Source organism: Jejuia pallidilutea (assembly GCF_002973595.1).
GTDB classification, from domain to species: Bacteria; Bacteroidota; Bacteroidia; order Flavobacteriales; family Flavobacteriaceae; genus Jejuia; species Jejuia pallidilutea.
The window spans coordinates 1-57,671 of record NZ_PVEO01000012.1 but is presented as its reverse complement, the minus strand read 5'-3'; the positions used below and the strand labels follow the sequence as shown (position 1 = coordinate 57,671).

The window sequence follows — 57,671 nt, the reverse complement described above, 5'->3', positions numbered from 1 at the left end:
TTTTAACAGAAGTGCTAAAAACGAAATTAACCAAGATATTGCTAAAATGCTCTTAGCCTATGTATTAGGTGCAAAAGGCGGCAATGATGTTGAGGTAGCTTCGTTAACTCAAGAAGTTATTAACTCTGGAAACTATTCAATAATGCCAATGAGTGATGTTACAACAACTGGTTTCAGTGATGTAAACGACCCAAGTTGGATGTGGGGTATAGACATTACCGCAAACAATGGCTTAGACTTAGTATCTTGGTGGGGACAAGTAGATGCTTTTTCTTACAGCTATGCTTGGGCTGGAGATTACAAAGCTATCGATAAGTCTTTATTCGATGCTATTCCATCTGACGATGCAAGAAAAGCACAATTCTTAGATAACCCTGCAAGTGGTAGAAACTTACAGCCTTTGTTTAAGTTCTTTGCATCAAACCAAATTGGAGGTTCATCGCAAACAGTTACTGCAGACTATGTATACATGCGTGTAGAAGAAGCTTACTTATTAAATGCTGAGGCAAACGCAAGAATTGGTAACGACGCTGCCGCTAGAACTAGCTTAAAAGCGTTACTAGCAAACAGATTACCTAGTACTGCATATGTAGATGGCTTAAGCGGTACCCAATTACAAAATGAAATTTATCTACAAACACGTATTGAACTGTGGGGTGAAGGTAAAAGTTACTTAGCTATGAAACGTAACAAGGCAACAACAGTTAGAGGAGATAATCATTTATCATTCGTTGGAGTTCCGATTCCATATAACGATGAAAGAATGCAATTTGAAATACCTCAACTTGAGATACAAAACAATCCATTTATCTCTACGCAAAACGACTAATATGTTGTTGGTATTAATAACAACCAAATAAAATTAATATTTATGAAAAAAATAGTTTATAATATTTTAATATTAACCTTAGTTGCATGCTTTCAAAGCTGTGATGAATCCATTGTTGAGGAAGTTGAATATGTAACTTTTGGAGCTTCTCAATATTCTACTGGAGTAGATGTTGGAGGTAGTACTAGTTTTGACATTCCGGTTTACACTACGAATTTGAGTTCTTCTGATAGAACTTATAATATAACTGTAGACGAAAGCTCTAATGCTGCCGCGGGTTCTTATACTGTACCAAGTTCAGTAACTATTCCTGCTGGTGCTAATGAAGCTATGCTAACAATTGCTTTAACCGATACTAATTTAGGTATTGGTGTAAATAACTTAGTAATTAATTTTGCTAATAGCGAAGGGTACTTTACAGGAGAATCTACTACTTTAGGTTATATTCAAAATTGTGAGGAAGTAACAGCTACTCTTGATATTGTATTTGACGGCTATGGAAGTGAAACTGGATGGGAAATTACAGATGCCTTAGATGGTGTGGTTGCTTCAGGTGGCAACTATGCTGACGGACAAGTAAGCGCTTCTGAGACAATTACACTTTGTGGAGGTAGAGACTATACATTTACTATTACCGACGCTTATGGAGATGGGCTAAGTTTTCCTAATAATGGTACATATACTTTAACCATTGGAGGTAGTGTTAAAGCTAGTGGTGGTGGAGATTTTGGTTCAAGTGAATCTACCGAATTCAACACTAATTAAAAAGCATAATAACTTTTTTAAATAAATTAAAAATAGATTGCCTAAATTGGCAATCTATTTTTTTATGATGCAAAACCAAACCCAAATATTCGGTATAAGAGCTATTATTGAAGCTATAAACTCTGGAGAGACCATTGATAAAGTCTTTTTACAAAAAGGACTTCACGGTGAACTGTTTTCAGAATTAGAGACTCTGCTAAGAAAAAACTCAATAAACTCTTCTTATGTTCCTGTTGAAAAGCTAAATAGATTAACTAAGAAAAATCATCAAGGTGCTGTAGCACAAATTTCTCCTATTGCCTTTTATGATTTGGAAGATTTAGTGATGAATGTTATTGAATCGGGCAAAACGCCTCTTTTTTTACTTTTAGATCAACTTAGCGATGTCCGCAATTTTGGAGCTATTATTAGAACCGCAGAATGTACTGGTGTAGACGGTATAATTATTCAGAAGAAAGGTGGCGCACCTGTAAATGGTGATACCATTAAAACAAGTGCTGGAGCCGTTTTTAAAGTTCCTATTTGTAAGGTTGACCATATTAAAGATGCCGTGTTTTATATGCAGGCTTCAGGAATAAAAGTTATTGCTGCAACTGAAAAAACAGAAAATACACTTTATAATATTTCCTTCAAAGAGCCATGTGCTATTATTATGGGATCTGAAGGCAAAGGCATCAACCCTTCTACTTTAAAAGTAGTTGATGAAAAGGCTAAACTGCCTTTATTGGGTGATATAGAATCCTTAAATGTTTCTGTAGCTTGTGGCGCATTTTTGTATGAAGTTGTACGACAACGCTCTTAAACCCCTATTCTTCACGTTTTTTGTAGGTGTAATTTATTTTAAAATCTTCTTGATGGGGTTCTGGTTCTATGTGCTCAATAAAATTTCCGTCCTCATCAAAGTGCTTTAAAAAAGGATCGTCCTCCTCGTTATAATCGTCTTGTTCCCAACTATATTTTTTTGGTTTTGCGATTTGCTTTCTAAAAAACAGGGCAAAAAGTAAACCTGTTATTAAGCCTGATAAATGGCCTTCCCATGAAATGCCTTCTTCTATTGGTAAGGTATACCAAATCATACTTCCATAAAGAAATACAACAAGTAAAGAGAGAGCAATAAGCCTGTAATGTTTTGCAAAAACGCCTTTAAAAAAGGTAAAGCTTACCAAAACATAAATTAATCCGCTGGCACCTATATGATAAGAAGGTCTACCGATACACCAGGTTAAAAATCCTGAAAATAAAACACCCCAAATTAATACCTTCCAAGCTATTGGCCTGTAGAAGTAAAACAGTGCCATGGAGAGCACAAAAAGTGGTATTGTATTATGATATAAATGCTGAATATCGCCATGTATGAACGGACTTAAAACAACGCCTTTTAGTCCCGATAATGTTTGTGGATATATTCCAAATTTTGAGAATTTAAATCCAAAACGTACTTCAAACCAGAATACAATCCAAAGTATTAAAATAAATAATACCGGATACACTATAACTCCTGTAGAATATTGAAAATGTTGCCTTTGTTTCACATAGTGAATATAGCAAATAATTAACCACATTGATAGTAATGCTAAAATGGCAGATAGCTGCGTGAGGGATTGAGGTATTTGTTGAAGCTCTCCCGCTTTTTGCGGGAAGCGACTGCCGAAAGCCCGACCCCGATTTTTATCGGGGGCACGCCCAAAACTTAAATAAATTCGCTTAATTTTACAGTTATGAATGTGAATACGCCTTTAGCGGAACGATTACGCCCTAAAAATTTGACAGATTATGTGAGCCAAACACACTTGGTTGGCAAAAACGGTGCTTTAACACAACAACTAAAGCATGGACTGATTGCGTCTATGATTTTTTGGGGGCCACCAGGAACTGGCAAAACAACCCTGGCAAATATAATTGCCACAGATTCCAAAAGACCCTTTTACACTTTAAGTGCTATAAATTCTGGTGTAAAAGACATAAGGGACGTTATTGAAAAAGCAAAACAAAGTGGGGGTTTGTTTACTACTAAGAATCCTATTTTATTTATTGATGAAATACATAGGTTTAGTAAATCGCAACAAGATTCTTTACTTCAGGCTGTAGAAAAAGGTTGGATTACTTTAATTGGTGCTACTACTGAAAATCCGAGTTTTGAGGTGATTCCTGCATTATTGTCTCGATGTCAGGTATATATTTTAAATGCTTTTTCTAAACAAGATTTAGAGACACTCTTACATCGCGCCATTGAAAATGATGAGATTATCTCCCAAAAACATATTAAACTTGAGGAAACGGACGCCTTATTAAGGCTTTCTGGTGGAGATGCTAGAAAATTGCTTAATATTTTTGAATTAATTGTAAATTCTAGTGATGCTGATAAAATTATTATTACCAATAGCTATGTGTTAGATAAGGTACAGAACAATACGGTTAGATATGATAAAACTGGAGAGCAACATTATGATATTATTTCTGCCTTTATAAAATCTATACGTGGTAGCGACCCAAATGCAGCCGTATATTGGCTGGCACGTATGATTGAAGGTGGTGAGGATGTTAAGTTTATTGCACGCAGGCTTTTAATTTCTGCTAGTGAAGATATTGGAAATGCTAATCCTACGGCTTTGGTAATTGCAAATAATACATTTCAGGCAGTATCTACTATAGGTTTTCCAGAATCTAGAATCATTTTAAGCCAATGTGCTACCTATTTAGCGTGTTCTCCTAAAAGTAATGCTGCCTATAAAGCTATAGGCGCCGCACAGCAATTGGTTAAGGAAACAGGCGATTTATCGGTTCCTCTAGAAATTAGAAATGCACCAACAAAACTAATGAAAGAATTGGGGTATGGGGAGAATTACAAATATGCGCATAACTACGATAACAACTTTGCAAACCAAGAGTTTTTACCAGAAGATGTAAAAAACACAAAACTGTATGAACCGGGTAATAATGCTAGGGAAAATGCCCAACGGGATTTTTTAAAAAAACGTTGGAAAGATAAATATGGCTATTAGGCAGTGTTTCATATTAAAATTTTAGATTTAGTTCTTTTTTACTCAACTCATCATTTACATATTCTTCTAGTATCCAAACATTATCTTGTTTGTAGATAATGGCGCTCTCCCCTTCCACTAAAAACACATTTTTAAGTCCGGTTTTTTTAATTCTGAATACTACTTTTGGAGTGCTATCTACCAATTGATAACCATTAGTAATTTCCTGAGCATACAAAATACCGTTAACCACTTTTATTGCAGTACTTTTTGTAGAAACAACCTTTTGTTCTGCTTCGGTTACTATAGCTTTTGCCATTTTGGTTTCTTCGTTAGCTGCTGTAATTGCTTTTTGTTCTTTAAGCGTTTGTAGCTCTTCTTTAAGTTTTTTTACTTCTTCCAAAACCTTTGCATCTGTTTTATTATCTGACAAACTTTTGGTTACTGCCAGTTTTGAAGGTTTTGGCGTGTAATTATAATTTAAAGCTTCAAAAGAAGTAAAGGCATCTCTTAACGACCTGTTGTATGCCACGTCAAATTCTTTTTCTCTACTTTCTCCTTCCTTAGAGGTAAATACTACTCTATCGTTACAATCTTTTAATACAACTTTTAACTTTGTTTTAAACATACCAGAATCTTTCATAACGTGTGTACGTAAAGCTAAGCACCTATCTTTTATTAAATCCTCTGGATATTCGCTGCCTTCCATTAAAGCGGTAAACCCATATTTATTAAACAAGAACTGAGTTAGCTCGTTTAAGCGATATTGGTTTTCTTCATTTAGAAAATCGAATTTATTTGGTACAATTACGTATTTGTAATTATTAAGATTGGTTTGCGCAAATACGCTTGAAATTATAAAAAAAGCGATAATAGAGATAAATACTTTAGTTTTCATTTTTAAAAATATAATTAAGTCCTAATTGTAAAGATACATTTTGTGCATCATATATGTTTTGATAAGACAAAAAATTATCGGCCATAAGGTATATATTTAAGCCCAAAATATTTGCAGATACGCCTAATCCAATATTACTAAAAGAGTACGGATCTATGGTGTAGGTTGCCTTGGCGCTTAAACCTTTAAGAATACGTCTGTAATAATACGCCGTTAAAGCAGCCTGTAGGCCTTTTGGTCTTTTTACCGCGTATAGTTGTGCACCTACCCTGTTTAAAAAACCACCATCTTCTGCCAAACAGTCGCAATCTTTTAACTTTTTTTTACCGAACGCATAATTTAAAGAGGCATTTAATTTTACAGGTCTCCAAACGGTATATTGTGTTTGCGTTGTGTCTATTTCAAAAAGGTCTTCAAAATCTTCTTCTAGTTCACTCCAATAATCATTAGCAGACTGCCCTTCGTTCGATTCTGGAAAAAGTGGATCTATCCCTTCAAAAGTAAAATCGTCTTTTAGCTCATAGTTTTCAATATCTTTAGAGTGATGTATAAAACCAATATCCAACAAACTACCGTCTACATACCATTGTTTATTTATTTGATAGGTAAAACCTATATCGAAACCTAAACCTAAGTTTTGGCCAAATAATACACGCTTTTGTAGTGTTTTAATATCTTCACTAAAATCATCATTATCATCGTTTATGAGACTTGATATACCAGAAGTTCTTACTGCTAAATCTAAATTAAAAATATGTTCATATATATTATTGTCACCGTTAACGGTAGTAAATGTACCTTTATTTTTAGTTGAATTTACATTAAAAATACTTGAATATATTTTTCCGCGTACACCATAGGTAAATTTACCATTCACTTTTTCATTATAACCTACATGCAGTACAGAGAGTATGTCGGCGTTTAAATTTAGATGGTCTAATTTAAAAGGCTTTCCGATATTAGATTGATTACCTTCTAAGGCCAAAACAGCATAATCTTTGGGAAAATAACCAACAAAATCAAACTCTTGGTAAAGCCCAAAACTTAAATACTTATTTTTATTATAAGAAGGCCCGAATGCAAAACCACCAGAAAACAGTTCTAATTGTTGTGTAGCTGTTAAAAAATCATTTGGTTGCAATTGTTGTACTGCATCTCGTAATTTTACATTAAAATCTCTACCATCCTCAGCAAAAATATCATAAATAGAAATTTCTGAAGACCCTCCATTTAAATGAATCTGTGACAGAAAGGGAATGCCAAAATAGCCTTTATTTTCAACCTTTCCCCCAGGATTTAATAGCAAAGCTTGTGGTATTTCAGAAAACCCATAAAGCAATTGTTTGTTTTGTGAGAAACAAAAGCTTAGTGTTAGTATTAAAATAAAGGGAAGTTTCTTCAAAATCGTTAATTAATGTTTAAAGAAAAGATACCTTTGGATTGCACACTTATTTCTCCTGGAGTGTCTGCATTAATAGCTTCACCAGGAAGCATTACGAGCGTAAAAACAAGTATTCTTGAACGTTTTATACGCTGAAGCGTTTCGCCCTCGAAAACTTCGGTATGGGTAGTTTTTATAATGTTATTATTTGCCGAGGCACTTGTATTTACTGTAAAACGTTCTAACAATTGGTTAGCATTATCTAAAAAGCTTATGTGAAGTTGGTAGCCACGGTTAATGGAGTTTTCAATATTAAAAACAAACTCTGCTTTTACAAGGTTATCTTGTACAAAACTATTGTTAAAAAAATCTATCTCTATAAAATCCTCAGCTACACTCTCTTCGGAGCCACCAAGAAAAAAATCTTTAGCTGATGCTTCATAAAAAATTAAACTAGATTCTACAACAGGTTCTAAAACTAAAGTATTGGCCTGATTAAAATCTACGGGCTTAGTACAACTAAAATAATTTAGCAAGAGCACCCCTAAAAAAGTAGTTATAACAATTTTATTTTTTATCATCAAATTGAAAACGTTTGGTTTAGCAATGGTATTGTTTTACAAGTACATTTTTAGTTCAATTAATTTAGAAACTCCTTTTATACCACCGTTAAAACTTGCGTTATTAGGGTTGAAGAAAATAGCATCCATCCCTATATTTAGGGCACCTTCTACATCGGCCTCCATACTATCGCCTATCATTATACTTTGCTCTGGTTTAGCTTTGGCCAAATTCAATGCAAAATTAAATATTTTAGGATTTGGTTTCTTTACGCCTGCTATCTCAGAGTTAGTAATGGTTTCAAAAAAATGAATGATATTAGATGTATCCATTTTTCTATACTGAACCTCATTAAAACCATTGGTAATTATATGTAATTTGTAATGAGACTGAAGATATTTTAATATACTTGTGGCATCTTCCATTAAGAAATTAAAAGCAGATAAGTGTTTAATGTAATCTTCTGAGAGCTGATGAATTACACGCTCTTCAACTGATAGTTTTAAGGCTTTAAACGTATCATTTAACCTAGAAAAGCGCAATGCTTCTTTTTTTATTCGTTCTTCTCTGTATAGTTTCCAATACAGGAAATTAATAGGAGTATAATGCTTTAAAAATTCATTTAATTCTACGGGTATCCCGTTTAGTTTAAATATTCTATCAAAAGTTAGTGCAGAATTTTTTTCGAAATCCCATAGCGTATGGTCTAAATCAAAAAAAACATCTGTAATCCCGTTAAGCTTCTTCATTTGTTGAGGCTAAAATATTGTTAAACAATTCTTTAAACCCATTCCATCTGGCAGTATTACTAAATGTATAATTATGAAATATTGGTACAAATTCTCCATTTACACGCTTTATTTCTTCTATAATAGTATTAAGTACTTTCTTTTTATCTAACATGGATGTTGTTTTTAATAATACGGAATCCATTAAATGAAACGGACAAACTTTTAGTGGTGTTTGCACTTCATAATCTAAATCATAAAACAAAAAAGGGGTGCAGGAACCAGCTCTAAATCCTATATAATCAATGTAACCCATGGTATAATCTTCATTTATTTCTAACTGTACTAAATTGCGATACGATTCTGGTAAGCTTAATTTTGAAAACGAAAATCTTGACGCTTTTAAGGATGTATTTATAACATCTTCCATTTGGCGCTTTTCTTTTTTTAAGAGCACCACATCTTTTACCGAGAAATATGATGCTTTTAAACCTACCTCGCAATAATCTGCCACATGCTTTATAAGCGATACATATTTTCGTTTGTTAATATTTATACCTTTGTCGAAGGTAGAATACGAACCTACAAAAAAGAATACCAAAAACTTAAATTTACTTTGCTTCTGTTTGTTAATAATATACTTAAAAGTATCGAAAGGGTCGTGTTTAAAACCAAAAAGTACAGCATACCTATTGTATAAACTCTTAAACCTAAATCTAAAAAAATCCTTAAGCGTCCCTCCTAGAGAACGCATTACCCCTTTTAATTTATAATTATAGGGGCTTGGTACATCTATTATTGGTTTTATACGGTATTCGCGCTTTGGAAATTTAAAATCTGGAAACTGTTTTTGTATTGCTACTTTAAATTTATATGCCCAAATATCTACAACAGGTTGTTGTAAAAAGCCGTGGTTGTAAGCTAAACTTTCGGTGGCTAAAAACCTACCATATTCGTCTTTTCGTTGAGGTAAATACTCCTCATAACGTGATAACATATAAAAGGAAGCTGCAAAAATATCAAATGGTATGGCGCTTTTATCACCATTAAAAAAAAAGCATTTAGTATTTTCCCATTTTTGTACGTTTATTTCAATATCCGACAGTCCCTGCTCAAACAATATATCGTTACTTTTTATAAAAAACTCATTTCCTAAATGCTGCTTAGTGTACGACATTTTTAAGCTATCGTGCGCTATAAACTCTTCAATTTTAGTTGTAAACTCTACCTTAATACCCAAAACACGCGTACATATGTGCTTAAATACATATTTTAATCTTGGTGATATTTTGTGGGTATATACTAGTAACATTTTTTCTGTTTTCAAAAAAATAATCTTCTGTTATAATAATGCTTCATCAGCAAAACTAAAATAGGCTTTTTCTGTAATTATTAAATGATCTAAAACTTTAATATCTAAACTTAATGCGGCACTTTTTAATTTTTGGGTTATTTGTTTATCAGCCTCACTTGGTTTTAAAGTTCCCGATGGGTGATTATGTGCTAAAATTAATGCTGTAGCCCCAGTTTCTAAAGCAGTTTTTAACACCAAACGCACATCAACCAAAGTTCCTGTAATACCACCTTTACTTAATTGATTTTTTTGAATGACTTTATTGGAATTATTCAAATAAACAATCCAAAATTCTTCATGCTCCAACTCTCCAATAACTGGTTGCATTAATTCGAATACCGATGCACTAGAGGTTATTCTTTTCTTTTCTAAGGCCTCTTCTCCTCTACGACGCCTTCCTAATTCTAGAGCAGCTGCAATGGTTATTGCCTTAGCTTCCCCAATACCTTTAAACGCCATAAGTTGTTTAATGCTAAGTTTTCCTAGTTCGCTTAAATTATTATCTACACTTGCTAAAATACGTTTGCATAAAGCCACGGCACTTTCTTCCCTATTGCCCGAACCTATTAAAATAGCAACCAATTCTGCGTCGCTTAACGCAGATTTGCCTTTGTACAATAACTTTTCACGAGGTTGGTCGTCTTGATTCCAATTTTTTATTGAAAATGAAGTCTTTTTTTCTGTCACGCACTAAAGATAAATATTGTAATTTAGAGAAACAATAAAAACCTAGTATATGAAGCCTTTAAAAAAAGAGGATATAAATCAAGATGTTTTTGATTTGTATGACGATTACGCCCATAATAAAATTGATCGACGCAAATTTGTTGAAAAATTATCCCTTTATGCCATTGGTGGCATTACAGTATCTTCACTCCTCAGTTTTATCACACCAAATTATAAAGACAACCTTGTTGTAGCAGTAAACGATAAGCGGTTAGACTCAAAATACATTACCTATAATTCGCCCAAAGGCGGAGGTACTATAAAAGGATTATTATCTAAACCTAAAGATGCCAAAGGCAAATTGCCAGGTGTAATAGTTGTGCACGAAAACCGAGGCTTAAACCCGTATATAGAGGATGTAGGCAGACGCACTGCCCTTGAAGGGTTTATATCATTAGCTCCCGATGCGTTAACACCACTTGGCGGCTATCCTGGAAATGATGACGAAGGGCGCGCTCTACAACGTAAACGAGATAAACAAGACATGCTTGAAGATTTTATTGCTGCATTTGAGTATTTAAAAAACCATAAAAATTGTAATGGCCACATTGGTGTTGTTGGGTTTTGTTTTGGCGGATGGATTTCTAATATGATGGCTGTAAAAATTCCAACCTTAAAAGCTGCTGTACCGTTTTACGGCGGACAACCATCTGCTGAAGAAACAGCCAAAATTAAAGCACCTTTGCTATTACAGTTTGCAGAACTTGATAAACGTGTTAATGCAGGTTGGCCAGCTTATGAAGCAAGTTTAAAAGCAAACAATGTAGCATATACAGCCTATTTCTATGAAGGCGTTAACCATGGTTTTCACAATAACACAACACCTAGATATGATGAAAAAGCCGCTACCTTATCCTGGAAACGTACTATTGATTTTTTTAATGATAAATTAAAGTAACACACTACCGGAAAGCTCTCAATAATAAGAATAATTTACATTGCTTTTGCACAAAAAATAAGGCTTTAAAAATAGATTTATACAGATGAATATGTATGGCTATATTTAAATTCCATAAAACTATGCTGCTTTTAGTAAACTTAATTCCTCATACCTAATGCTAGTACAATCTACCAATATTTCTAAACCAAAAACTATTTTATGGCACAATACCCAAGTAAGCACTGGTATATTTAAAACGCCTGTAGCAAAAGCTATTTTCTTGGGTAAAAATGGTATTATAAATGATTATGTTGCTGATAAAAAAGTACATGGCGGCACTTATAAGGCGTGTTATATGTTTTCAGCAGATCATTACCCGTACTGGAAAAAAATGTACCCTCATTTAAAATGGAGTTGGGGTATGTTTGGAGAAAACCTTACCATAAAAGATATGAACGACACCCAAATTATGGTAGGAGATATTTACAAAATTGGCGAAGCTTTGGTACAAGTTACACAACCAAGAGAACCGTGTTTTAAATTTGGTGTGAAATTTGAATCCCAAAAGATTATAAAACAGTTTGTAGACTATGGATATCCAGGAACCTACGTTAAGGTTTTAGAAAAAGGTTTGGTGAGTAACAACGATAATGTAAAACTTGTGGAACGCCCAAAAAAAAGTTTAAGTGTGGCGCAATTATACAATTTGATATTTGCAAAAATCAAAAATCAAGACTTATTGAAAATAGCAGTAGATTTAGAGGTTTTACCTCAGCAAAAACGGGATAAACTAAAAGGGTTTATCATTTAGTTTAAATTTTTTTAACTACTTTCTTTTAAGTCTAAAGATTTATCACTCTTAAATGATGGCATATCTCAAAATTTGATCAAAAAATCTACAATAAAACTCCAAAATAAATGTCTGATAATCTTCAACATAAAAATTTGAATCCCCTTAGTTTGGTAGTAAAGGTGCTTAGGCTAACGCCCCAATTTCCTAGAATGTTAAAAAACATAAAACTGGCAAAGGACATTGCTCCAGATAGTTACCAGTCCATCGGTAAGATTATAGAACACAATGCCCAACACTACGGAACTACCACTGCTTTAAAATTTGAAGATGAAAGTTATACCTATTCAGAATTTAATCAAACCGTAAACAAGTACGCAAATTATTTACTTCAAAAGGGTATTAAAAATGGAGAAACGGTTATTGCTTACATTGAAAACAGACCAGAACTCTTGTTTTTAATTACTGCATGTGCTAAAATTGGCGCTGTTATTTCGCTTATAAACCCTAATCAGAAAGGAAAGGTTTTAATCCATTCTATGGAACTTGCCAAATCCAATCACTTTTTTATAGGTGAAGAATTGGTGTCTTTTTTTGAAGAGGTTAAACACTCGCTTTCTGGAAGTTTGTCGCACAAATATTATTGGGTTAGCGATCAACAAAAAACAGATTGCCCACAAAACTATACCGCACTTAAAACCGATTTGGAGCATATAACTACAGAAAACCCAATAACGACCCAAAACATAAAATCGCACCAAGTTTATGCCTACGTTTTTACATCGGGCACCACAGGACTCCCCAAAGCATCGCGACAAACACACCGAAAGTGGCTGTCTACATATTATTGGTTCGGTAAGGTAAATATGAATCTTGGCAGTAAGGACGTAATGTACGTACCGCTACCTTTTTACCATACCAATGCACTAATTGTTGGCTGGCCTACAGCTCTTGCCGCACCTTGCACTATGGTAATGCGAAGAAAATTTTCTGTTACCCATTTCTGGGAAGATGTTAAAAAATACCATGTTACGGCATTTATTTATATTGGGGAATTGTGCCGCTATTTGCTAAATGCCCCAGAAACATCTTTAGACAAAAACCACAGTATTAAAAAAATTATGGGCAATGGCCTGCGGCCAGATATTTGGCACCAATTTAAAGAACGTTTTAACATTAAAAACATTTTTGAATTTTATGGTGCTGCCGATGGTAATGTTGGATTTACCAACACGTTTAATTTTGATTGTACCATTGGATGGTCTCCCCAAAATTTTAAAATTATAAAGTACGACGTAGAAAACGATATGCCAATTAAGGATGCTAATGGGTTTTTAATTCCTGTAAAAAAAGGCGAAACGGGTTTATTAATTTCTGAAATAAGCGACAAATCGGTATTTGACGGGTACGTAAACAATAAAAAGAACGAAGACAAAATACTACGCCATGTGTTTAAAACTGGCGACATTTGGTTTAACAGTGGCGATTTACTTCAGGATATTGGCTATAAGCATGCACGGTTTATAGATAGAATTGGCGATACCTTTAGATGGAAAGGTGAAAATGTAGCTACCGCTGAAATTGAAAGTATTGTTGGTAATTTAAAATGTGTTGAAATTTGCGCCGCTTATGGTGTGCAAATCCCAAATAACGATGGTAGAGCAGGTATGGTAACCTTAGTAAGGCGAACAGATGCTCATTTTGATATAGATACCATTGCTGCTCATCTCTTTAAAACACTCCCAAAATATGCGGTCCCCATTTTTATAAGAATTAAGGATGCAATAGATTTTACACATACACATAAAATAAAAAAGTTTGAATTAAAAAAAGAAGGCTTTAATTGCGATGATACCGTATACGTGTTACTTCCAAAAAACAGTACATATGTACAAATAGACAAAAACCTGCTGAAGGAAATAAATACAGGTACTTTTGTTTTTTAGATGGAAAACTGTAGTAATATGCGTGTCAATAAATGCTTTAAGTTGGGGTTAACCCTAATCTTATTTAAACAATCCTAAAATCTTATCGTTATTTCTAACTACTTTTGTGAGGATAACACCCCATAATGTTTGTGGTAACTTAAATTTATGATTTCAAAAAAAATCGCCAAACATAGATTAATTTTAGAGAGAAGGTTATATCAAAATAGTACTTTAAAAAGCATTTCAGCAATAGATAACCAAACCCTAAAACACATAGTTTCAGCTTTTAAAGCTGTAAAAAATAAATCTTACACAAAAGAAGATCTAAATGCTTTTTCAAGATGCGAAAACTATAGAAACAATCTTTTAAAAGACTCTAGAGTGGTTACTTATGAAATTTTCTCATTAAACCAAACTGCGCTTGTAAGCGATATATGCAAAAAAGCAGCTTCTAAAGCTAAATGGTGTGAATTTTTGTATATGATTGCAAAACACATTAATAACCCAAAAGTTTTAGAAATAGGTACAAATCTTGGGGTTTCCGGGGCTTATATTTTAGAAGCTATAAACGCTAAAGATGGATATTTTGTAACTATAGAAGGCTTGCCTAAACTTTGCGAAATAGCCTCCCAAAAATTTGGAACTATAAGCCATGATTCTAATTTTGAGGTTGTAGAGGGCTTATACGATGATACGTTTCCAAAGGTTATGAATAAGAATACTGCCTTTAATCTATTATTTATAGATGGTAACCATAAAAAAACACCAACACTTGAGTATTTTAATACATTAAAATCTAAAATTAGTTCTCCAGCATTATTTGTTTTTGATGATATTTACTGGAGCAATGAGATGAAAGAAGCGTGGCAGATTATTATTAATGACAACGACGTTAATTTCTCTATAGATTTATACGAACAAGGTTTGGTAGTAATAGATAAAAACGAAACTTTAGATAAAAAGCATTTTGAGCTACACCTTAGTTATTAAAAAATATTAAGTTATCAAGCCCTTTACGTCATCAAAATCTAAACCACCATAGTTACCAGAGCTCATTAATAGTAATGTTTTTCCATTAAAGTTTTGCGAAAAGAGAAAGTTTTTAAAATCGTCTGAATTGGTGTAAATAATTAAATCGTCGCGTTGAAAAGCTTCAGCAATTTGCTCGTGGGTAACTTCTTCTAGTTTCTTAATTTCAACAGCATGGGGCGAATAAAATACCACAGCAACATCGGCTGCATCTAAAGCGCCTTTGTACTCCTTTAAAAATTTGGCATTTAAACTACTATAAGTGTGCAACTCTAAACAAGCTATTAAGGTTCTATCTTGGTATTGCTCCTTTACGGCATTAGTGGTGGCTTCTACTTTACTTGGTGAATGGGCAAAGTCTTTATAGGCAACACTTATTTTACTTTCTGCAATTTTCTCTAGGCGTTTACTAGCCCCTTTAAAAGTAGCAATGGCCTCATAAAAATCATCTTCGTCAATGCCCATGTGCTGACAAATCCATTTTGCCCCTGCTAAGTTATTTAGGTTGTGTTTTCCAAAAACTTCAATTGGCAGATCGCCTTCGGGAGTTTCTAAAAAAGTTTGTCCGTTTTCAACAGTATATACTGGTGTTTGATAAGGTATTTTTCTAATGGTATTTTCGGATGCTTCAACAACACGTTTCACTTCTAAATCTTCTTCATTGTAGTTAATGCTTCCACCGTTTACTATAGAATCTACAAAAATGCTAAACTGCTCTACATAATTCTCATAGGTTGGAAACACGTTAATATGGTCCCAAGCAATACCGCTTAACAATGCAATATTAGGTTTATAGAGGTGAAATTTTGGACGGCGATCTATAGGCGAACTTAAATACTCATCGCCTTCTAATACTATAAAATCGTTGTCTTTGGTAAGTTTTACCATAACATCAAACCCCTCTAATTGAGCGCCAACCATATAATCTACATCCTTGTCGTGATAATGCATTACATGCAAAATCATAGATGTTATGGTTGTTTTTCCATGGCTACCACCAATTACCACTCTGGTTTTGTGTTTAGATTGTTCGTACAAAAACTCTGGATAGCTGTAAATTTTAAGTCCTAGTTCCTGAGCCTTCAGTAGCTCTGGATTGTCGGCTTTAGCATGCATGCCCAAAACAATAGCATCTAGATTTTTTGAGATTTTTTCTGGATACCACCCAAAAGCTTCGGGCAACAATCCTTGAGCTGCTAATCTTGATTTTGAAGGTTCGAAAATGGTATCGTCGCTTCCTGTAACTATGTATCCTTTGTTATGCAGTGCGAGTGCTAAATTGTGCATTGCGGCACCACCTATAGCTATAAAATGTACATTCATGTAGCAAATATCTACTTCTATATTTAAAGTTCAAAGTATAAAGTTTAAAAGTTAGTAAATCCTATTTTTATTTGAAGGAATTACTAGAACTAAAAACATAATATTCACCACTTAAAAAATTCTTGAAGACTCTAATAGCAAAAATGCATTAATAATTTCTGGGCTAATACTTAAAACGCTTTTTTTGAAAAAAATTATGGTTAAAACCTGTAACCAATACGTAAGTGTAAATTCATAGCAGCTTCTCCCTCGTTAGACAAATACCCAACACTTTTTGCGAAAATGTATCTAAAACCTAAACCAATTCCTGTTTCATAGGTAAAATGACTCCCAATATTTCTTTTTATTCCCCATGTTGGAATTATTGAAATTTGATCAGCCACTTCTACATTATCATAATTAGAAATAACGAACCAATTGGGGTGGTAACTTGTTTGCAATGTCAAAAAGTTTCCGCTATTCCCAGAAATATTTTTTGATTTAGCTATACGTTTGTCTAAATTATAATACCATCTTGGTTCTAATGTAATTACTGGCGTTATTAAATATCCATTTTTTGGATAAAAGCTTCCTCCCCAGAATCCTGCATCCATTCCAATTTCAGTCCGTAATGCTATTTTATTAGATAACTTTATCTCTCTATGCGCCCATATACCTAGCACACCTGCTTGGGCGCCATAAGTGGACTTTTCTACACTCTCATTTTGCGACTTACCAATTAAGGATAACCCACAAAAGCATAAGAACAATAAATACTTTTTCATTTGGATATTAATTTGGATGCTACGTATACATGGCATTAAAAGTTAAACACATTATAATTTTAAAGTTTTTCTATTAAAGCTAACTAAATTAAACTTTATAAATCTTGATGTTTCGTGTAGTTTCTCCATTTTTCAATACACTTTACCATATCGTCAGGTATTGGAGTTTCAAAACGCATAAACTCGTTAGTTTTAGGGTGGGTAAAGCCTAAAGTTTTAGCATGTAAGGCTTGCCTTGGCAATACTTTAAAACAATTCTCTACAAACTGCTTATATTTTGTAAAAGTGGTGCCTTTTAAAATAGCATCACCTCCATAGCGAGCATCGTTAAACAAAGTATGCCCAATGTGTTTCATATGTACACGTATTTGGTGTGTACGCCCTGTTTCTAACTTACACGATACCAAGGTTACGTATCCTAAACGTTCTATAACCTTATAGTGCGTTACGGCTGGTTTGCCCTTATTGGCTTCATCATCGAGGTATACGGTGTTTTGAAGTCGGTTTTTGGGATGACGCCCAATATTCCCCTCAATAGTGCCCTCATCGTCTTCTACATTTCCCCAAACAATAGCAACATATTCGCGTTCGCTGGTTTTTTCGGCAAATTGTAACGAAAGGTGAGACATGGCCTGCTCTGTTTTTGCTACAACCAACAAACCACTAGTATCCTTATCTATACGATGAACCAAACCTGGGCGTTCGCTAGAATTATTTGGCAGATTATCAAAGCGATGAATAAGACCATTAATTAACGTTCCTGAATAATTACCATGTCCTGGATGTACTACCAAACCTGCCGGTTTATTTACTACCAACAGCTCTTTATCCTCATAAACAATATCTAAAGGCATATCTTCACCTACTAAAAGCGCTTCGTAGGTTGGGTGTGCAAACATTACCCTTATATGGTCGTTGGGCCTTACTTTATAGTTAGATTTTACAGGAGTATTATTTACCAAAATACCTTCGCTCTTTGCTGCATTTTGAATTTTACTGCGCGTAATACTTTCAATATAGTTCATTAAATATTTATCGATACGTAAAGGTGCTTGCCCCTTATCTACGGTAAACGTATAATGTTCGTGCAGGTTATCTTCTTCGGGTAATTGTGGCGCGTTGTCTTGCATAATTTGGCATTAGTTTAGGCTAATGCTATGGGCGGTTTCCGTTACCTAAAACCAAATCTATTTTAGATGTTTTTGGCAGTTTTTCTCCAGGGTTTATGGTTTTTCCTTTATATTTTAATTGTAGCACAATATCTTTCCCAAGATTGTCTACGTAGGTAATATTTCCTACCTTAAAACCTAGAGCCTCTAAATTTGGTTCGGCTTGCCTAAAAGTACGTTCCCTTAAATCTGGAACCTCAACTTTTCTATAGCCCGATGGGTTTAACGTTAAATATATTTTACGGTCTTCTTTTACTTTTGTTCCTGCTGCTGGTTCTTGTTCTATTACGGAAAACTTAGGGTAATCTGGATTAAAATTTGCCGAATCCTGTATTTGCATTACCAAATTATTTTCATTTAACTCCATTTCTGCAACACTTATAGATTTGCCTTTTAATTCCGGAACCGTTTCAAACTCACCATGATTGGTAGTAGATTTTAACCATGTTAACATTAAAAAACACAAAACCAGAATGGCTACTATGGCCAATACCAGTTGTTTTAAAAATGTTTTACTTATTAAAAACTTAAAGACACTCATTTGCAGATTTTTCGATTAGGCAAATATATAAAAACAGAACTGTTTTTTGTTTTGCGATTTATATGATATTTTAGCTTAACTATATTAAATACGATTTATTGCCGTATTTAGATGAACATCAAATAGTTTTATGATAGAAAAAAAGAACATAGCCATAATTATGGGAGGCTATTCAAGCGAATACAAAATTTCGTTAACCAGCGGCAATGTGGTTTATGAAACTTTAGACCGAAAAAAATATAACCCATACCGTATTCACATTTTTAAAGACAAATGGGTTTATGTTGATGATGACGATTTAGAGTTACCAATTGATAAAAACGATTTCTCTATAAACATTGATGGTTATAAAATTACTTTCGATTGTGTGTTTAATGCCATTCATGGTTCTCCTGGAGAAGATGGGTACATGCAAGGGTATTTTGAGTTACTTAAAATACCACACACAAGTTGCGGCATGTACCAAGCTGCAGTGACCTTTAATAAACGTGATTGCTTAAGTATTTTAAAACCTTATGGTATTAAAACCGCAACATCTTATTATTTGAATTTAGGCGATATTGTAGACGAAAACGCTATTGTAACCAAAGTAGGCTTGCCTTGTTTTGTTAAAGCCAATAAAGCCGGTAGTAGTTTTGGCGTTACTAAAGTACACAAAAAAGAAGATTTACAAGCGGCGATAGCTGTAGCCTTTAAAGAAGATGATGAAATTATAATAGAATCGTTTTTAAATGGCACCGAAGTTTCAGTTGGTGTTATTACTTATAAAGGCAACACTACTGTATTACCTATAACCGAAATAGTTTCTGAAAACGATTTTTTTGATTATGAGGCTAAATATTTAGGAAAATCTCAAGAAATTACTCCAGCAAGATTAACCCCAGAACAAGAAGAAAACGTAAATATTTTAGCAAAAAAGGTATATGAAGTTTTAAGAATGACAGGGTTTTCTAGAAGTGAGTTTATTTTTAAAGATGGTGACCCTTATTTGTTAGAAATAAACACAGTACCAGGACTAACCAAAGAAAGTATTTTGCCCCAACAAGCAGCAGTAGCTGGTATTTCACTCGCCGATTTATTTGATAATGCCATACAGGAAAGCCTAAAAGCCTCCCTTAGCTCCCATAAAGTAGAGTAACCCAAATCCTAAACAAAGATTCGTATATTTACACACAACAGCTTCTCCCTTTTGGGAGATTAAGAGAGACTTTTTATGAAACGCGCAATTTTCCCAGGGTCTTTTGATCCATTAACTTTAGGCCATTACGACATTATTAAACGAGGTGTTACACTTTTTGATGAAATTATCGTTGCTATAGGCGTAAACTCATCCAAAAAGTACATGTTTTCTCTTGAAGAACGCAAACAGTTTATTGTAGATGCCTTTAAAGACGAACCAAAGGTAAAAGTAGTAACCTACGAGGGTTTAACCGTGGATTTTTGTTTAAGGAACAATGTTGAGTTTATTTTAAGAGGCCTAAGAAATCCTGCCGATTTTGAATTTGAAAAAGCCATTGCACATACCAATAGAGATTTAGCTCCTATAGAAACCATATTTCTACTTACCTCTGCCCAAACCTCATACATTGCATCTTCAATTGTACGGGATGTAATTAAGAACAATGGAGATTACACGAAATTGGTTCCTGAGAGTGTGAGGGTTAAGTAACTCTTGGTTTTGTAAAAAAAATTCCACCGACTTCGTTTAGCGTCGAATATAAGTCATTAAAAACGACACATATTCGTAACAATTTTACAAGAATCTCCCAAAAAAACAAATCACTTTCTGTTAAAAATAACGTTGGCAGACATTTACGTTAGAGGTTTAACGGCATGTTTGATCCCGATGATAATCTGGAAAGTAGTGAAAGCCCAAACACATAATTGTAAACACTTAAAGTTTATATTCCGAAAGCGATTTTGGAAATGCCTCGGGGTTTTCGGCTAAATGATAACGAGGGTCGTCTATATCTTCAATTATTACTTCTCTAAATTTAGGATTGGCCTTATATAAAAGCACTTTACAATCTTCGCTTAAATGCTTTAGTTTAATGGTTTTTCCAGCAGCTTCGTATTTTTCAACTAAATTAAAAATAGCTTCTAAAGCAGAATGGTCGCTTACACGAGATTCTACAAAATCTATTTCTACATTATCTGGATCGTTTTTTACATCAAATTTATCGTTAAACGCCTTTATAGAGCCAAAGAATAGAGGCCCCCAAATTTCATAAATTTTAGTACCATCGTCTTTCATACGCTTTCTAGCCCTAATGCGTTTTGCGTTTTCCCACGAAAACACCAAAGCACTTATAATAACTCCTGCAATTACTGCAATTGCTAAATCTTTCCATACGGTGATTAATGAAACGGCTATTAAAACAATAGCATCGGTAAGCGGTATTTTTCGTAAAATTCTAAAACTACTCCATGCAAACGTACCAATAACTACCATAAACATTACGCCTACTAATGCTGCAATTGGAACCTGCTCTATTAAACTAGATGCAAATAGTATAAAAAACAATAAGGCTACAGCCGCTACAATTCCAGAAAGTCTACCACGTCCACCGCCTTTTATGTTTATTAGTGACTGCCCAATCATAGCACAACCACCCATACCACCAAAAAAGCCAGTAACAATATTAGCACCACCTTGTGCCATACATTCTCTATTCGTATTCCCCCTAGTTTCGGTAATTTCGTCTACCAAATTAAGGGTCATTAAAGACTCTATAAGTCCAATTGCCGCTAAAATAACTGCATAAGGCCCTATAAATTTTATAGTTTGCCAATTAAAAGGTACTTTACTAAATATATCTGTTTGGAATTGAGGCAAACCGCCCTTTAAACCCTCACCTCCACCATCGCGAATAAAACTGCCAACGGTAGCTACATCAAGCTTTCCAAAAATAACAATGGCAGACACTACTAATATAGCGATTAAGGCTTCGGGTAATTTTTTTGTGAGTTTAGGCAAAAAATACATAATAGCCATAGTTAATGCTACCAAAGCTAGCATAACCCACATTTGTAAACCCGTAAACCAGTTGCCACTAGCATCTTTAAATAAATTTAACTGAGATAAGAAAATTACAATTGCCAACCCGTTTACAAACCCCATCATTACAGGGTGCGGAATTAACCTCACAAATTTCCCCAACTTTAATACGCCTGCTAAAACCTGTATTATTCCCATTAAAATAACGGTGGCAAATAAGTAGTATAGTCCTAAATTTTCACCAACTTCACCCATAGCATTACCTTCTGCAACCAAACTTACCATTACTACAGCAAGGGCTCCTGTAGCGCCACTAATCATACCCGGGCGCCCTCCAAAAACCGAGGTTATTAAACCAACCATAAATGCAGCGTAGAGTCCTACCAGTGGATCTACACCGGCAACAAAAGCAAATGCAACTGCCTCTGGCACCAATGCTAAAGCAACGGTTAACCCACTTAAGATATCGTTTTTCGCGTTTTTAGCGCGTTTTCTAAAAAATGCAGTCATGGTTTGTTTTTTTTGAAGGTGCAAATTTACAGTTTAAAACAGGATGCACAAGTATTGCTGTTACAATTTACATATTAAAGAATTAAAACTCTATGAGTTACAAAATTACTAGCTTTTAATGGGTTTCCTTATAAAGTGTTCATTCTAAATTATTGTAATTTTATGCTTTAAAACAGTAATATGAAAAAAATTACATTGGTATTTCTTATACTTTTTGCTTGTGAATCTTCTAAAAATTCATCTGATTATGTTTTTGAAACCCGATTTGAAACATCAAACGGATTGGAGACAGCAACTTACAAAGAGGTGATTGAATTTTACACAGAACTAGCTGAAGCATATCCCGATATAAATATTCAGGCTGTTGGAGAAACCGATTCTGGTGAACCTTTACACCTGGTTACCTTTAATACTGAAGCTGAATTCAACTTTAAAAATATAAGATCCAACAAACGTATTCTGCTAATTAATAATGGTATACACCCTGGAGAGCCCGATGGTATAGATGCTACCATGATGCTTTTTAGAGATTTAGTTAAAGATAAAATTAAACCGCCAAAACATGTAGCTATTGCTACCATTCCTATTTACAATATTGGTGGCTGCTTAAACAGGAATGCCACATCGCGAACCAATCAAAATGGTCCGAAAACCTATGGTTTTAGAGGAAATGCCCGCAACTACGATTTAAATAGAGATTTTATTAAGTGTGATACCAAAAACGCCAGAACTTTTGCGCAGATTTTTCATTTAGTAAAACCCGATATTTTTATTGATACACATGTAAGCAACGGTGCAGACTATCAATACACGCTCACACATTTGTTCACACAGCATAATAAATTAGGCGATAAACTAGGTAATTATTTACATACTGAAATGATGCCAAATTTGGAACAAAAACTAGCGAAAAAAAACTGGGATATTACACCATATGTAAATGTTTTTAATACAGCCCCAGAAAAAGGGTTTTCCCAATTTATGGATTATCCAAGATATTCTACTGGGTATACCTCACTTTTTAACACGTTGGGTTTAATGGTAGAAACACACATGTTAAAACCTTACAAGCAACGTGTGGAAGGCACTTACCAACTACTAAAAAGCATGATTGAAATCGCGGACTCTGATAGTGAAAAAATTAAAGTATTACGACAAGAAATGCCCTTGCTGATGCGTAAAAACAAATATTACACGCTAGATTGGGAAATAGATACCACTAAAAATTCACCCTTAAATTTTAAAGGCTATGAAGCTGATATAGCTAAAAGTGAGGTTACTGGTTTTGATAGGTTAAAATATAACAGAACAGCACCTTTTACCAAAGAGGTAGACTATCAGAATTTTTTCAAACCAAAATTAAAAGTTGAAATACCCAGTGCTTACATTATACCCAAAGGTTGGCATGATGTGATTGAACTGTTAAAACTAAATGACATAGAGATGAAGCCTTTTGAAAAAGACACCACTTTAACTGTTGAATTTTATCGTATTTTGGATTATAATACACGAAAAACACCCTACGAAGGGCATTATCAGCATTATGGTGTTACTATTTCTAAATCTGAAAATAATATGACATTTAGTGAAGGTGATTATTTTATTAGCACACAGCAAAACAACTTTCGTTATCTAATGGCAACTTTAGAACCCCAAGCTCCAGATTCGTTTTTTAACTGGAATTTCTTTGATACTATTTTACAGCAAAAAGAAGGATTTTCCCCATATGTTTGGGAAGACAAAGCCTTAAAACTACTTGAAAACAACCCTAAACTAAAACAAGAGTTTGAACATCGTAAAAAAGATATAACTGGTTTTAAAAACAACTGGTTTGCTCAACTAGATTGGTTACACAAACAAAGCGAACATTACGAAACGGCACACTTACAATATCCTATATACAGAGTTAACTAAAAAAATTTATTTGCTGCTTTAAACTAAAAAAACTAAACGTATCTATTCTAGTATTCTTTTTAAAACGATAGCATAGAGAACCATTTCAAACACTAAAATTATAAATTTGTTTAATCAATTAGAATTTTAATATTGGCGTAAGAGTTGTTCATGGCCTTTTTAATTTTCTTTTTTCCTAGCCATTTCACCTTTGTTATGCCTTCTTTTTCTTGAGGATAAAGTTTTCCATCAAAAGAGGTTTTCATTTCAAACCAATAGGTAATTTTAATTCTATAGCGTCCGCGACGTTTAAAAATATGGTATGTAGTTTCTAATGGTTTTACAATTTCTAAGCCTTTTACGCCTGTTTCCTCTTCAACTTCCCTAATGGCGGTTTCTTCAATACTTTCTTTTTTTTCAATTTTACCTTTAGGCAAATCCCATTTACCATTTCTAAAAATAAAAAGTACTTTACCTTTATCGTTATATACCTTACCGCCCCCAGCAACTACATTTGGTGCTTTTTTAAGGAATTTCTTCAGTAATTTTTCTTCATTTTTATGAACCAAATACACCTTTTTAAGTGGCGTATTGTTTAGCTTCCTTATTACATTTCTAAGAATAACCTTATTTAATTTATAGTTTTTAACCCCTTTCTTTTCCTTAGGCTCTGTAGATAAGATTATAGGTTTATCACCAACAAATATTTTGTACATAAAGAGATTATTAACTATTTCTGGTTGGTAAAAATATCATTTTTATACACAAACATACAGTTGTTGAAAAAAATATTTTATTCGATTAAAAAGGAATTATGTTATCCTAAATATATGTTTAATTTTGTGTTATGATTTTTAATAAAGACATTGCCAAAAAAACAGCCGAAGTTTTATTGCAGGTAAATGCTATAAAACTAAGCCCCAAAGCGCCTTTTACCTGGGCCTCTGGTTGGAAATCACCTATTTATTGTGATAACCGTATTATTTTATCGTTTCCGCCTATTAGAAACTATGTTCGTGAAACTATGGCTAAACATATAGAGCGGCAATATGGAAAACCAGATGCTATAGCAGGTGTCGCCACTGGCGCTATTGGCATTGGTATGCTGGTAGCAGAGTATTTAAATTTACCGTTTATTTATGTGAGACCCGATGCTAAAGGCCATGGCCGAAAAAACCAAATTGAAGGTTTTATAGAAAAAGGACAAACCGTTGTAGTTGTAGAAGATTTAATAAGCACCGGAAAAAGTAGTTTAAATGCTGTAAAAGCTTTACGTGAAGGTGGAATTACTGTAAAAGGTATGGTAGCTATTTTTACCTATGGGTTTGAAATTTCAAAAGAAAATTTTGAAAAAGAAAATGTTACACTGCACACACTTGGCAACTACGAGAGCCTTTTGGAGCAAGCTTTACAAACCAAATATATTACCAAACAGGAGTTAGAACTATTAACAGAGTGGAATTCTAACCCTAGCGAGTGGAACGCTATTTGATATACTACTGTATAGACAAGACGTTGTTTAGGCTTAAAGCAGAACTAAATTAACCCACTTTTACAACTAAACAACATATAACTTAACAACATATAATTATGAATTTAGAATCACCTACAGTAAGCGTGCCTAAAACACCTCAAGACACTTTTAACTTTATTTCAGATATAAAAAACTTTAAAACCTTAATGCCAGAAAACATTAGCAAATTTGAGGTACTTGATGATAACAAGTTTTTATTTGCATTAAAAGGCATGCCCGAGATTGTTTTAAAAAAGAAAGAAGAAATCCCCCCAAATAAAATTATATTTGGTGCCGCTGGTGGTAAAATAGATTTTGCTTTAACCGCTGTTATTTTAGAAGGAGAAACTAGCGGTAGTAATGTAAAGCTAGAGTTTAATGGCGATTTTAACCCAATGATGGCGATGATGATTAAAGGACCTATTTCAAAATTTATTGAAACATTGGTTACTAATTTACCTAAAGCGATTTAGTACATTAAGGTAATATCCTTTAAGGCAAAGGATTTGGTAATGTTATCTTCTAGCATTACCTGTAAATGTCCAGAATCTTCAACAGATTTTATGTAACCTACAAATAAATTACCCTTAGCATCCTTAAATGTTGAGGGTTTGTTTTTTCTAAATAAAAAAGATTCATAAACTGCTTTCAGTTCCATAAAATTCCCTTCTTCTAACTTAGAAAAATATAGCTTCATATTAAAAATAATACTATCTAGAAGTTCATCTAAATCAAAAACACGTCCTGTAATATTTTTTAAGGAAGAAGCATTGGGCAATGCCGTAAAATTTGTTTGATTAACATTTAGTCCAACTCCTATTATAGAAGCGTTAATAGCACCTTGTTTCATGACATTTTCTATTAAAATTCCACAAATTTTTTTGTTTTGTGACAAAATGTCGTTAGGCCACTTTATATATAATTTGGGAATTAAAAATGTATTTAAACTCTGTTTTAAGGCTAAGGCAACAACCATACTTATGTAAAATGGAAACTCTAACTTATACGTAGAAACATCAACAAACATACTAAACATCAAGTTCTTTGAAGGTTCAGATAACCAAACTGTTCCCATTTGCCCTTTTCCACTGGTTTGATGATTAGTTGTAACCACAGTAAAATGTTTTATAGTTTTAGCACTAATCATTTCTTTTATAAAAGTATTAGTAGAGTCAATGGCATTAAGTTTGATTATAGGCATTTATAAGTTATTTTTATCGTTTAAAATCTTGTGAAAATTTTAAGGGGTAAAGAACTAAAAAAAATAATAACTTTGCACAAATTAAATAAAATTAATGGCGAAAGAAAAAATAAGCGCAGATCAGTTAATATCAGTTATAATTAGTGGAATTGAGGATGTAAAAGGTAAGGAAATAAGTATTTTAGACCTAAGGGAAATTGAAAATACTGTTTGCGATTATTTTATAATTTGTGAAGGTACTTCAAATACTCAAGTTAACGCCATAGTAAATTCCGTACAGAAAAAAGTAAGCAAAGAACTTAAAGACCACCCATGGCACGTTGAAGGTGCCGATAATGCAGAGTGGGTTTTGTTAGATTATGTAAATATTGCTGTTCATGTGTTTCAAAAACATATAAGGGAGTATTACGATATTGAAAGCCTTTGGGGCGATGCAAAAACAACAGTAATAGAAACAAGTTACTAAAAACAAAAAATGGCAAACGATAATAAAAATCCAAAAGAAAAGAAACCAAAATTTAGTCCGTATTGGATTTACGGAATTATACTATCCTTATTTTTGGTATTTACACTTTTCAACAATAACACTATGGATAGTGGAAACTCCACTAACCCTACCCAATTTTTTAAATTTGTTAGAGATGGTGATGTTTCTAGGGTTGAAATTGTAAACAGAAGGCTTGCAAAGGTTTATTTAACTAAAGAAGCTGCACAAAAAGAAATACATAAAAAATCTAAACCCACAAGTTTTAGCCTATCGGCTGCACAAATGCCTAATTATAGGTTTGAATTTGGGGAGTTAGAAATTTTTCAAAATAAGTTAAACGAGATTATTGATCAAGAAAATCTAGATCTAGAGCCCGTTTACATCACTGAAGAAAACCATTTAGCAGACTTTTTAATTGGTATCTTACCATTTGTACTTTTAATTGGTGTTTGGATTTTTATTATGAGACGAATGTCTGGTGGCGCTGGCGGTGGTGCTGGTGGCCAAATTTTCAACATCGGAAAATCCAAGGCAAAACTATTTGATCAAAATACAGAAGTTAAAACTACATTTAAAGATGTTGCAGGTTTAGAAGGTGCTAAAGAAGAAGTACAGGAAATTGTAGATTTCTTAAAATTTCCAGAAAAATATACTACCCTTGGTGGTAAAATACCAAAAGGTGCATTGCTTGTAGGCCCTCCTGGAACAGGTAAAACATTGTTAGCAAAAGCGGTTGCTGGCGAAGCCAAAGTTCCTTTCTTTTCATTATCAGGTTCAGATTTTGTTGAGATGTTTGTTGGTGTAGGTGCATCTCGCGTGCGAGATTTGTTTAAACAAGCCAAAGAAAAATCGCCTTCAATAATTTTTATTGATGAAATTGATGCCATTGGTCGTGCCCGTGGCAAGAATGCCATGTCTGGCAGTAACGATGAACGAGAAAATACACTAAACCAGCTATTAACAGAAATGGATGGTTTTGGCACAAACACTAACGTAATTGTTATGGCCGCAACCAATAGAGCTGATATTTTAGACAAGGCCTTAATGCGTGCCGGACGTTTTGATAGACAAATATTTGTGGATTTACCTGATGTTCGCGAACGCAAGGAAATATTTGAAGTCCACTTAAGACCACTAAAAAAGGAACAGGGTTTAGACACCGATTTTCTTTCTAAGCAAACTCCTGGTTTCTCAGGAGCAGATATTGCCAATGTATGTAACGAAGCTGCTCTTATTGCTGCCAGAAATGGTAAAAAAGCAGTAGACAAACAAGATTTTTTAGACGCTGTAGATAGAATAATAGGTGGTTTAGAAAAGAAAAATAAAATTATTACACCAAGCGAAAAACAAGCCGTTGCTTATCATGAAGCTGGACACGCCACAATAAGCTGGATGCTAGAGCATGCTGCACCCCTTGTAAAAGTCACCATTGTGCCCCGTGGCCGTTCTTTAGGGGCTGCTTGGTATCTGCCAGAAGAACGATTAATTGTTCGCCCAGAGCAAATGCTAGACGAAATGTGTGCAGCTCTTGGTGGTCGTGCCGCAGAAAAGGTAATATTTAATAAAATATCTACTGGTGCATTAAGTGATTTGGAAAAAGTAACCAAACAAGCACGTGCTATGGTTACAATTTACGGACTTAGCGATAAAGTTGGAAATTTAACCTATTACGATTCTTCTCAAAGCGAATATGGGTTTACAAAGCCCTACAGCGAAAAAACAGCAGAATTAATTGATAATGAAATCTCTGATATCATAGAGGAACAATACCAACGTGCCATTAAGATATTAGAAGAAAACAAAGACAAATTAACAGAATTAGCAGAAGTACTGCTAGAAAAAGAAGTTATTTTTAAGGATAACTTAGAGAAAATTTTCGGTAAGCGCCCTTTTGAAAAAGAGGAACGTGAAACTCTCGACAAATAATCAATTGCGTTAAGCTTTTGGTAAAAATCTTAAATTAGTCTCAGGATTAGTTTAAGATTTTTTATATTTGAAAAACTCTCATTAAAAAAAGATTAATAGCGAACACCTGAATGAATCTTTTTAAAAAAATTTTCGGATCAAAATCAAAACCATCTGAAAAGGAAATAAAGTCTGATGACCGTGGTAAATATATGCCAGAACTTAAACTGCCTATAGACGAAAAGTTTACAATAAACTTTAAAGCTAATGGTGGTAAATTCTTGTATTGCGATGATTTAGATGAAGTGTTTTCAAACTTCTCAAATATTATTGAAGAAAATTCTTGGGAAGACAAGCCAGCACTTATTATAGATGATAACCTTGCAGAAAAATTTAAAACCTGCAATATTAATACTACCAAAAATTCAAGTATTGCAACATATTTCCTAACTACTTGCGAAAATCTTATTGCAACCGATGGCTCATTACTTATAAGTTCTAATCAAATTGTTACTAAAAAACTACCCGAATTACCTTTTAACCTTATTGTATTTGCTACCACTAGCCAAATAGTTGACAATATTGGTGAAGGGCTAAGAGGTATTAAATCTAAGAACAGGCAACACATTCCTACAAATATTACTACAATTAAGCATTTTAAATCTGGTGACGAAAAAGACTTTTTAAGCTACGGTAGTAGTGCAAAAAACTTATATTTGCTGCTATTAGAGGATTTGTAATTTAAGCAGCTTTAAGAAATGAAAGACATTTTACTACGCTCACTATCTGGTTTGCTATATGTAATCTTATTAATTGTTGTTTTAAGTTTAAATACACCACACCCGTTTAATATCCTATTTTTTATTTTAGGCATGCTATCGTTATTCGAGTTTAATAAACTCATTCAGCTAAAAAGTGTTATACCCTATTTTATATTTGTAGTGCTTTACCTAATATTTGGGTACTGGCGCATGGTTTTAAGTTCTAACGCTGGTTTAGATGAAGCAACCCAAATATTAACTGTACTTACTATATTTGTAGATTTATTTTTAATTAAAGATTTGTTTTCTCGTAAAACAATTCCGCTATTTAGCACAAAACGCTTTATTATCACTACATTTTATCTTTCAAGCGGATTTGTATTCTTAGTACTTATTGCAAGTGTTTTTAGTCCTAAAATATTATTGGGATGTTTTATTTTAGTTTGGGTAAACGATTCGTTTGCGTATTTAGTCGGAAAAAACTTTGGAAAACAAAAACTATTTGAAAAAATTTCTCCCAAAAAAACAGTTGAAGGTTTTCTTGGGGGCCTATTCTTTTCTTGTATTGCTAGTTATTTTATTTCTAATTATACAGAAACTTTAAATTTTACAAATTGGCTCATTCTCAGTATCTTTATTACTGTTTTTGGCACACTAGGAGACCTGATTGAATCAAAATTTAAACGACAAGCTAGCGTAAAGGATAGCGGTACTATTATGCCTGGTCATGGTGGATTGTTAGATCGTTTAGATAGCATTATTTTTGCGTCCCCTTTTATTTACTTATTTTTAAGAATTTTACACTATGTTTCATAAAGAAGGTCATAAAATAATACTCTTTACTCTAATTATTGTAGTAGCCTGTTTTTTATTGGTAGACAATTTTATTGCTATATTTTGGTTAAGAACAATAATTCTTGTTGCGTTATTGGTGTTTTTAATTCTAATATTACAGTTTTTTAGGAACCCTAAGAGGCTCACACAGTTAAACGACAATACCGTAGTGTCTCCAGTTGATGGGAAAGTTGTAGTAATAGAGGAAGTATTTGAAAAGGAATATTTTAACGATAAACGTATACAAGTAAGTGTTTTTATGTCGCCTTTAAACGTGCATGTAACTCGATATCCCATTAGCGGTAAAGTAGTATTTAGCAAATACCACCCCGGGAAATATTTAGTGGCGTGGCACCCAAAAGCAAGCGAGGAAAACGAACGCACTACCGTTGTTGTAGAAAATCCTATATACGGTAAAGTACTTTACAGGCAAATTGCAGGAGCATTGGCAAAACGTATTGTAAATTATGCAACAGTAAAGGACGACGCAAAACAGGGCACAGACTCAGGATTTATTAAGTTTGGATCGAGAGTAGATTTGTTTTTACCATTAGATACCAATATTAAAGTAAAGCTTCACCAAAAAGTACGAGGCGGCGAAAGCATTATAGCAGAAATTAATGAGTAACGAAACTTTAAATAAAGTATTTGAAGAGGCAGTAGCACGAGTAAATGCGCATAAAGACCCCTTTCCTGCTGATACGCTACTAAAACTGTATGCTTACTACAAAAAAGCTACAAACGACTATGGTAAACCTCGAAGCAAAAAGCAAATTATTAATGCATTTAAAACCAATGCGCTTTTTCAGGTGAAAGACATTTCAGAAGATGAAGCTAAACAAGCATATATTGACTTGGTTAACAAATACTTTTTATACAGAAAATAGTCTACAAGAAAAAAACTATAGACTACCCTTTCTTTAGTTTATAATTTAAAACTCAATTATTAATCAGTATTAAATCCGAATTAAGATTCTAAACTTGCTAAACTAGACTTAATAGTTTCAATTTTTGCCAAAGCATCAGCTTCTTTCTTCTTTTCGCTTGCCACCACCTGTTCTGGTGCGTTATTTACAAAACGCTCGTTAGACAGCTTCTTTTGAACTGATTTTAAGAATCCTTCGGTGTAATTTAACTCCTCTGTTAATTTCTTTATTTCGGCTTCAACATCAATTGCACCAGACATTGGTATGAAGTACTCGTTAGATTTTACACGATACGTTAATGCGCCTTCTACGGCTTCATTTACGTAATTTATGCATTCTAAATTTCCAAGTTTTGCTATAACTGCATCAAACGTAGTTTTTGTGTTTTCATTGTTAATTACTGAAAACGGAATAGCGTCTTTAAATGCTATATTTTTTTGCTTCCTAATGGTTCTAATTCCTGATATCACCTCGGTAGCAAAATCGAACTCTGAAATTAAATTTTGGTTAATAGCCTTCGTTTCTGGCCATTTAGCAACTATTAATGCTTCTTTTGGCGAACGTTCTGCTATAAATTGCCAAATTTCTTCGGTTAAAAATGGCATAAACGGATGTAACACCTTTAAATTATCTTCAAAAGCGGCAATTACCGCGTTGTACGTTTTTCTATCAATAGGCTTTTGGTAGGCAGGCTTGACGATTTCTAGCAACCAAGACGAAAAATCGTCCATAATTAGCTTATAAATGGTCATTAAAGCATCGCTTAATCTGTATTTACTAAAATGATCTTCAATTTCTGTTAATGCCTTTTGAAATTTAGAACTATACCATTCTAAACCTACTTTGGCGGTTTCAGGTTGCATTAAATCTTCATCTATCTCCCAACCTTGAACCAACCTGAAGGCATTCCAAATTTTATTACCAAACCCCTTACCTTGCTGGCATAAGGCTTCATCAAACAATAAATCGTTACCAGCAGCAGAACTTAATAATAATCCTACCCGAACGCCATCTGCACCATATGCTTCAATTAATTTTAACGCATCGGGCGAGTTCCCTAAAGATTTACTCATTTTTCGTCGCTGCTTATCGCGTACCAACCCTGTTAAGTAAACATTTTTAAAGGGCTTTTCTCCCTTATACTCATACCCTGCAATTATCATACGTGCCACCCAGAAAAATAATATATCTGGCCCGGTAACTAAATCGTTTGTTGGGTAATAATATTTTATGTCTTTGTTTTCAGGGTTGCGGATACCATCAAACACACTCATGGGCCATAACCACGATGAGAACCATGTATCTAAAGCATCGGTCTCTTGCCTTAAGTTTGAAACTTCAAGTTTTGCATTTCCTGTTTTTTCTTGAGCTATTTTTACAGCATCCTCTAGAGTTTCAGCAACAACAAAGTCTTCTTTTCCATCGCCATAGTAATACGCTGGAATTTGCTGACCCCATAATAACTGGCGGGAAATATTCCAATCGCGAATATTTTCCATCCAATGTCGGTAGGTGTTTTCAAATTTCTTTGGAAAAAGCTGTATGTCGTTATTTTCACCTAAAACGGCTTTAATGGCTGGTTTTACTAAATCTTCCATTTTCAAAAACCATTGGTCGCTTAACCTTGGCTCTATAATGGCTTTAGTACGTTCTGAAATACCAACTCGGTTATTGTAATCTTCAATTTTTGAAATTAAACCTAATGCATCCAGTTCCTTTACAATAGCTGTTCTAACCTCAAAACGATCCTGACCTTCGTAATGCAATCCATAGCTATTTAGTGTAGCATCTTCGTTGAAAATATCGATTACTTCAAGATTATGCTTATCGCCTAAAATTTTATCGTTTTCATCATGTGCAGGTGTTACTTTTAAGCAACCTGTACCAAACTCAACATCTACATATTCGTCTTCAATTATTGGAATAACCCTGTTACAAATTGGCACAATGGCTTTTTTTCCTTTTAAATTAAAATGACGTTCATCTGAAGGGTTAATACATATGGCAGAATCTCCTAAAATAGTTTCTGGGCGTGTAGTAGCTATAGTTAAAACCTCATCAGTCCCTTCAATTTTATAATTTATATGATATAATTTTCCTTGCTTATCAACATATTCTACCTCCTCGTCAGACAAGGTAGTTTTAGCTTCTGGATCCCAATTTACCATACGATAACCTCTATAAATCAAGCCTTTGTTATATAAATCCACAAAAACTTTTATCACAGCTTCTGACATATCGTCATCCATAGTAAACTTAGTTCGCTCCCAATCGCAAGAACACCCTAACTTTTTTAATTGTTCTAAAATAACACCACCGTACTCATGTGTCCATTCCCAGGCATGTTGTAAAAACTCCTCTCGTGTTAAATCGTTCTTATCAATGCCCTGTTCTTTAAGTTTTGCCACTACCTTCGCTTCGGTTGCAATAGACGCATGATCGGTTCCTGGCACCCAACAGGCATTTTTACCTTGTAAACGTGCGCGACGAATTAAAACATCTTGTATGGTATTGTTTAACATATGTCCCATATGCAATACCCCAGTTACGTTTGGTGGAGGTATTACTATGGTATAAGGCTCTCTTTCATCTGGCTCTGAATGAAAATAATTATGTGTCATCCAGTAATCGTACCACTTACTTTCTACCTTACTTGCATCGTATTTTGATGGAATTTGCATACTTTGGAACAGTTTTTGACTTTTAGTTGGCAAAAGTACTTATATTTCTTTTCCTATGAAAGTTGATAGTGATGCACTATATGTTAAGATTAATGTAATTCGTCTATTATTTTTGCAGGTTGTGGAAAAAGTACCTATGTTTACAACAAAATAATAACCATTAAATACAAAAAGATGAAACATTTATTTACACTTTTATTTGTAGGGTTAATTAGTTTTTCTCTTAACGCTCAAGATAAAGTAGCTAAAATTGAGTTTAAGGAAACTACCATAGATTATGGTACTATTGAAAAAGGCTCTGACGGTGTAAGAACATTTGAATTTACAAACACTGGGAATGCACCTTTAATTATATCTAAAGTAAGCTCTAGCTGTGGTTGTACTATACCCAAAAAACCAGATGCGCCTATTATGCCGGGTGAAACTGGGAATATTGAGGTAAATTACGATACCAACAGAGTAAACCCAATTAGAAAAACTATTACAGTAATGTCTAACGCAGAAACACCTACCGTAGCATTAAAAATTAAAGGTTTGGTGGTAGACCCATCTAACAACAATGTTTTAGAAAAGAAGAGTAAAAGTGTGGTTGAGCAGTAAGCCTCCATATTTTAAAAACATAACTAACCTAAGCCTAACGCTTAGGTTTTTTTATTTAATGGATTAGACAGCTTAAAACTAAAGGTTCGCTTGTTACCATTTCTATCTACAACAAGTTTTATGGTTTTACCCTCTTCAGCATGAAAAAACTTTGTAATTTGTTGCAACGAATAGTTATGGGTGTCTTTACCATTTATATTTAAAATAACATCACCTTTTTGTACACCAGCGGTTTCGGCTGGTGAGCCTTCTCTTAATTCTACAACAGCAAATGCTGGTTTAAGACTTATTTCGAAGTTATTGTTTAAAGCAACATAATTTGGACTTACAGATGCATTATACCCTCGGTTTTTAATTTCAAAATCTTTATTCTTAGTTTTCACAAAACGGTAACCCCTATATTCTAAAATTATTCCAGATTTATTGTAACCAAAACGCTTGTTAAAGTTGCCGTTTCTTTTTAAGGTAATTTTTGCTTTACCGTAATCCATAATAATATTAAAGCGTTTTAGTATGTTTCCAGAGACACTACCGTTTCTATCCTCCATCATATTATTAAATTTTATTGATGCTTGGTCGGGGTAAGCTACATTTACATTTTTTAACCTAAAATGTTTTAGCGAAAAAGCATCAACTTTAGAGCGTTTTCCAAAAACACTCCCATTTAGCCCATGACCCAAAAAATCGTTAAAGTAATAATCGCCAGATGTTATACCCTTTTCCTTATCTTCAAAAAGCCAAAGTGCATCACTACCCCCAGTATCTATAAGTAACTTTACAGGAAGATTCTTATTCTCGTTATGCACCATAGCGTACATGTAAGGTTTATTATTATGAAATTCTAAATTAAATACCTCGCACGTTCTACAATCTTTATAGCTAAAACTATCTGGATGATGTAATTTTAAAAATTGCTTAGAATAATTTATTTCTACAATAAAATCCTTTAGTATATCGAACCCTATAATACCATGGATAGGTACACCCAATTTTGGCGTAAAATCTAGCATAGTATTGTAAATGGCATATAAATCTTGGTTTATTTTAATAGCATCACCAATTTTTAAAACGTTGTTCTTAAACTTTAAAGCTGCAATAGAAGCACCTGCCCCCAAACCTCTTAGAAAAATGGTTTCGGTAGGCTTAACACTTAAACTATCAGAAACATTAAGAATATTAAAAATGATAGGCTTACTTACACCAGTATCAAATAAAAAGGACAATTTTACACCATTAACTTCTACGGGAAAAACAATCAAGTTATTAATAAGTTTAAACCTTATTTTATCTTTTCCGCTTTTATTATGAAGTACAAATTGATCTTGTGCCAATACGATACTACAGCAGCTAAAGCATAAACACACAATACAAAGAAATCTTTTCATTATAAAAACTGAATATTATGGTAAATCAAGTTACAAATCTTTGTGATGCACCTTTAATTTAGCTTCGTATTTTAAAAAAAATTTAAGATAATTTTTGCAACTTTGCTCGCTAATAGTTATTTAATGCCTTCTATATCAAAAAAAGGGCGTAACATGCCCCAATCACCCATACGTAAATTAGTGCCTTATGCTGAACAAGCCGAAGCAGAAGGTAAGTTTATTTATTATCTTAATATTGGTCAGCCTGATATTAAAACACCAGAAATAGCCTTAAACGCGGTTAAGGATAATGATATTGACATTTTATCATATTCTCGGTCTGAAGGGTCTGATACTTACAGAAATAAAATTGCCAATTACTATGCCTACCACAATATAAACGTATCGCACAACGACATTATAGTTACAACAGGTGCAAGCGAAGCTATAGCTTTTATTTTTGGTAGTATAATGGATCCTGACGACGAAGTAATTATTTGCGAACCTTTTTACGCCAATTATATAGCTTTTGCGACCGCTGCAAGTGTTAAGGTAAAACCCATAGTTTCTAGAATAGAAGATAATTTTGCATTACCAGCCATAGCTGAATTTGAAAAATTAATATCCCCGCGCACTAAGGCTATAATGATTTGTAACCCTGGGAACCCTACAGGATACCTATACTCTAAAGAAGAAATTGAGCAACTGGCAGCCATTGTGAAACGCCACGATTTATTTTTAATTTCAGATGAAGTTTATAGAGAATTTACTTATGACGGACACTCACATTTTTCTATTTTAGAATTAGAAGGGCTAGACGAATATACCATTATGATAGATTCTGTTTCTAAACGCTACAGCATGTGTGGTGCAAGAATAGGCTGTTTGGTAACTAGAAACGAAACCGTGAGGCATACCGTTTTAAAATTTGCCCAAGCGCGTTTAAGCCCACCAACCTATGCCCAAATAGCGAGCGAAGCTGCATTGAGCACACCACAAAGTTACTTTGAGGATGTAAAGAAAGAATACATAGCACGTAGAGACACACTAATTGCTGAACTTAATAAAATTAAAGGCATTACCGTAGCTACCCCAAAAGGCGCTTTTTATTGTATTGTAGAATTACCTGTTAAAAACTCCGACCATTTTGCGCAATGGCTTTTAGAATCGTTTAGCGTAGATAATGAAACGGTAATGGTTGCACCTGCTGGTGGGTTTTATTCCACCCCGGGCATAGGTTTAAACCAAATTAGAATAGCCTACGTACTTAAAAAAGAGCACTTGATAAAAGCAGTAAATATTATAAAAGAAGCCTTAAAAATCTACAAAGATTAATGCAACTATTACAAAACATATCTCTAAAAAACTATAATACGTTTGGTATTAAAGTTAAGGCAAAATACTTTGTTGCTGTTTCGTCTATTAAAGCGTTGAGAGATGTTTTGACTTTAAAAGGGTATCCAAACAAACTTTTGTTAGGCGGTGGCAGCAATATGCTACTTACGCAAGACCAAAACAAATTAGTTATTCATATTAATATAAAAGGTATTTCTATTGAACAAGAACATAACGATTTTGTGTTAGTTAGAGCAAATGCAGGCGAAAATTGGCATGAATTTGTGTTATGGTGTTTAAAACACGACTTTGGCGGATTAGAAAATCTTTCGCTTATTCCAGGAAATGTAGGAACCGCACCCATTCAAAACATTGGCGCATACGGCGTAGAACTTAAAGACACTTTTGTATCATGCAATGCCATACACATTAAAACGCTTAAAGAATCCACATTTAATAAAAACGAATGTAATTTTGGATACAGAAATTCTATTTTTAAAAATGAAGAAAAAGGCAAATACATTATTACTTCGGTACTCTTTAAGCTAACAAAAAAACATCATAAACTTCATATAGATTATGGTGCCATAACATCACAATTAAAAGCGCAAAACATTAATAACCCTACAATTCAAGATGTTTCAAAAGCAGTAATTGCAATTAGGGAAAGTAAACTCCCAGACCCAAAACTTATTGGCAATAGTGGCAGTTTTTTTAAAAATCCAGTAATTTCAAAAACAAAATTTAAAAACCTTCAAGATAACTTTAAAGATATTCCTAGTTACCCTGTATCAAAAAACGAGGTTAAAGTCCCTGCAGGCTGGCTTATAGAAAAAGCAGGATTTAAAGGCAAGCGCTTTGGCAAATATGGTGTGCACAAAAACCAAGCTTTAGTGCTTGTAAATTATGGCGGTGCAGAGGGTTCTGATATTTTAAAATTATCGAAATTAATTCAAAAAACTGTTTTAAGACTTTTCGATATTTCAATTGAAGCCGAAGTAAATATCTTATAGTTTAAATAAATTTCTAACTTTGGCGTTAATCAAATTCAATTAAGTATCAACTAATTAAACCAACTTACATTGATTTCAAACATAGAAAAAGAAATAGTTAGTTTATTAAAGAGTAGTGATAAAAGGGCTATTTCCTTACTCTATGAAAATTATGCCGATGCACTTTACGGCGTAATACAAAAGGTGATTACCGATGAAGAAACGGCACAAGACGTACTACAAGAAACTTTTGTTAAAATTTGGCGCTATGCCAAAAAGTACGACTCATCTAAAGCTAAGCTATTTACGTGGTTATATAGAATTGCATACAATACTGCTATTGATAAAACCAGATCTTTAAAAAATAAAACCGAAAAAGAAGTCCAAATTGATACTTCTAGCGTATATAAAATTACAACGAACTCTTTAAACCAAGATGTTTTAGATATAAAAAAACATTTAAGCTCCTTGGATGAAAAGTATCAAATAGTAATTAATGCGCTATTTTTTGAAGGTATGACACAACAGGAGGCTAGCGATGAGCTTGATATACCGTTGGGAACTATAAAATCGAGATTAAAAATTGGATTGAGAGAATTAAAAAAGATTTACAATCCTTAATAAAACCAAGTCATGAATGAGAAAATAATTACTTTTTTAAATTCAGGCCTTTTAGATAAATATCTAATGGGTACAACAACTGTTGCCGAAACAGAAGAGGTTGAAACTTACATTGCAAAATATCCAGAAGTACAAAATGCTTACAACACACTTCAGCACAATCTAGAAATTGTTGCAAAAAGTAATGCTGTAGAGGCACCCAAAGCCATTTTAAATAATGTTTTAGAAGAATTGGATGACGCTCCAGTTGTAACGCTACAAAAGCGCAGATATAAAAAATGGTACAAACTAAGTATTGCAGCTAGTATTGCAGCTATTGCGTTTGCTGCTACATCGTATCTATTCTACAATCAAAATCAAAAATTAACTGAAGAAAACCAAGTTGTTGTTGATGAGATTTTTGATTTAAGAAGCGATATAGAAATGAACAACAAAAAGCTAGACGCCATTATGGAACAGTTTAAGCGTTTAAACGATCCTGGAACTTACAAATACATAATAAAAGGTAACGAGCGAGCTAAAGATTTAAAAACTGTAGCATATATTAATCCTAAGGAAAAAACCTCGATGATAGATGTGGTATCCTTACCGCAATTACCAGAAGAACAGTGCTACCAAATTTGGGCCGATTTGCAAGGTAAAATGGTAAGTTTAGGTATTTTAAGCGAAACTGATAGGCAATTAAAAAGAATTCCTTTTACAGAAAACGCAACGGGCTTAAATATTACTATAGAGCCAAAGGGCGGAAATGCTGTAGCATCTTTAGAAAATACTGTAGCAGAAATTAGCTTACAATAAAATACAATAGCTTTAAAATTGAAAAAGCCTCTTTTCTAAACGAAAAGAGGCTTTTTACTTGCTATTATTAACTCTTATTGGGGCTTATATCTGTGTTGCACTTTTTAAACATAATCTACTTATAATAAGACACCTACTATCCTTTTAAGTCACAAAACCATAATTATAAGTTAGGTTTTACTCATATTTTTTAACAAAATATGTATCTTTGCACAAAATTTTTTTATGAAACTTCTTTTGATTACTCTACTGTTATTAGGTCTTGGCATCGCAGGAATAGCCATTAAAATATGGGCTAAAAAAGACGGCAAGTTTGCAGGTACCTGTGCCAGCCAAAACCCTATGCTAAATCAAGAAGGTGAAGCATGTGGGTTTTGCGGAAAAACTCCAGATCAATTTAGCGACTGTAACGAACCGCAACATTCAAAATAATTGATGATTATTCTTGATATTGCCTTCTACACACTTATTGTAGTAGTCTTAATTCAAGTTTTCTTTTTTTTATATGTTTTTGGGAAGTTTGCATTTCACAACTCAAAACAGGTAAACACTAACCCAAAAACGCCTGTTTCTGTAATTATTTGTGCTAAAAATGAAGCAGAAAATCTTAAAACTTTTTTACCTACGGTAGTCCAGCAAGACTATGAAAACTTCGAAATTGTTTTAATTAACGATGGCTCTAATGATGAGACATTAGAAGTTATGGAGCGCTTTTCTTTAGCAAACCAAAACATTAAAATTGTAAATGTAGAACCTGTAGAAACCTTTTGGGGCAATAAAAAATATCCCCTAACCCTTGGCATAAAAGCAGCCAAACATAATATATTATTATTTACTGATGCAGATTGTAAACCTGTTTCAAAATATTGGATTAAGGAGATGGTTTCTAATTTCAATTCTAAAACCTCTATAGTTTTGGGGTATGGTGGGTATTCAAAAATTAAAAACTCTATCCTAAATAAACTAATACGGTTTGAAACTTTGCATACGGCTATATCGTATCTTTCATTTGCAAAAATGGGAATGCCTTACATGGGTGTTGGTAGAAATTTAGCCTACACCAAAACTCAATTTTTTAAAGTAAATGGCTTTATGAAGCATATGCGTGTTCGCTCCGGAGACGACGATTTGTTTGTAAACCAAGCCGCCACAAATGTCAATACCAGCATTTGCATCTCTAAAAAAAGTTTTACCACATCTACACCAAAAACTTCGTTTAAAACTTGGTTTAGGCAAAAACGCAGACATGTTTCAACTGCAACATATTATAAGTTAAACCACAAGATAATACTTGCTTTATTTTACACTTCTAGCCTTATGTTTTGGTGTTTATCTATTTTGCTTTTAGTGTTTTGGCATTTTCCTATATATGGTGTAGCTTTAATTTGTATAAGATGTATAGCGCTTTTTTTTATCTATGGGCTTTCTGCAAAAAAACTCAATGAAAAAGACCTAATTTTTCTTTTACCCGTTCTCGAAATCTTTTTAATTATTTCCCAATTGGCTATCTTTATATCAAATATCATTTCAAAACCCAACCATTGGAAATAAAAGAAGCTATCTCTCGCGCAAAAAAGAATGACCAAAAAGCCTTTAATTATTTATTGGATTTGTATTGGGATGATGTGTATGGTTTTCAATTAAAAAGAGTTCAAAATGAAAACGATGCCGAAGATATAACCATACAAACTTTTTCTAAAGCTTTTGACAGAATTGAAACCTTTAATGAAAATTATACCTTTAAAACATGGTTAATCACTATTTCTAAAAACATCCATATAGATTTAGTAAGAAAGGAAAAAAACACCATAAAACCTGTTATTTCAAAAGACGATAATAGCGTTTTACAAATTTTAGACGAGTCGCCAACAGTTGAAGATAAATTAATTACCGAACAAAATCTAGCAAATTTACTTCGCGACATTAAAAAGCTGAAACCGCATTACCAAAAAATAATCAACCTAAGGTATTTTCAAGAATTGAGCTATAAAGAAATCTCAAAAGAACTAGAAGAACCCATAAATAATGTAAAAGTAAAGCTGCTTAGAGCAAAAAAACTACTTGCTGAAGTAATTACAAACAAAAATGATTAAACAGCTAAAAAACCTAGGGCCAGGGCTTTTGTTTGCTGGTGCAGCCATTGGCGTGTCGCACTTGGTACAATCTACAAGAGCTGGTGCCGATTTTGGTTTAGGCTTAATTTGGGCGCTAATTTTAGTAACACTATTTAAATATCCTTTTTTTCAATACGGCCCAAGATATGCTGCAGCCACTGGCGAGAGCCTATTAGATGGCTACAAAAAACTGGGCAAAGGCACTTTAGTTACCTATTACCTCCTTACACTGGGCACCATGTTTGTAATACAAATGGCCGTTACCATTGTTACCGCTGGTATTGCCTCTTCTCTATTTTACGAATTTAAACCTTTAGCAATTGGAGCTTTGGCCATTTCCAGTGTACAAATCTGGTCTATCATAATTTTAGCCATCTGCCTTTCCATTTTACTTTTAGGTAAATACAAATTGCTTGATAAGCTAATTAAAATTATCATTATAACGCTATCCGTTAGCACAATAGCAGCAGTTATTATGGCACTTTTTAACAATACACAGTCGCTATCGTTAAGGCAAATATTACCCCAAAACACTATAGAAATTACATTTTTAATAGCATTTATGGGGTGGATGCCTGCACCTTTAGACATCTCTGTATGGCACTCGTTATGGACATTAGAAAAAAAGAAGAATCAGATGGATTTTTCAGCAAAAGGATCGCTTTTCGATTTTAATATGGGCTACATAGGCACTATTATTTTAGGCATTAGCTTTGTACTTTTAGGGGCTTTGGTAATGTTTAATAGCGACGAAGCATTTAGTAGTTCAGCAACTATTTTTGCTGCCCAACTTATAGAAATGTACACTTCTAATTTTGGCAATTGGGCCTATGTAATTATTGGAGTTGCCGCTTTTACAACCATGTTTAGTACCACACTAACAACGCTTGATGCATCACCAAGATCTATGGATAGAACTTCAGAATTGCTTTTAAACAAAACCTTTAAATTCGGGTATTTGTTTTGGATTATTTTATTGTGCTTAGGCACTATTTATATTTTTCTGTTCCTAGGTTCAGAAATGGGGCTACTCGTTAAAATTGCTACCATCTTATCTTTTATCACAGCACCGTTCTACGCCATTATAAATTACATACTTATCTCTGGCAGGTTTACTCCTAAAGCGTGGCGTCCCAATAAATACTTACATATTTTAAGCTGGTTGGGAATTCTCTTTTTGTTAGGTTTTAGTTTGTGGTATCTTACTACACTCTAATTATCCATTTAATAGAATACTTCGTATCTTTGCAATTCATTTTTTAGCAATGGAAAAAGAAATAATTTCGAACATACTACCAGAGCGACAAGCAAAACCTAAATGGTTACGCGTTAAATTGCCTACTGGAAAAAAATACACAGAATTAAGAGGTTTAGTAGACAAGTACAACCTTAACACCATATGCACCTCTGGAAGTTGCCCAAATATGGGAGAATGTTGGGGCGAAGGTACAGCTACATTTATGATTTTAGGAAACATTTGCACACGTTCCTGCGGGTTTTGTGGGGTTAAAACAGGTAGACCAGAAACTGTAGATTGGGACGAGCCTGAAAAAGTAGCCCGCTCCATTAAAATAATGAATATTAAGCATGCTGTTTTAACAAGTGTTGATAGAGACGATTTAAAGGATATGGGAAGCATTATGTGGGCAGAAACTGTAAATGCAGTGCGCAGAATGAATCCGGAAACTACTCTAGAAACACTCATACCAGATTTTCAAGGTATAGAAAGGCATATTGACAGGATTATAAATGTAGCGCCAGAAGTAGTGTCGCACAATATTGAAACGGTAAGAAGACTAACCCGTGAGGTACGCATACAAGCTAAGTATGATAGAAGTATGGGCGTTTTAAAATACTTAAAACAACAAGGACAGCGACGTACAAAATCTGGTATTATGCTAGGTTTAGGAGAAACTAGGGAGGAAGTTATAGAAACCTTACACGATTTAAAAGAAAATGATGTTGATGTGGTTACTATTGGCCAATACCTACAGCCTACCAAAAAGCATCTTCCTGTTAAGCGTTTTATTGATCCAGACGAATTTAATGAGTTTAAAGAAATAGGTCTCGATTTGGGTTTTAGACACGTAGAAAGTAGTGCTTTGGTACGCTCATCATATAAGGCTCAAAAGCATATCAACTAATCAAATATGCAATTTGTCGATAAAAATATGTATTTTATCGAATAAATATTTATATTTGTCGACTAATTGAATACAAATGTCCCGAATAAAACAATACCCATTTATTGTTTTGATGTTATTATCAATAACATTATTCTCTCAAAACACCATTGAAGAGGATCCTGAGATTATTCAAAACAATATAGATTATTACATAGAGCAGTCTCAAAAAGATATTGAAAACTTTAATTATTTCGAGGCACAAAAAACTCTAGATGAGGCTCTAGAGCTAGCTCAAAATTCTGATAATAAAAAAAGTATAGGATTAATACAATCCATAAAAGGCAAACTTCATTTAATTATTGAAGAAGAAGACGATGCAATAAAGGCACTCAATTCTGCTATTGAGATGCAACGTATTATAAACGATAATAAAAACCTTGGTCGCTCTTATAAAACATTTGGCGATGTTTACATGGCCAAACAAAACATTTACCAAGCGTTAGATTCTTACCGTGCTGCAAAATCTAAATTTGAAGAAGAAGAACTAGAAGCTGATCTTGCCGAAACTCTACTAGCGGAAGGCAATGCATATATAGCACTAAAAAACTACAGAAAAGCTCGAGAACTTACCGAACAAGCTGTAGCAATTTCCAGAAAAGAAAACTTGCTTAATACCTTAAGCAGTGCTTTGGTAAACCATGGTAAAATTTATAACATTCTAAACGATCATCAAAAAGCCTTAGATTTTACAAAAGAAGGTTTAGAGATTGCTAAAGCCAATAGTTTTAAAACTATAGAAAACGAAGGTTTTTTAGTGTTGAGCGACATCTATGAAAGTACTAACGATTTTAAGCTTGCTACCAACTACTTAAAAGCTCATATTAAATTATCAGATTCTTTAAGAGCCGTAAAACGCGCCAATTTATCACCTGAAAAAAGAATTCAATTTTTAATTAACGATCAAATTGAAAGCAATAAAAAACAACAGGCAGAATTAGAAGAAGCTAATAGCAAAAACGATTTAAGCACCCTAATTTCTATACTTAGTGTAGCGCTTATTACTATTTTATCCCTACTAACGCTTTCATTATACAAAAACAATAACATTAGACTTAAAACTAACAATATGCTTCATAAAAAAAATAATGAGCTTATTGTTGCAAAAGAAAAAGCAGAACTAGCCTCTAAAACAAAAGCTAATTTCTTATCCACCGTTACACACGAGCTAAGAACACCACTTTACGCAGTAACAGGGTTAAGCAATATGCTATTAGACGAAGACCCTAAGCCAGAGCAAATACAACATTTAAAATCCCTGAAATTCTCTGGAGATTACTTACTTACGTTTATAAACGATATTCTTCAAATTAATAAAATTGAAGCGAATAAGGTTGAAGTAGAATCAGAACCATTTAACCTTAAAAAGAAAATTAACAATATCGTTCTTGCGCTAAACAACTCTGCATTAGATAATAATATTACCATTCATTTTGAATACGACAAAGATTTACCAGAAAACTTTATAGCAGACCAATTAAAGATTTCCCAAATATTAATTAACCTAATTGGAAACTCTATTAAGTTTACCAAAGATGGGGATATTTGGATTAGGGTTTACAAAATAGGACAAGAAAACGATATTTATAACCTTCGTTTTGAAGTAGAAGATAATGGTATTGGTATAACCAAAGAGAAACAAGACAATATGTTTGAAAGTTTCTCACAAGGCTCAATTCAAATTAATAGAAAATATGGCGGCACCGGTCTTGGGCTTTCAATTGTTAAAGGTTTAATTGAAATATTAAAAGGAAAAATTTACTTACAGAGCGAATTAGGCAAAGGCACAACTTTTTTCTTTGAAATTCCTTTAGAATACAACGAAGCCAAAGAAAAAGCAGCAAAAAAACAAGTTAAGAAACTTGATGTTAAACCTAATATTGATTTAAGTTCCGTTAAAATTTTAGTGGTTGAAGATAATAAGATCAACCAAATGATAACTAAAAAGATTTTAACTAAAATGGAACTTGCTTGCGAAATTGTAGACAACGGTGAAGCTGCCGTAGATATGATTAAAAACAATAAGTACGATATAATTTTAATGGATATTCACATGCCAGGGATTAGTGGTATTGAAGCCACAAAAATTATTAGAACGTTTGATAAAGAGCTAACCATTTTTGCCCTTACCGCTGTTACTATAGAAGATAAAATGCACGAGTTTGAAGAAGCCGGATTTACCGATATAATCCCAAAACCTTTTAAACAAGAAGAGTTTGAAAAAAAGCTTTTCAACTCACTATCCAACAAAAAATCGGCTACTGCCTAAAACTGTTTTACAAAGCGTTTTACTAAATTATCAAATGGCACATTCTCTAAAATATTTACTGTAATTGGTAAATAAAAAAGTCTTTTTTCTAATGCTTTATACTGTTTTAAACGCATAAAATCTTTTTCGGTGGTTAATATAACCTCACAAGATTCTAATTTAGAAATGTCATCAGGAGAAAACTCATAATGATCTTTAAAGTTTAAATGTTGAAATTTTAGATTTTTAGATTTCAAAAATGTTACCAAAGGCGTTGCATTAGCAATACCCGTTACAAGGGTAAAATTAGTTAAACTGTTTAATTCTAGCTCAGCAGTTTTAGACACCACTTTATTTGCATAAGCAATAGTACTAAAAAATACATGTTGGTATTCTGTAGGCTTTATGCGCTTTAAAAACTCCTCTTTTTTAATATTGGTTATATTGCTAGGACATTTTGTAACCACAATAATATCAGCACGCTTATAACCACTTTTAGGCTCTCTTAAATCTCCTGTTGGCAAAACCATATCGTTAAAAAACGGATTACTGTAAGTTGTAAGCATAATATTTAAGCCCACCTTTACTTTTCTATGCTGAAATGCATCATCTAGCAGCACAATTTCTGGAGCATTATTTAATTGTAATAATTTTGTAATACCATTAACTCTATTGTTATCTACAGCTACTGTTACATTGGCAGCAAACTTATTATAAAATTGAAATGGTTCATCGCCCAAGTCTTCTGATGTTGATGTGGATTTCGCTAATTGAAACCCCTCTGTTTTTCGTTTGTAGCCTCGGCTTAGTGTTGCTATTTTAGCATCATCTTTTAAAAGCCTAACTAAATATTCAATCATAGGTGTTTTTCCAGTACCCCCTACACTTAAATTACCTACGCAAATTATTGGAATACTAAACGATGTTGATTTTTTTATACCCAAATCGTAAAGCCTATTTCTTAACCAAGTTATAAGATAATAAACTGGTACAACTGGAAATAATATTTTTCTTAGCAGGTTCATTTAAGCGAAAGTATAATATTTTATCTTTGAAGCAAACAAATAAATAATGATTGTACAAGACGTCATAAATCATTTAGAGGCTCTCGCACCATTATCATACGCAGAAGATTTTGATAACGTAGGGCTTTTAGTAGGAGATAAAACCGCTAAATTAACAGGTGTATTAGTTACATTAGATACATTAGAGACTGTTATAGACGAGGCTATTTCTAAAAAATGTAATCTTATAGTTAGCTTCCACCCTATTATTTTTAAAGGTTTAAAAAAGCTTACAGGAAAAACCTATGTAGAGCGTGTGGTAATAAAAGCTATACAGCACAATATTGCTATTTACAGCATGCATACCGCTTTAGATAATACTTTCCAAGGGGTAAACAATATGATTTGCAATACACTTGAGCTAGAAAACAAGCAAATACTCATACCGCAAAACGGTACCATAAAAAAATTAACAACATACGTACCCAAAAATGAAGCCGATACATTAAGAACCGCTTTATTTAATGCAGGCGCAGGACATATTGGTAATTACAATAATTGCAGCTTTAATGTTGAGGGCCACGGCACATTTAAGGGTAACGATGCATCGTCTCCAACAATTGGCAATAAAGGAGAAACCCATACCGAGGCTGAAACCAAAATTACCGTAACTTTTGCAAAACACTTAGAGGCTAAAATATTAAGAACACTTTTTAACACACATTCTTACGAAGAAGTAGCTTACGAAGTAATAACCATAGAAAACAAAAACCAACATATAGGTATGGGAATGGTTGGCGAATTAGCCACACCGCTTAGCGAAACCCAATTTTTAAAGTATTTAAAAACTAAAATGAAAACAGAATGTATTCGGCATTCATCATTTTTAAACAACCCTATTAAAAAAGTAGCCGTATTAGGAGGCTCAGGAAGTTTTGCCATTAGTGCTGCTAAAGCCGCTGGTGCTGATGCATTTGTAACAGCAGATTTAAAATATCATGATTTTTTTGGTGCCGAAAGCACCATTTTTTTAACTGATATAGGACACTACGAAAGCGAACAATTCACAAAAAACCTTTTAGTAGAGTATCTTACAAAAAAAATTACTAATTTTGCAATCATTTTATCAAAGACAAATACAAATCCTGTTAAGTATTTTTAAAGTATGGCTAAAAAGAAAGAAGTTAGTGTAGAAGAGCGTTTAAGAGCTTTATACGATTTACAACTTATAGATTCTCGCATTGACGAAATAAGAAATGTTCGAGGAGAATTGCCTTTAGAAGTAAGAGATTTAGAAGACGAAGTTGCTGGATTAAACATTAGACTAGAGAAATTAGTTAATGATTTACAAACTATAGATAACGATATTTCTTCTAGAAAAAATTTAATTGAGGAGTCTAAGGCACTCATAAAGAAATATGGTGAGCAACAAAAAAATGTTAGAAATAACAGAGAATTTAACTCCCTTTCCAAAGAGGTAGAATTTCAAGAATTAGAAATTCAATTAGCCGAAAAACACATTAAAGAATTTAAGGCACAAATTGAACAAAAGAAAGAGGTTATTGCCGCTACCAAAGAACAGTTAAAAGAGCGCGAAACGCATTTAAAGCACAAAAAAGGTGAACTAGATGCAATTTTAGCAGAAACTGAAAAAGAAGAGCAAGCCCTAATTGCTAAGTCTGAAGATTACAAAAAACAAATTGAAGACCGCTTGGTTGCTGCATACGATAGAATTCGTAAAAATGTAAAAAATGGTTTAGCAGTGGTACCAATAGAAAGAGGTGCTTCGGGTGGTTCATTTTTTACAATACCTCCACAAGTTCAAGTAGAAATTGCATCTCGAAAAAAAGTAATTACCGATGAGCACAGTGGTAGAATTTTAGTAGACGCAGCTTTAGCAGAAGAACAAAAAGCAAAAATGGAAAAATTGTTTGCAAAACTGTAAACCAATTTTATATACAAACACCTCTAAACAGGTTAATACATTTTAAACCAGAGCATCAAACGCTCTGGTTTCTTATTTTACAGCTAGAGTATATCACACCATACCTTTTAAGAGATTTTTTACCTTAAGTCCCCATATGTACTTCTTACTCTAAGTTTAAATAAAACAAACACAAAGTTTTATCATTGGTAATTTAGATATTATATTGCACAGAACACAAAAAAAGCATCCCTAACAGGATGCTTTTTTACTAACTAACCAACCAAAATATGAAATTACAATTCTAAAGTTTAAAGTAACCACTCAATAAACTATTAATTGAAGTGTAACTGTTATTAATATACCAATATCTGTGCCAAACTTTTATTTTTACTTTTTATATTTTCTTTATCTTGGGCTCTCAATACACATTTTAATATGAACAATGCACCAATATTTACCCAAGACACAATTGTTTTTGGACTATTAATGTTAACTCTGGGTTTTGTATTTTACACTTCAACAAGCTCTAGTGCTTTTTGGAAAAAATTCTATAAATATATTCCTGCATTACTTATGGCATACATGCTGCCCGGTGTTTTAACCACCTTAGGAATAATTGCCCCAGAATGGACATCTATTAACGCTTCTGGTGAAGCTGTAGAACATAAGTCTCAAGTATATTACATTGCCAGCAGATATTTACTACCTGCTGCACTAGTATTAATGACGCTAAGCATAGACTTAAAGGCTATTTATAATTTAGGGCCAAAAGCATTAATTATGTTTTTAACAGGTACCGTTGGCGTTATAATTGGTGGACCATTAGCTATATTGCTAATATCAACGGTTTCTCCCGAAACTGTTGGAGGCGCCGGACCAGATGCTGTATGGAGAGGTTTAGCCACTTTAGCAGGTAGTTGGATTGGTGGAGGAGCAAATCAAGCAGCAATGCTAGAAATTTATAAATTTAATACCGATAACTACGCTGGAATGGTAATAGTAGATATAGTAGTGGCCAATATTTGGATGGCCATTTTGCTGTTGGGTATTGGTAAATCTGAAAAAATTGATAAATGGCTTAAAGCTGATAATAGTGCTATTGAAGTTTTAAAAGAGCGTGTATCATCTTACGCCAATAAAATTTCTAGAAACCCCTCACTCAGCGATTTAATGGTTATTCTCGGTATAGCTTTTACAGTGGTTGGTATAGCACATTTTGGAGCAAGTAATATTTCTGAGTTTTTAACTAATAATTTTGAAGCTGTTAGAGATAAAACTTCTGCAATGTCATCATTCGGCTCTCAATTTTTTTGGATGATTACCATAGCAACACTACTTGGCATTTTAATATCGTTTACAAAACTTAAAACATATGAAGGTGCTGGTGCTAGTAAAATTGGTAGCGTTTTTATTTATATTCTAGTAGCTAGTATTGGAATGAAAATGGACTTAACCAAAATTGTAGAAAATCCAGGACTTATTTTTGTAGGATTAGTTTGGATGTTCATTCATGTAGCGCTGCTATTCTTAGTTGCAAAAATCATTAAAGCCCCTTACTTCTTTTTAGCTGTAGGAAGTAAGGCCAATATTGGTGGTGCTGCTTCAGCCCCGGTAGTTGCAGCCGCATTTCACCCGTCATTAGCAACGGTTGGGGTACTATTAGCAGTTTTTGGTTATGTAGTAGGTACATATGGCGCAATGCTTTGTGCTGAACTTATGAAAATTGCTGCTGGAGGTTAGCATATATTTAATAATTATAAGATATTTGCGCTCCAAAATTATACTTTTTAGAATGAAAAAAACAATCACATTTCTTCTTATTATACTAACATTTGCATGCTCTAATAAGCCACAAGACTTAGTAGTAAAAACCAACATTAAAGGATTAAAAAAAGGAACCGTATACCTTAAACGTGTTATCGATACGGTATTGGTAACGGTAGATTCTGTTATTGTAAATGGTAATCCTGAATTTGAATTGTATGCAGAATTAGATGAGCCGGATTTATTTATTTTAGATCTTGACAAAAACTCTAAAGAAGAAGACAGAATTAGCTTTTTTGCAGATAAAGGTACTATGGAAATTAATACAACTTTAAAACATTTTGTAGCAGATGCTGTGATAAAGGGCTCTGAGCAACAAAAAATCTTGGAAGATTATCAAAAATTAATGTCACGTTTAAACAATAGGAATTTAGATTTTATTAAGGAACGTTTTGAAGCTGAAAGAAATGGGGATACAGCTACAGCAAATACTATTGAGAAAAAACAAAATAGCCTCTTTAAAAACAGATATTTACAAACTGTAAATTTTGCACTTAACCATAATGATAGTGAAGTTGCTCCGTATTTGGCACTTTCTGAAATTTATAATGCGAATACCAATTTATTGGACACCATACACGCTTCGTTAACACCTAGAATTAAAAATTCTAAATATGGTAAAGAGTTACAAAAATTCTTAGAAGAACGAAAGCTAGATGAAAAAAGTAATTAAAAAAAGCCTCTAAACTAAGTTTAGAGGCTTTTTTTTGAGCCGATAGAGGGACTCGAACCCACGACCTGCTGATTACAAATCAGCTGCTCTAGCCAGCTGAGCTATATCGGCGTAGCGGATGCAAATATAATTTCTAAATTAATATTTGCAACAAATTGGCCTGAAAAAATTAACCTAATTTATTAATTTTTTCTATTAAGATTCTGCCTCTATTTTCCAACTCTTCGTTTATAGCTTTAAAATGGGCTTTTTTGTCTTCAATACTTCTATCGTTAACTTTTGCTATTAGCTCATCAAACGTTTCAATAGCTTCATCTATAATAGCCTCACTCTTTTTTGTATCCTTATCTGTATTTTGATATTCCCAAACATAAACTGCCTCAATAATATCTCCTAATACGTAATTTATATCTTTTTTAAGATCTCTTACACTTGCCATAATTATTATTTTTAATTGATTGTAAAACTAAACATAAACTTCTAATAACTTTAACTTTTTAGGTGTAATTTTATAACGTTTTGTATGCACATAAATTAGTGTATATATCTTTTACATAAACACCTTTAAATAATTTAACTAACGCCTACTAACCTGAGTAGGTTACAAAATTTCTAGGGGTTTCGTATAATGTAATTTCAAGTTCTAGGTTACTGGTCAACTTAGCTTTCATCTTGTTATAAATTACAACTGCTATATTTTCGGCTGTTGGATTTAGTGTTGCAAATTCTGGAACTTCTATGTTTAGATTTTTATGATCAAAAGCATCCTCTACCTCACTTTTTATTATATCCTTCAAAATCTTCATGTCTATAACATAACCCGTTTCCTTATCAATCTCTCCGGTAACACTCACTATTAATTCATAATTATGGCCGTGAAAGTTTGGGTTATTACATTTACCAAAAACAGCGTCGTTCTTTTCAAAACTCCAATCTTTTCTATATAATCTGTGAGCTGCGTTAAAATGAGCTTTTCTACTAACTGTTACCTTATTCATGAGTTTATATTTATGTGTTCGTAGAATTTATCAAAAATTACCTTAAACCAAGCGGTGTAGAGCTCTGGGCGAGCAGTTATGTCTGCCCTTACGTCTTCTAGTGGCATCCATTTCCAATCTTCGACCTCTTCTTTATTAATGTTTGGAGTAGCATTGTATTTTCCCAACAAAACATGGTCGTACTCATGCTCTGTAAGTCCGTTATCAAAAGGAGCTTTATATATGAATGATATAGACTCCTTTAAGTCTGTAACAAACCCCATCTCCTCCATTAATCTTCGCTTTCCAGCATCAATATTTGTCTCACCTTCTCTTTGATGGCTACAACAGGTATTGGTCCATAACCCTGGTGAATGATACTTGGTTAGGGCGCGTTGTTGTAGCATTAAATCGTTATTATCGTTAAAGATAAATACTGAAAATGCACGATGCAAAAGGGCTTTCTCATGAGCTTCCATTTTAGGCATTACACCTATTTGCTCATCTTGTTCGTTTACAAGAATTACTTTTTCTTCTTTCATAGTTTAGCAAAAATACGAACAAAATATTACTTGTTTCATCCTGTTTTAAATAAAAAAGCACCTAAATAAATTTAGATGCCTTATTAGATAGATGGTTAATGTTATTAATTTTCTACTACTATAAATTCGCTTCTTCTATTTGCCTGATGTTCGTCTTTGGAGCATTTAACACCATTTGAGCAATGATTTGTTAATCGTGTTTCACCATAACCTTTGCCCGATATTCTATCGGGAGAAATACCTCCTTTATTTATAATATAAGCTTTAGTAGATGTATTTCTTCGTTCCGATAATGCTAAATTATAAGCATCTCTTCCTCTAGAATCTGTATGGGAACGCACATCTATTTTTACGTTAGGAAACTCCTTCATATATTTAATAATTTTAGCCAACTCTATTTCTGCATCTGGTCGTATAAACGATTTGTCATAATCAAAATAAATAGGATTTAGATTTAGTAATAAGGCCAAATCGGTACCAATTCCTGCCGCACTTGGTTCTAAAGCTAATTTTAAGTTAGAATCTTTTTTAGCAGTATTAACCGTAAAGTCGGTGAAATCGTCCTCATATTTTTCTTTCTTAGCCTCAATAATGTAGGTTTGTGCTTTACAACTTGTATTAAACTGAAACATACCACTATCATCACTTTTAACAGATTCTAGTACGTTATTATTCTCATCTTTTAAAGTTACTTCAGCATTTGCAATAATAACATTGGTACGTTTATTAACTACTGTGCCTTTTAAACTGAAATCGCAATCGGGTATTTTAAAACTATAAATATCATCGTCTCCTTTTCCTCCTTTTCTATTTGAAGAAATATAGCCTGTACGTAAAGATTCGTTGATAATAAATGCGAAATCGTCTTTAGGACTATTAATTGGTTTTCCAACGTTTTTAAGCATATTGGAATCAATATCGTCTAACTTAATTTTAAATACATCTAGTCCGCCTAAACCTAAATGTCCATCAGAAGAAAAATATAGAACACCTTTATCGCTAACAAACGGAAAGTTTTCTCGTCCTTCCGTATTTATTTTAGAACCTAAATTTAGTGGTGTACCATAAGTACCATCATCGTTTATATCTACTACAAAAATATCAGACATTCCCTTAGTTCCTGGCATATCTGAAGCAAAATATAGCTTTTTCTCATCTACACTTAAAGTAGGATGTGCCACATTATATTCATCATTATTAAAAGGTAATGGTTCTATGTTTGTCCATTCTCCATCTGCTAAAGTAGCTTTGTAAACCTTGAGTGTGTGGGTGTTTTCACTGTTCTTTTTAAACCTACCGTTATAGTAATTGTTTCTAGTGAAATAAACCGTTGTTCCATCTTTTGTAAAGGCAGTTGAAGACTCGTGATACTTCGTATTAATATCTCCTGCTACTTCTTGAACATTACCTTCACTATCTAATTCAAATAAATCCAAAAAGGGTTGTGCATTCCAACTATAAATTTTCTCATCTTCATCTCTAGAGGACGCAAAAATAAGGTTGTTATTATATAAAGAAGCTCCAAAATCTGAAAAAGAAGTATTTACATCTAGGTTTACTAGCATATAATCTTGAGACATAGTTTCAATTGCTTCGAGATAATCTGGGTTGTTTAAAAACTTAACTCCTCTGGAATCGTCAGGTCTTAGAGTTGCAAAAGTTCTAAGTGCCGCATCTGATTCTTTATAGTTGTTCGTAGCTTTTAGCGCTTGTGCATATTTAAAATAGTTTTCGGGGTTGGTTTGTGGATTTAAACTGACTAATTTTTCATACCACTTTGCGGCATCATCCATTTCACTATTATAATAGAAGGTATTCGCTAATTTTTCAATTACTTCAGGAGAAGCATCTTCCTTATTTGCCAATTCCAAAAGATCATTTCTAGACGCTACATAAGATAGCTTTTCGTACTTTTTTACTGCACTTGACACTTTTCCCTTTTGAGCAAATGAAATTCCAGATGTAAAAACAATTATTATGGTAAGTATATATATTCTTTTTTTCATGTCTCTTGTCTTTTTAGAAGAATCTTGGTGATAAGATTTTACCTATTTGTTGTAACTCAAACCTTAACATAATTTCGTGGGTTCCACTGTTATAGTTATTTAACGCTGTGGTTGTCGCATCATAAGCATATCCTGCAAATAAACCTGGGGTAATTTGAAAACCTACCAGACCACTTACAGAATCATCCCATCGATAAGCTAAACCTAAAGTAAACTTATCATTAAACAACGCATTAACAGATAGGTCTGCAATTAATGGAGCACCTGATACGCCTTTAACTAAAAAGGCTGGCTTTAACTTGGTGCGCTCGCTTAAATCAAAAACATAACCGCCAATTAAAAAATAATGCAAACGCTCTGTAGCTATCGATTCCTGAAAATCATCATAATGCTCTGTTGTAAATATATTTGGAACAGACAGACCTAAATACCATCTATCGGAATGCAAATACATTGCCGCTCCTAAAGTGGGTGAAATTAAATTGATATTCTCATTGAATAATCTATCAGGGTTTTGAAATAAACCTTTACTCCAATCGGTATCAAGAATATGTAATCCTCCCTTTAAACCAAAAGATAGTTCTAAATCACCTGAAGCATCAACAGGAATTGTATAAGAGAAATTTAAATCTATACTCGTTTCTTCTGCTGGACCTAGTTGATCACTAACAATATTTAACCCTAAACCTAATCGCTCATTTTTTAATGGTGAATGAATACCAAAAGTTACTGTTTTGGGTGCGCCATCTATACCAACCCATTGGGTTCTATACAATGCTGTTGCACTTAAAACGTCTCTCTGACCAGCATAAGCAGCATTTACACTCATAGTGTTATACATATACTGCGTATACTGCGGATCTTGTTGTGCTTGAGTTTCTAAACTTAATAGTGCAGTAAACACTACTAAAATTAAACTTTTTATGAATGATGTTTTCTGTATCATCTTTTTAATTCTTTAGCTGTTTACTTATTATCTATTTATGTATAACCATCCTACTTTTGGTTTAGAACCATCTCCAAAATCCAAGACATAATAATATGTACCCGGTGGTAGTTTTTCATTTGCATTAACCGTTACGCGTCCATTAGATGTTCCATCCCAATCATTATTATAACTGCGTTTCTCGTAAACCAAGTTACCCCATCTATTATAAACTTCTAACTTGTTATTAGGGAAGTTTTCAATACAGTTGATAATTAAAGTATCGTTAACACCATCACCATTAGGTGAGAACTCATTAAATATGAGCAAACATCCAAGCTCTGTAAATGTTGGATCATCCGAGGTATTACCATCTAAATCGTCACCATCATCACTAGTATCAGATACAGCTCCAGAACGTGGATTTGAACCTGAAGCTACAACACTGTTACTTACTCCACCGGCATTAATAGCTGCTTGAGTTATAGTGAAACTAGCACTATACGTTGCAATCTCTCCAACAAGCAGAATTCCATCATCACTACCCAAAGTTGAGCTCACAAAGGACGGTCCTTCTGTAAGTGATATGATGTTTCCATTAGCATCTGTAAACGTATCTACAAGTGAAATTCCTGTCAAATCAAAATCACCTGTATTCTCCACCTCAATAGTGTAATCTATTCGATCTCCCAAAGAAGTGCCTCGCACATCGGCCACCTTAGTAACTACTATTGATGCTTCACAACCGGTTATTATTGGATCGCATGGATCACTCGAATCAGATGTTCCAGTAGGAATACTTGGAGTACCTGGGTCATCGATTCCTGTGGTCTCTTCACAATCTGTTAATCCATCGCCGTCTGAATCTGTTGTATTGATGCCGATTGGATCACATGGATCGTTTGGATCACTCGTTGGTCCGCCTGGGAAGGTTGTGGGATCATCCGGTGTGCTTGGATCGTCTATTCCTGTGGTTTCTTCACAATCCGTAAGTCCATCGCCATCTGAATCTGTTGTATTGATGCCGATTGGACTACAAGCATCGTTTGGATCACTTGTTGGTCCAACTGGGAAGGTTGTGGGATCGTCCGGTGTGCTTGGGTCATCGATTCCTGTGGTTTCTTCACAATCCGTAAGTCCATCGCCGTCTGTATCTGTTGTATTGATACCGATTGGACTACA

Annotated in this window: 57 protein-coding genes and 1 tRNA gene (1 of these 58 running past the window's edge); 34 read left to right on the top strand and 24 right to left on the bottom strand. The window is 33.6% G+C overall.

Annotated elements, in window-relative coordinates; genetic code table 11:
* The 3 genes from CLV33_RS15650 to rlmB form a co-directional block, all read left to right on the top strand.
* Nucleotides 1–829 carry the 3' portion of a RagB/SusD family nutrient uptake outer membrane protein gene (locus tag CLV33_RS15650; protein WP_105474685.1) on the top strand. Its footprint begins 683 nt before the window's first position, so 829 of the gene's 1,512 nt are visible here — the last part of the coding sequence; its start codon lies off the left edge, out of view; it ends in the stop codon at nt 827–829.
* A 42-nt stretch (nt 830–871) separates the two neighbouring features.
* A complete protein-coding gene (locus tag CLV33_RS15645; protein ID WP_105474684.1) occupies nt 872–1,594 on the top strand; it encodes a DUF1735 domain-containing protein in 723 nt (240 codons plus the stop codon).
* Between the two features lie 67 nt (nt 1,595–1,661).
* Nucleotides 1,662–2,396, top strand: coding sequence for a 23S rRNA (guanosine(2251)-2'-O)-methyltransferase RlmB (gene rlmB / locus CLV33_RS15640; protein ID WP_105474683.1), 735 nt, complete (start codon nt 1,662–1,664; stop codon nt 2,394–2,396).
* Nucleotides 2,397–2,400: 4 nt separating this feature from the next.
* Here the strand turns inward: rlmB and CLV33_RS15635 are convergent, their stop codons facing one another.
* On the bottom strand, nt 2,401–3,126 hold the full coding sequence (locus CLV33_RS15635) for a rhomboid family intramembrane serine protease (protein ID WP_105474703.1): 726 nt from the start codon (nt 3,124–3,126) through the stop codon (nt 2,401–2,403).
* A 192-nt stretch (nt 3,127–3,318) separates the two neighbouring features.
* On the opposite strand from CLV33_RS15635, the gene CLV33_RS15630 reads away from it, so the two are divergent.
* Nucleotides 3,319–4,596, top strand: coding sequence for a replication-associated recombination protein A (locus CLV33_RS15630; protein WP_105474702.1), 1,278 nt, complete (start codon nt 3,319–3,321; stop codon nt 4,594–4,596).
* A gap of 13 nt (nt 4,597–4,609) precedes the next feature.
* Here CLV33_RS15630 and CLV33_RS15625 read toward each other — a convergent pair whose 3' ends face one another.
* From CLV33_RS15625 to radC, 6 genes are read right to left on the bottom strand one after another with little or no spacing between them, the layout of a single operon-like run.
* Nucleotides 4,610–5,473, bottom strand: coding sequence for a hypothetical protein (locus CLV33_RS15625; RefSeq protein WP_105474682.1), 864 nt, complete (start codon nt 5,471–5,473; stop codon nt 4,610–4,612).
* The gene (locus CLV33_RS15620) at nt 5,463–6,875 is read right to left on the bottom strand and encodes a DUF5723 family protein (RefSeq protein WP_244906446.1); all 1,413 of its coding nucleotides are present in this window, start codon (nt 6,873–6,875) and stop codon (nt 5,463–5,465) included. The genes CLV33_RS15625 and CLV33_RS15620 overlap by 11 nt, the downstream gene beginning before the upstream one ends.
* A gap of 5 nt (nt 6,876–6,880) precedes the next feature.
* On the bottom strand, nt 6,881–7,435 hold the full coding sequence (locus tag CLV33_RS15615) for a hypothetical protein (RefSeq protein ID WP_105474680.1): 555 nt from the start codon (nt 7,433–7,435) through the stop codon (nt 6,881–6,883).
* Between the two features lie 36 nt (nt 7,436–7,471).
* Nucleotides 7,472–8,164: a YjjG family noncanonical pyrimidine nucleotidase gene (locus CLV33_RS15610; RefSeq protein ID WP_105474679.1), complete on the bottom strand. Its 693-nt coding sequence runs from the start codon at nt 8,162–8,164 to the stop codon at nt 7,472–7,474.
* Nucleotides 8,151–9,455 (bottom strand): polysaccharide deacetylase family protein, encoded by a 1,305-nt coding sequence (locus CLV33_RS15605; protein WP_105474701.1) that lies wholly within the window; start codon nt 9,453–9,455, stop codon nt 8,151–8,153. The genes CLV33_RS15610 and CLV33_RS15605 overlap by 14 nt, the downstream gene beginning before the upstream one ends.
* Nucleotides 9,456–9,485: 30 nt before the next feature.
* A complete protein-coding gene (gene radC / locus CLV33_RS15600; RefSeq protein ID WP_105474678.1) occupies nt 9,486–10,184 on the bottom strand; it encodes a RadC family protein in 699 nt (232 codons plus the stop codon).
* 49 nt (nt 10,185–10,233) lie between these two features.
* Here radC and CLV33_RS15595 point away from each other — a divergent pair, with 49 nt between their 5' ends.
* The 4 genes from CLV33_RS15595 to CLV33_RS15580 all read left to right on the top strand — a co-directional run bounded on the left by CLV33_RS15595 (nt 10,234) and on the right by CLV33_RS15580 (nt 14,811).
* The gene (locus CLV33_RS15595) at nt 10,234–11,121 is read left to right on the top strand and encodes a dienelactone hydrolase family protein (RefSeq protein ID WP_105474677.1); all 888 of its coding nucleotides are present in this window, start codon (nt 10,234–10,236) and stop codon (nt 11,119–11,121) included.
* Nucleotides 11,122–11,278: 157 nt separating this feature from the next.
* Nucleotides 11,279–11,914 (top strand): MOSC domain-containing protein, encoded by a 636-nt coding sequence (locus CLV33_RS15590; protein ID WP_105474676.1) that lies wholly within the window; start codon nt 11,279–11,281, stop codon nt 11,912–11,914.
* Between the two features lie 107 nt (nt 11,915–12,021).
* Complete coding sequence (locus CLV33_RS15585) at nt 12,022–13,839, top strand: long-chain-acyl-CoA synthetase (RefSeq protein ID WP_105474675.1); 1,818 nt, start codon at nt 12,022–12,024, stop codon at nt 13,837–13,839.
* A gap of 147 nt (nt 13,840–13,986) precedes the next feature.
* Nucleotides 13,987–14,811 carry an O-methyltransferase gene (locus CLV33_RS15580; RefSeq protein WP_105474674.1) on the top strand — a complete coding sequence of 275 codons (825 nt, stop codon included), beginning with the start codon at nt 13,987–13,989 and terminating at the stop codon, nt 14,809–14,811.
* Between the two features lie 6 nt (nt 14,812–14,817).
* Here the strand turns inward: CLV33_RS15580 and CLV33_RS15575 are convergent, their stop codons facing one another.
* The 4 genes from CLV33_RS15575 to CLV33_RS15560 form a co-directional block, all read right to left on the bottom strand.
* Nucleotides 14,818–16,173: a UDP-N-acetylmuramate--L-alanine ligase gene (locus CLV33_RS15575; RefSeq protein WP_105474673.1), complete on the bottom strand. Its 1,356-nt coding sequence runs from the start codon at nt 16,171–16,173 to the stop codon at nt 14,818–14,820.
* Nucleotides 16,174–16,373: 200 nt separating this feature from the next.
* Nucleotides 16,374–16,937, bottom strand: coding sequence for a hypothetical protein (locus CLV33_RS15570; RefSeq protein ID WP_105474672.1), 564 nt, complete (start codon nt 16,935–16,937; stop codon nt 16,374–16,376).
* Between the two features lie 95 nt (nt 16,938–17,032).
* Nucleotides 17,033–18,067 carry an RluA family pseudouridine synthase gene (locus CLV33_RS15565; RefSeq protein ID WP_105474671.1) on the bottom strand — a complete coding sequence of 345 codons (1,035 nt, stop codon included), beginning with the start codon at nt 18,065–18,067 and terminating at the stop codon, nt 17,033–17,035.
* Nucleotides 18,068–18,092: 25 nt separating this feature from the next.
* Nucleotides 18,093–18,647, bottom strand: a complete 555-nt coding sequence (locus CLV33_RS15560) for a PASTA domain-containing protein (protein WP_105474670.1) — start codon at nt 18,645–18,647, stop codon at nt 18,093–18,095.
* Nucleotides 18,648–18,777: 130 nt separating this feature from the next.
* Here CLV33_RS15560 and CLV33_RS15555 point away from each other — a divergent pair, with 130 nt between their 5' ends.
* On the top strand, nt 18,778–19,785 hold the full coding sequence (locus tag CLV33_RS15555) for a D-alanine--D-alanine ligase (protein ID WP_105474669.1): 1,008 nt from the start codon (nt 18,778–18,780) through the stop codon (nt 19,783–19,785).
* Nucleotides 19,786–19,860: 75 nt separating this feature from the next.
* The gene (gene coaD / locus CLV33_RS15550) at nt 19,861–20,316 is read left to right on the top strand and encodes a pantetheine-phosphate adenylyltransferase (protein ID WP_105474668.1); all 456 of its coding nucleotides are present in this window, start codon (nt 19,861–19,863) and stop codon (nt 20,314–20,316) included.
* A gap of 225 nt (nt 20,317–20,541) precedes the next feature.
* On the opposite strand, the gene CLV33_RS15545 is transcribed toward coaD, so the two are convergent.
* A complete protein-coding gene (locus CLV33_RS15545) occupies nt 20,542–22,155 on the bottom strand; it encodes a SulP family inorganic anion transporter (protein ID WP_105474667.1) in 1,614 nt (537 codons plus the stop codon).
* Nucleotides 22,156–22,335: 180 nt separating this feature from the next.
* On the opposite strand from CLV33_RS15545, the gene CLV33_RS15540 reads away from it, so the two are divergent.
* Nucleotides 22,336–24,069 (top strand): M14 family metallopeptidase, encoded by a 1,734-nt coding sequence (locus CLV33_RS15540; RefSeq protein WP_105474666.1) that lies wholly within the window; start codon nt 22,336–22,338, stop codon nt 24,067–24,069.
* A gap of 110 nt (nt 24,070–24,179) precedes the next feature.
* Here the strand turns inward: CLV33_RS15540 and CLV33_RS15535 are convergent, their stop codons facing one another.
* On the bottom strand, nt 24,180–24,764 hold the full coding sequence (locus CLV33_RS15535; RefSeq protein ID WP_042245114.1) for an NUDIX hydrolase: 585 nt from the start codon (nt 24,762–24,764) through the stop codon (nt 24,180–24,182).
* Nucleotides 24,765–24,895: 131 nt separating this feature from the next.
* Between CLV33_RS15535 and pyrE the strand changes: the two genes are divergently transcribed.
* Both pyrE and CLV33_RS15525 read left to right on the top strand, forming a co-directional pair.
* A complete protein-coding gene (gene pyrE / locus CLV33_RS15530; RefSeq protein ID WP_042248708.1) occupies nt 24,896–25,540 on the top strand; it encodes an orotate phosphoribosyltransferase in 645 nt (214 codons plus the stop codon).
* A 98-nt stretch (nt 25,541–25,638) separates the two neighbouring features.
* Nucleotides 25,639–26,034: an SRPBCC family protein gene (locus CLV33_RS15525; protein ID WP_105474665.1), complete on the top strand. Its 396-nt coding sequence runs from the start codon at nt 25,639–25,641 to the stop codon at nt 26,032–26,034.
* On the opposite strand, the gene CLV33_RS15520 is transcribed toward CLV33_RS15525, so the two are convergent.
* Complete coding sequence (locus tag CLV33_RS15520; RefSeq protein ID WP_105474664.1) at nt 26,031–26,762, bottom strand: biotin--[acetyl-CoA-carboxylase] ligase; 732 nt, start codon at nt 26,760–26,762, stop codon at nt 26,031–26,033. The two genes, CLV33_RS15525 and CLV33_RS15520, sit on opposite strands and share 4 nt — an antisense overlap.
* Before the next feature lie 94 nt (nt 26,763–26,856).
* Here CLV33_RS15520 and rsfS point away from each other — a divergent pair, with 94 nt between their 5' ends.
* The 6 genes from rsfS (at nt 26,857) to CLV33_RS15490 (ending at nt 31,636) form a co-directional block, all read left to right on the top strand.
* Complete coding sequence (rsfS, locus tag CLV33_RS15515; protein WP_042248706.1) at nt 26,857–27,228, top strand: ribosome silencing factor; 372 nt, start codon at nt 26,857–26,859, stop codon at nt 27,226–27,228.
* Nucleotides 27,229–27,237: 9 nt separating this feature from the next.
* The gene (ftsH, locus tag CLV33_RS15510) at nt 27,238–29,175 is read left to right on the top strand and encodes an ATP-dependent zinc metalloprotease FtsH (RefSeq protein ID WP_045372214.1); all 1,938 of its coding nucleotides are present in this window, start codon (nt 27,238–27,240) and stop codon (nt 29,173–29,175) included.
* Nucleotides 29,176–29,285: 110 nt separating this feature from the next.
* Nucleotides 29,286–29,894, top strand: coding sequence for an LUD domain-containing protein (locus tag CLV33_RS15505; protein ID WP_042248703.1), 609 nt, complete (start codon nt 29,286–29,288; stop codon nt 29,892–29,894).
* Nucleotides 29,895–29,912: 18 nt separating this feature from the next.
* A complete protein-coding gene (locus CLV33_RS15500; protein ID WP_105474663.1) occupies nt 29,913–30,731 on the top strand; it encodes a phosphatidate cytidylyltransferase in 819 nt (272 codons plus the stop codon).
* Nucleotides 30,721–31,377: a phosphatidylserine decarboxylase family protein gene (locus CLV33_RS15495; RefSeq protein WP_042245099.1), complete on the top strand. Its 657-nt coding sequence runs from the start codon at nt 30,721–30,723 to the stop codon at nt 31,375–31,377. The genes CLV33_RS15500 and CLV33_RS15495 overlap by 11 nt, the downstream gene beginning before the upstream one ends.
* Nucleotides 31,370–31,636, top strand: coding sequence for an acyl-CoA-binding protein (locus tag CLV33_RS15490; protein ID WP_042245096.1), 267 nt, complete (start codon nt 31,370–31,372; stop codon nt 31,634–31,636). The genes CLV33_RS15495 and CLV33_RS15490 overlap by 8 nt, the downstream gene beginning before the upstream one ends.
* An 80-nt stretch (nt 31,637–31,716) precedes the next feature.
* Here CLV33_RS15490 and CLV33_RS15485 read toward each other — a convergent pair whose 3' ends face one another.
* Complete coding sequence (locus CLV33_RS15485) at nt 31,717–34,356, bottom strand: valine--tRNA ligase (protein ID WP_105474662.1); 2,640 nt, start codon at nt 34,354–34,356, stop codon at nt 31,717–31,719.
* Between the two features lie 174 nt (nt 34,357–34,530).
* On the opposite strand from CLV33_RS15485, the gene CLV33_RS15480 reads away from it, so the two are divergent.
* Complete coding sequence (locus tag CLV33_RS15480) at nt 34,531–34,956, top strand: DUF1573 domain-containing protein (protein WP_105474661.1); 426 nt, start codon at nt 34,531–34,533, stop codon at nt 34,954–34,956.
* Between the two features lie 41 nt (nt 34,957–34,997).
* Here the strand turns inward: CLV33_RS15480 and CLV33_RS15475 are convergent, their stop codons facing one another.
* Nucleotides 34,998–36,341, bottom strand: a complete 1,344-nt coding sequence (locus CLV33_RS15475; RefSeq protein WP_105474660.1) for a pepsin/retropepsin-like aspartic protease family protein — start codon at nt 36,339–36,341, stop codon at nt 34,998–35,000.
* Nucleotides 36,342–36,464: 123 nt separating this feature from the next.
* Between CLV33_RS15475 and CLV33_RS15470 the strand changes: the two genes are divergently transcribed.
* The 10 genes from CLV33_RS15470 to CLV33_RS15425 all read left to right on the top strand — a co-directional run bounded on the left by CLV33_RS15470 (nt 36,465) and on the right by CLV33_RS15425 (nt 46,632).
* Entirely contained in the window at nt 36,465–37,655 is a 1,191-nt protein-coding gene (locus CLV33_RS15470; RefSeq protein WP_042248700.1) for a pyridoxal phosphate-dependent aminotransferase, read from the top strand.
* Complete coding sequence (gene murB / locus CLV33_RS15465) at nt 37,655–38,668, top strand: UDP-N-acetylmuramate dehydrogenase (protein WP_105474659.1); 1,014 nt, start codon at nt 37,655–37,657, stop codon at nt 38,666–38,668. Before CLV33_RS15470 ends, murB begins: the two co-directional genes overlap by 1 nt.
* Before the next feature lie 69 nt (nt 38,669–38,737).
* Complete coding sequence (locus CLV33_RS15460) at nt 38,738–39,268, top strand: RNA polymerase sigma factor (RefSeq protein ID WP_042245087.1); 531 nt, start codon at nt 38,738–38,740, stop codon at nt 39,266–39,268.
* Between the two features lie 12 nt (nt 39,269–39,280).
* Nucleotides 39,281–40,066, top strand: coding sequence for an anti-sigma factor (locus CLV33_RS15455; RefSeq protein ID WP_042245085.1), 786 nt, complete (start codon nt 39,281–39,283; stop codon nt 40,064–40,066).
* 225 nt (nt 40,067–40,291) lie between these two features.
* Nucleotides 40,292–40,498 carry a membrane or secreted protein gene (locus tag CLV33_RS15450; protein WP_042245082.1) on the top strand — a complete coding sequence of 69 codons (207 nt, stop codon included), beginning with the start codon at nt 40,292–40,294 and terminating at the stop codon, nt 40,496–40,498.
* Between the two features lie 3 nt (nt 40,499–40,501).
* Nucleotides 40,502–41,617, top strand: a complete 1,116-nt coding sequence (locus CLV33_RS15445) for a glycosyltransferase (RefSeq protein ID WP_211297573.1) — start codon at nt 40,502–40,504, stop codon at nt 41,615–41,617.
* Entirely contained in the window at nt 41,608–42,159 is a 552-nt protein-coding gene (locus CLV33_RS15440) for an RNA polymerase sigma factor (protein ID WP_042245079.1), read from the top strand. The genes CLV33_RS15445 and CLV33_RS15440 overlap by 10 nt, the downstream gene beginning before the upstream one ends.
* Nucleotides 42,152–43,396, top strand: coding sequence for an NRAMP family divalent metal transporter (locus CLV33_RS15435; RefSeq protein WP_105474658.1), 1,245 nt, complete (start codon nt 42,152–42,154; stop codon nt 43,394–43,396). Before CLV33_RS15440 ends, CLV33_RS15435 begins: the two co-directional genes overlap by 8 nt.
* A gap of 49 nt (nt 43,397–43,445) precedes the next feature.
* Nucleotides 43,446–44,324, top strand: a complete 879-nt coding sequence (lipA, locus tag CLV33_RS15430) for a lipoyl synthase (RefSeq protein WP_042248698.1) — start codon at nt 43,446–43,448, stop codon at nt 44,322–44,324.
* Between the two features lie 76 nt (nt 44,325–44,400).
* Nucleotides 44,401–46,632 carry an ATP-binding protein gene (locus CLV33_RS15425; RefSeq protein ID WP_105474657.1) on the top strand — a complete coding sequence of 744 codons (2,232 nt, stop codon included), beginning with the start codon at nt 44,401–44,403 and terminating at the stop codon, nt 46,630–46,632.
* On the opposite strand, the gene lpxK is transcribed toward CLV33_RS15425, so the two are convergent.
* Nucleotides 46,629–47,636: a tetraacyldisaccharide 4'-kinase gene (gene lpxK, locus CLV33_RS15420; RefSeq protein ID WP_105474656.1), complete on the bottom strand. Its 1,008-nt coding sequence runs from the start codon at nt 47,634–47,636 to the stop codon at nt 46,629–46,631. The genes CLV33_RS15425 and lpxK overlap by 4 nt on opposite strands.
* Before the next feature lie 46 nt (nt 47,637–47,682).
* On the opposite strand from lpxK, the gene CLV33_RS15415 reads away from it, so the two are divergent.
* The 4 genes from CLV33_RS15415 (at nt 47,683) to CLV33_RS15400 (ending at nt 52,039) form a co-directional block, all read left to right on the top strand.
* On the top strand, nt 47,683–48,777 hold the full coding sequence (locus CLV33_RS15415) for a Nif3-like dinuclear metal center hexameric protein (protein WP_105474655.1): 1,095 nt from the start codon (nt 47,683–47,685) through the stop codon (nt 48,775–48,777).
* Between the two features lie 3 nt (nt 48,778–48,780).
* Nucleotides 48,781–49,560, top strand: coding sequence for a zinc ribbon domain-containing protein (locus tag CLV33_RS15410; protein ID WP_042245068.1), 780 nt, complete (start codon nt 48,781–48,783; stop codon nt 49,558–49,560).
* Nucleotides 49,561–49,977: 417 nt separating this feature from the next.
* Nucleotides 49,978–51,282 carry a DUF819 family protein gene (locus tag CLV33_RS15405; RefSeq protein WP_105474654.1) on the top strand — a complete coding sequence of 435 codons (1,305 nt, stop codon included), beginning with the start codon at nt 49,978–49,980 and terminating at the stop codon, nt 51,280–51,282.
* Between the two features lie 52 nt (nt 51,283–51,334).
* Entirely contained in the window at nt 51,335–52,039 is a 705-nt protein-coding gene (locus CLV33_RS15400) for a DUF4369 domain-containing protein (protein WP_105474653.1), read from the top strand.
* A gap of 37 nt (nt 52,040–52,076) precedes the next feature.
* Here the strand turns inward: CLV33_RS15400 and CLV33_RS15395 are convergent.
* The 7 genes from CLV33_RS15395 to CLV33_RS15365 form a co-directional block, all read right to left on the bottom strand.
* Nucleotides 52,077–52,150 (bottom strand) — tRNA-Thr (locus tag CLV33_RS15395).
* Nucleotides 52,151–52,208: 58 nt separating this feature from the next.
* Nucleotides 52,209–52,478: a hypothetical protein gene (locus tag CLV33_RS15390; RefSeq protein WP_105474652.1), complete on the bottom strand. Its 270-nt coding sequence runs from the start codon at nt 52,476–52,478 to the stop codon at nt 52,209–52,211.
* A gap of 148 nt (nt 52,479–52,626) precedes the next feature.
* On the bottom strand, nt 52,627–53,037 hold the full coding sequence (locus CLV33_RS15385; protein WP_105474651.1) for a 6-pyruvoyl trahydropterin synthase family protein: 411 nt from the start codon (nt 53,035–53,037) through the stop codon (nt 52,627–52,629).
* Nucleotides 53,034–53,558: an isopentenyl-diphosphate Delta-isomerase gene (gene idi, locus CLV33_RS15380; RefSeq protein WP_042245057.1), complete on the bottom strand. Its 525-nt coding sequence runs from the start codon at nt 53,556–53,558 to the stop codon at nt 53,034–53,036. The genes CLV33_RS15385 and idi overlap by 4 nt, the downstream gene beginning before the upstream one ends.
* A gap of 104 nt (nt 53,559–53,662) precedes the next feature.
* Nucleotides 53,663–55,564: an OmpA family protein gene (locus CLV33_RS15375; RefSeq protein WP_105474650.1), complete on the bottom strand. Its 1,902-nt coding sequence runs from the start codon at nt 55,562–55,564 to the stop codon at nt 53,663–53,665.
* Between the two features lie 13 nt (nt 55,565–55,577).
* Nucleotides 55,578–56,510, bottom strand: a complete 933-nt coding sequence (locus CLV33_RS15370) for a PorP/SprF family type IX secretion system membrane protein (protein ID WP_105474649.1) — start codon at nt 56,508–56,510, stop codon at nt 55,578–55,580.
* Nucleotides 56,511–56,537: 27 nt separating this feature from the next.
* On the bottom strand, nt 56,538–57,671 hold a 1,134-nt coding region (locus CLV33_RS15365), incomplete at its 5' end, for a T9SS type B sorting domain-containing protein (RefSeq protein ID WP_146109755.1).

Coding starts and splice junctions, on each gene's coding strand:
- CLV33_RS15645 (WP_105474684.1), top strand. CDS start 872: ATGAAAAAAATAGTTTATAATATTTTAATATTAACCTTAGTTGCATGC.
- rlmB (WP_105474683.1), top strand. CDS start 1,662: ATGCAAAACCAAACCCAAATATTCGGTATAAGAGCTATTATTGAAGCT.
- CLV33_RS15625 (WP_105474682.1), bottom strand. CDS start 5,473: ATGAAAACTAAAGTATTTATCTCTATTATCGCTTTTTTTATAATTTCA.
- CLV33_RS15615 (WP_105474680.1), bottom strand. CDS start 7,435: ATGATAAAAAATAAAATTGTTATAACTACTTTTTTAGGGGTGCTCTTG.
- CLV33_RS15610 (WP_105474679.1), bottom strand. CDS start 8,164: ATGAAGAAGCTTAACGGGATTACAGATGTTTTTTTTGATTTAGACCAT.
- CLV33_RS15605 (WP_105474701.1), bottom strand. CDS start 9,455: ATGTTACTAGTATATACCCACAAAATATCACCAAGATTAAAATATGTA.
- CLV33_RS15595 (WP_105474677.1), top strand. CDS start 10,234: ATGAAGCCTTTAAAAAAAGAGGATATAAATCAAGATGTTTTTGATTTG.
- CLV33_RS15590 (WP_105474676.1), top strand. CDS start 11,279: ATGCTAGTACAATCTACCAATATTTCTAAACCAAAAACTATTTTATGG.
- CLV33_RS15585 (WP_105474675.1), top strand. CDS start 12,022: ATGTCTGATAATCTTCAACATAAAAATTTGAATCCCCTTAGTTTGGTA.
- CLV33_RS15580 (WP_105474674.1), top strand. CDS start 13,987: ATGATTTCAAAAAAAATCGCCAAACATAGATTAATTTTAGAGAGAAGG.
- CLV33_RS15575 (WP_105474673.1), bottom strand. CDS start 16,173: ATGAATGTACATTTTATAGCTATAGGTGGTGCCGCAATGCACAATTTA.
- CLV33_RS15570 (WP_105474672.1), bottom strand. CDS start 16,937: ATGAAAAAGTATTTATTGTTCTTATGCTTTTGTGGGTTATCCTTAATT.
- CLV33_RS15565 (WP_105474671.1), bottom strand. CDS start 18,067: ATGCAAGACAACGCGCCACAATTACCCGAAGAAGATAACCTGCACGAA.
- CLV33_RS15560 (WP_105474670.1), bottom strand. CDS start 18,647: ATGAGTGTCTTTAAGTTTTTAATAAGTAAAACATTTTTAAAACAACTG.
- CLV33_RS15555 (WP_105474669.1), top strand. CDS start 18,778: ATGATAGAAAAAAAGAACATAGCCATAATTATGGGAGGCTATTCAAGC.
- coaD (WP_105474668.1), top strand. CDS start 19,861: ATGAAACGCGCAATTTTCCCAGGGTCTTTTGATCCATTAACTTTAGGC.
- CLV33_RS15545 (WP_105474667.1), bottom strand. CDS start 22,155: ATGACTGCATTTTTTAGAAAACGCGCTAAAAACGCGAAAAACGATATC.
- CLV33_RS15540 (WP_105474666.1), top strand. CDS start 22,336: ATGAAAAAAATTACATTGGTATTTCTTATACTTTTTGCTTGTGAATCT.
- CLV33_RS15535 (WP_042245114.1), bottom strand. CDS start 24,764: ATGTACAAAATATTTGTTGGTGATAAACCTATAATCTTATCTACAGAG.
- pyrE (WP_042248708.1), top strand. CDS start 24,896: ATGATTTTTAATAAAGACATTGCCAAAAAAACAGCCGAAGTTTTATTG.
- CLV33_RS15525 (WP_105474665.1), top strand. CDS start 25,639: ATGAATTTAGAATCACCTACAGTAAGCGTGCCTAAAACACCTCAAGAC.
- CLV33_RS15520 (WP_105474664.1), bottom strand. CDS start 26,762: ATGCCTATAATCAAACTTAATGCCATTGACTCTACTAATACTTTTATA.
- rsfS (WP_042248706.1), top strand. CDS start 26,857: ATGGCGAAAGAAAAAATAAGCGCAGATCAGTTAATATCAGTTATAATT.
- ftsH (WP_045372214.1), top strand. CDS start 27,238: ATGGCAAACGATAATAAAAATCCAAAAGAAAAGAAACCAAAATTTAGT.
- CLV33_RS15505 (WP_042248703.1), top strand. CDS start 29,286: ATGAATCTTTTTAAAAAAATTTTCGGATCAAAATCAAAACCATCTGAA.
- CLV33_RS15500 (WP_105474663.1), top strand. CDS start 29,913: ATGAAAGACATTTTACTACGCTCACTATCTGGTTTGCTATATGTAATC.
- CLV33_RS15495 (WP_042245099.1), top strand. CDS start 30,721: ATGTTTCATAAAGAAGGTCATAAAATAATACTCTTTACTCTAATTATT.
- CLV33_RS15490 (WP_042245096.1), top strand. CDS start 31,370: ATGAGTAACGAAACTTTAAATAAAGTATTTGAAGAGGCAGTAGCACGA.
- CLV33_RS15485 (WP_105474662.1), bottom strand. CDS start 34,356: ATGCAAATTCCATCAAAATACGATGCAAGTAAGGTAGAAAGTAAGTGG.
- CLV33_RS15480 (WP_105474661.1), top strand. CDS start 34,531: ATGAAACATTTATTTACACTTTTATTTGTAGGGTTAATTAGTTTTTCT.
- CLV33_RS15475 (WP_105474660.1), bottom strand. CDS start 36,341: ATGAAAAGATTTCTTTGTATTGTGTGTTTATGCTTTAGCTGCTGTAGT.
- CLV33_RS15470 (WP_042248700.1), top strand. CDS start 36,465: ATGCCTTCTATATCAAAAAAAGGGCGTAACATGCCCCAATCACCCATA.
- murB (WP_105474659.1), top strand. CDS start 37,655: ATGCAACTATTACAAAACATATCTCTAAAAAACTATAATACGTTTGGT.
- CLV33_RS15455 (WP_042245085.1), top strand. CDS start 39,281: ATGAATGAGAAAATAATTACTTTTTTAAATTCAGGCCTTTTAGATAAA.
- CLV33_RS15450 (WP_042245082.1), top strand. CDS start 40,292: ATGAAACTTCTTTTGATTACTCTACTGTTATTAGGTCTTGGCATCGCA.
- CLV33_RS15445 (WP_211297573.1), top strand. CDS start 40,502: ATGATTATTCTTGATATTGCCTTCTACACACTTATTGTAGTAGTCTTA.
- CLV33_RS15435 (WP_105474658.1), top strand. CDS start 42,152: ATGATTAAACAGCTAAAAAACCTAGGGCCAGGGCTTTTGTTTGCTGGT.
- lipA (WP_042248698.1), top strand. CDS start 43,446: ATGGAAAAAGAAATAATTTCGAACATACTACCAGAGCGACAAGCAAAA.
- CLV33_RS15425 (WP_105474657.1), top strand. CDS start 44,401: ATGTCCCGAATAAAACAATACCCATTTATTGTTTTGATGTTATTATCA.
- lpxK (WP_105474656.1), bottom strand. CDS start 47,636: ATGAACCTGCTAAGAAAAATATTATTTCCAGTTGTACCAGTTTATTAT.
- CLV33_RS15415 (WP_105474655.1), top strand. CDS start 47,683: ATGATTGTACAAGACGTCATAAATCATTTAGAGGCTCTCGCACCATTA.
- CLV33_RS15410 (WP_042245068.1), top strand. CDS start 48,781: ATGGCTAAAAAGAAAGAAGTTAGTGTAGAAGAGCGTTTAAGAGCTTTA.
- CLV33_RS15405 (WP_105474654.1), top strand. CDS start 49,978: ATGAACAATGCACCAATATTTACCCAAGACACAATTGTTTTTGGACTA.
- CLV33_RS15400 (WP_105474653.1), top strand. CDS start 51,335: ATGAAAAAAACAATCACATTTCTTCTTATTATACTAACATTTGCATGC.
- CLV33_RS15390 (WP_105474652.1), bottom strand. CDS start 52,478: ATGGCAAGTGTAAGAGATCTTAAAAAAGATATAAATTACGTATTAGGA.
- CLV33_RS15385 (WP_105474651.1), bottom strand. CDS start 53,037: ATGAATAAGGTAACAGTTAGTAGAAAAGCTCATTTTAACGCAGCTCAC.
- idi (WP_042245057.1), bottom strand. CDS start 53,558: ATGAAAGAAGAAAAAGTAATTCTTGTAAACGAACAAGATGAGCAAATA.
- CLV33_RS15375 (WP_105474650.1), bottom strand. CDS start 55,564: ATGAAAAAAAGAATATATATACTTACCATAATAATTGTTTTTACATCT.
- CLV33_RS15370 (WP_105474649.1), bottom strand. CDS start 56,510: ATGATACAGAAAACATCATTCATAAAAAGTTTAATTTTAGTAGTGTTT.